Raw genomic sequence first — 57,671 nt, forward strand, 5'->3', positions numbered from 1 at the left:
GGCGCACTGCACGAGGGCGGCGAGGGATTCGACGAGGGCGTCGAGGAGTTCGTCGGCCGAGCTGTCGCGGGGGTAACCCCGGGGGCGGGCGACGCGGTGCTCAGGTTCAGTGCCAGTACTTCATGTCCGTACCTCCTCCTTCGGTGAAGGGCGCGGGCATCACATGGCTGAGGTTCAGTGCCAGTACTTCATGTCCTGACCTCCTCCCCCGTGGTGGGGCGCAGCGTCACCTCGAAGCGGTCGAGGCCGCGGAGGGTCAGGTTGCGCCGGTGGTGTGGTTCCGCGACCGCCTGTGCCCGGGGGTGGTCCGTGGCGAGGGTCCCGAGGACCGATCCGGCGAGCCGGATCGCCATGGACGCGCCCAGGCAGGCATGGGCCCCGCGGCCGAACCCGAGGTGCGGGTTCGGGGCGCGGTCGAGTCGCAGCTCGGTGGGGTGGGCGAAGCGCAGCGGGTCGTGGTTCGCCGCGCCGAGGAGCAGGGTCACCGGGTCGCCCGCCTTGATCGTGACGCCGCCGAGTTCGGTGTCGGCGACGCACACGCGGGCGTCGGCCTGGACGGGGGCGTCGAAGCGGACGAGTTCGTCGACGGCGGTGGCCCGTCCGGCCGTGCGGAGGGCGTCGAGGGCGCCGGGCGTGGTGAGCAGGGCCTTCGCGGCGTTGCCGAGGAGCCGGGAGGCCGATTCGTATCCTGCGTGCAGGACGGCGCGCAGGCTGTTCCGCAGGACGGCCGGGTCGACGCCGCTGTCGTCGGCGTGGGCGGCGACGTACGCGATGAGGCCGGTCTCGGGCGGGTCGGCCAGCCAGCCGCCGGCGTACGCGGCGAGTTCGGCGCGTGCGGCGACGGCGGGTTCGTGCTTCTCCGGCCAGAGTCCGGCGTCCATGCCGTCGACGACGGTGCGGGACATGGGGACGAACCAGTCGAGGTCGGGGGCGGGCACGCCGAGGAAGGCGGTGACGAAGCGCAGCGCGAGCGGTTCGGCGAGTTCTCCGACGAGGTCGAAGGAGGGGCGTGCGGCCAGCTCGCCGAGGAGTTCCTTGACCTCGTGGTCGAGGCGCTCGTGGAGGGCGTGCCGGTCCTGGGCGCGGAAGCCGTCGAGCAGCAGGTGCCGGATGGCGGTGTGCTCGGGCGGGTCGAGGGTCTGCACGCTGAGCAGCGGGGCCGGGACGTCCTCACCCGCCCGGCGCCAGTCGGAGGCGAAGCGGGCGCTGTCGGTGAGCACGGCGAGGCAGTCGGCGTGTCGGGTGAGCACCCAGGAGCCGAGCGGTTCGTGCCAGAGGACGGGGGTGGTTTCGCGCAACTCGGCATATGCCGGGTAGGGGTCGGGGAGGACGTCGGGACGGGCCAAGCCCTTGATCGGATCGGCCGGCGCCGTCTGGTCGAGCTGTGCCACGAATCGTCTCCCCCTGCGCAGTAAGGCCTGGTTGAGGCCGTAAATGCTGTCGGTTGAGCAGTGCGGAGCAAACGTTTCGCCGGTGGGCCACGTCGCTCCGCGGGCAATTCTGCGTGCTGATGGCCGGTGACGCTACCACGCAACTTCCGTGGCTGGTATGACTACCTGCCACAGATCTTTCGAACGCTCACGGGGAGTAGCGGATGTCGGATCAAGGTCAGACGATCGTCCATGACGTGCCGCTGAACGTCGCTCAACAGCCCGACCCGTACCCGCTGTTCGAGCGGATCCGGGAACACGGCGTGGTGCAGCGAGTTCGGCTGAATCCCACCCTTGAAGTCTGGATGGTCACCGGTTATGACGAGGCGGTGGCGGCGCTGACCGACACGCGGCTCAGCAGCAGCCCCGCCGGAGTCAACGGCCTCGCCGAGGAGATGGCGCACCAGGAGCGCACCAACGTCCTCATGGCGAGCATGCTGGTGGCGGACGGCTCGGACCACACGCGGCTGCGCAACCTGGTCTCCAAGGCCTTCACCGCCCGCCGGATCGAGGCGCTCGCCCCGCGGATCCAGGCCCATGCGGACGCGTTCGTCGACGCGTTCGCCGGGCGCGGATCGGCGGATCTGGTGTCCGAGTTCGCGCTGCCGCTGCCGATGGCGGTGCTGAGCGACCTCATCGGCATCCCGGCCGAGGGCCAGCCGGACTTCGCCAGGCTCGCGGTCGGGCTCATCATGCCGCCGAACACCCCCGAGCGGCTCGCGAAGGGCGCCCGGGCGCGGGCAGAACTCACGGAGTTCTACGAGCCGTTGATCGCCCTGCGCAAGAAGGAGCCGCGCGACGACCTGCTGAGCGCACTGTGCGCGGCGCAGGCGGAGGAGAAGATCAGCGATCGCGAACTGACCGCCATGGCGATCCTGTTGACCCTCGCCGGGCACGAGACCACGGCGAGTCTCATCGCCAACGGGATGCACGCCCTGCTGCGCCACCCGGACCAGTTCGCGGCGCTGCGCGACGAGCCGGAACTGCTGCCGGGGGCGATCGAGGAACTCCTGCGTTACGAGGGGCCGGTGAGCCGTGGGGTCGCGCGGTTCACCGTGGACGCGTACGAGATCGGCGGGGTCACCGTGCCGGCCGGCGAGATGATCATCATCGGCCTCGCCGCGGCCAACCGCGACCCGGGGCGCTTCGACCGGCCCGACATCCTGGACGTGGCCCGTCGCGAGATGCCTCAGCAGTTGGCTTTCGGCCACGGCATGCACTTCTGCCTGGGCGCGCCGCTCGCCCGCGCGGAGGCCCGGATCGCGCTCGGCACCCTGCTGCGCCGCTTCCCCGACCTGCGGCTCACGAACCCGGACGAGGACCTGAGCCGGCGCGAGGGCATCCTGCGCGGGATGGCGACGCTGCCGGTCAGCTTCACGCCGGTGCCGGCGAGCGGGACCGCGTGAGCGGGGCGCGGGCCTCCGGCCGTACCGCCGCGTTCGACGCGATCGCCCCCACCTATGACGCGTCCCGGGGCGGGACCGCCCGGGCGGCCGTCTTCGCCGAGCAGCTCTCCCCGCTGCTCGACCCGGCCGAGCCGGTGCTCGACATCGGCGTCGGCACCGGGATCGTGGCGGCCGAACTGACCGCGCGGGGCCACCGGGTGTGCGGGGTCGACCTGTCTCCGGGGATGCTCGCGCACGCCCGGGAGCGGCTCGGCGCCCGGGTCGCGGTCGGCGACGCGGGCCGGCTGCCGATCCGGACGGCGTCGGTGGCGCAGGCCGTGTCCACCTGGCTGCTGCATGCCGGACCCGACCCCCGGGCGGTCTTCGCCGAGGTGGCGCGGGTGCTGCGGCCCGGGGGCCGCTATCTGGTGATCCCGGCCCGGGGCATGCGTCCCACCGATGACATCGGCCGGATCGTCAACGACCTGGAGGACCGCCTCGACCCCGAGCACAGGCGTCAGGACGGGCCGGACCTCCTCGCCCCGTCGGCCGCCGCGCGCGGCCTGGCCTACGAGGGCCCGGCGGAGCGACGTCCCACGGTCTTCCGGGTGTCTCCGGCCGGGATGGCCGACACCATCGCCGCCGGCCGTCTCTTCACGGGCGCCTGGCAGGTCCGCGACGAGGACCTGCCCCTGGTCGCGGAGGCCTGCGCGCGCCTGCGGGCCCTGCCGGAACCGGAGGTGCCCCGGGTGCGGGAGATGGCCGACTTCGTGATGGTCTTCCGGCGGGAGGGCTGAGCGGGCCGGCGGCCGCGGGCGTACGCGCCCCCCGGCCGCCTGCCGTACGCCCGCTACTGGCCGTACCGCAGCGCCGCCGCGTACGCCTCGTCCGGGTCGAGGCGGCGGAGTTCCTCGGCGATGAGTTCGGCGGTGGTGCGGACCTTGAGGGCCATGACGCGGCTCGGCTGGCCCGGAATGGCGAGGCGGGCCACCGGACCCTCCGGGCGGTCGATGCGGATCTCGCCGTCGGGGGTGCCCATGCGGACCGCCGTGACGACGGGGCCGTCGGTGACGACGCGTTCGACGGGGACGTCGAGGCGGTCGCCGAACCAGCGGGCGAGGAGCTCCGCGCTGGGGTTCTCCGCCTCGCTCTCGACGGCGGCCGACGTCACCGTCATCGGGGCCTGGTCGAGGGCGGCGGCGAGCAGGGAGCGCCAGGGGGTGAGCCGGGTCCAGGCGAGGTCGGTGTCGCCTGGCGCGTAGGAGGCGGCGCGGACGGCGAGCGCGCCGATCGGGTCCTCGACGGCGTACGCGTCGGTGATGCGGCGCTGGGCGAGAGAGCCGAGCGGGTCCTTGGAGGGCACGTCGGGCGCGTCGACCGGCCACCAGACGACGACGGGCGCGTCCGGGAGCAGCAGCGGCAGGACGACGGAGTCGGCGCGGCGGGCGACTTCGCCGTGCAGGCGCAGGAGCACGGTCTCCCCGGCGCCCGCGTCGGTGCCGACGCGGACCTCGGCGTCGAGCCGCGTCTCACTGCGGGCGCGCGGGGAGCGGGCGTGGCGCTTGATGACGACGAGGGTGCGGGAGGGGTGCTCGCGGGAGGCCTCGTTGGCGGCCTTCACGGCGTCGTAGGCGTTCTCCTCGTCGGTGACGACGACGAGGGTGAGGACCATGCCGACGGCGGGGGTGCCGACGGCCCGGCGGGCCTCCAGGATCGTTTTGTTGATCTTGCTGGAGTTGGTGTCCGTGAGATCGATCTTCATGACCGGCACCGTTTCCTTCCGTCACGTGCGCGCATGTCGCGGCTCTCCCCCTGCTCTCCCCGTAGCACCGGACCGGCTCCGGATCTTCCCGCCCAGTATCGCGTCATCCGGGACCTGCCGTACCGGCTCAGGACGGCTCGCCGACGGCCAGGACGAGCTTGCCGCGGGTGTGGCCCTCGCTGTTGAGGCGCCAGGCCTCGGCGGCCTCCCGCAGCGGCAGGACCCGCTCGACGGGGACGGTGAGCCGGCCCTCGTCGGCGAGCGCCGCCAGCGTCGACAGGCCGGCGCCGTCGGGGCGCACCCAGACGTAGTGCCCGCCGAGGGCGGCGGCCCGGTGGTCGGCGATGGAGGCGAGGCGCTCCGGGGAGCGCAGCAGGTCGACGGAGACGTCGACGGATTCGCCGCCGACGAAGTCGAGCGCGACGTCGACGCCGTCGGGGGCCAGTTCCCGGACGCGCTCGGCGAGGCCGGGGCCGTACGCGACGGCTTCGGCGCCCAGACCGCGCAGGAACTCGTGGTTGGCGGGGCTCGCGGTGCCGATCACGCGGGCGCCGCGGGCGACCAGGAGCTGGGTGGCGAGGGAGCCGACGCCGCCGGCGGCGGCGTGCACGAGCACCGTGTCGCCGGCGCCCGCGCCGACCCGGTCGGACGCCTGCAGGGCGGTCAGGCCGGCGAGCGGCAGACCCGCGGCCTGCGCCCAGCTCAGCGCGCGGGGCTTGCGGGCGAGCATGCGCACCGGGACGGCGACCTGCTCCGCGTAACCACCGTGCTCGGCGCTGTCCTTGCGGATGTAGCCGAACACCTCGTCACCGGGGGCGAATTCGGTGGAGTCGAGGCCGTTGCGGGCGACGACCCCGGCGACGTCCCAGCCGGGGATCATCGGGAAGTGGGCGACCATGATGGGGTCGAGCCCGCCGGCCGCCAGTTTCCAGTCGACCGGATTGACCCCGGCGGCCTCGACCCGCACCAGGACCTCGCCGGGCGCGACCTTGGGATCCGGGAGGTCCATGAGCGTGAGGTCCTCGGGGCCGCCGTACTCGGACAGGGCGATCGCCTTCACGGGATCACCCCTCCGAGCCGCTGGCGCTGCCGTGCTCGGGCTCGGGTTCCTCGGCCGCGGCCGGCTGGGCGATGGCCTCGGCCCGGCGGCCGACGACCGCCGCGGCGGCGAGCGCGGTGCCGATGAAGGCCGTGGCGACCACCCAGGGCCGGTCGAGGACGTGCCCGGTGGCGTGGTCGAGGGAGTAGCGGCCGGCTCCGGCGATGCCGATGGCGGCGGCGGTGAAGCCCAGGAAGGCGGGGTACTCGAACCCTCCGCTCATGGCGAAGAAGCCGGACGGGGCGTGCACGGCGACCGCGCCGGCCATGGCGCCCGCGGCGGCGGCGCCGGCCGCCGGGGTGGCGAGGCCGAGGGCGAGCATGACGCCGCCGCCCGCCTCGCCGAGCCCGGCGGCGACGGCGCTCTCCCGGCCGGGCGAGAAGCCCATGGCCTCCATCGCCTTGGTGGTGCCCTCGATGCCGCCCCCGCCGAACCAGCCGAGGAGCTTCTGGGTCCCATGCGCGGCGAGCACGGCACCGGTGCCGACCCGCAGGGCGAGCAGACCGAGGTCGCGGCGGTTGAGAGCGGTCATGGGATCTCCCGGTGGGGACGCGGGCGCGGCGGGTGCGCGCGCCCTCGGCAGGCCTTCTCCGCTCCACTCTGCTCCGCCCGGGCGGGCGAGCGGATGCGTTACTCGTCCATACAGGTCATCTTTTGCGGCGTTCGTCCGCTGTTGCTTTAGTGAGAGCGCTGGTGACGGTCCGACGAGAGTGGTGACGCATGACCGGCGATTCCGCGGAGACCGCGGCCCTGCGCGCGAGGATCCGGGCGCTGATGCCCCGGGCCAAGGAGGACCTGACGGAGCTGGTGGCGATGCGGTCGGTCGCCGACCCGCGCCAGTTCCCGCCGGAGGAGTGCGCCGAGGCGGCGGACTTCCTCGTGCGCGCCTTCACGGAGGCCGGGCTCCGGGACATGCGGCGGGTGACCACTCCGGACGGCACGGACGCGGTGGTCGGGCACGCGCCCGGCCCCGAGGGTGCGCCGACCGTGCTCCTCTACTGCCACTACGACGTGCAGCCGCCGCTCGACGACGCGGCCTGGCGGACCCCGCCCTTCGCGCTGACCGAGCGCGACGGGCGCTGGTACGGGCGCGGCACGGCCGACTGCAAGGGCAACATCGCCATGCATCTGACGGCTCTGCGCGCGCTCGGCGGACCCGAGCGCAGGGGATTCCCGGTGAACGTCAAGTTCGTCGCCGAGGGATCGGAGGAGCAGGGCACCGGCGGACTGGAGCAGTTGGTGCCGCAGCAGCCCGAACTCTTCGCCGCGGACACCCTGCTGATCTGCGACACGGGGAACTTCGCGCTCGGCCTGCCCACCGCGACGACCTCGCTGCGCGGCCTGGCCAACGTCGTGGTGACCGTCTCCACGCTCCGCGGCGAGATGCACTCCGGCATGTTCGGCGGACCGGCCCCGGACGCCCTCGCCGCGCTCGTCAGGATCCTGGACAGCCTGCGCGACGATGCCGGCAACACCGTCGTCAAGGGCCTTCCCGCCGATGGGATCTGGGACGGCGTCGCCTATCCCGTCGAGCAGTTCCGGACCGACGTCGGCGCGCTCGACGGCGTGTCCCTGCTCGGCACGGCCTCGGTCGCCGACGAGCTGTGGGCCCGGCCCGCCGTGACCGTGCTCGGCATCGACTGCCCGCCGGTGGTGGGCTCCTCGGCGGCCGTGCAGGCGACGGTACGGGCCCGGGTCAGCCTCCGGGTGCCGCCGGGCGTCGACGCCGAGGAGGCGCGGGCCGCCCTGACCGCCCATCTGGTCGCCGCCGCTCCGTGGGGCGCGCGGGTCGAGGTGGAGCCGGAGAGTGCCGGGCAGCCGTTCCGGGCGCGCACCGACGGGCCCGCGTACCGGGCGCTCGGCGCCGCGCTCCGGCAGGCGTACGGGAAGGAGATGGTGCAGGCCGGGCAGGGCGGTTCGATCCCGCTGTGCAACGTGCTCGCCGCGCAGTTCCCTGACGCCGAGATCGCGCTGATCGGGGTCGAGGAGCCGGGCTGTCTCATCCACGCGCCCAACGAGAGCGTCGACCCGACCGAGATCGAGAACATGGCGCTGGCCGAGGCGCTGTTCCTGAGCAGCTACGCGACCGCGCGCTGAGCGGGCGCGGAGAGAAGGGGATGCCCCCATGGCACAAACACACCGACACCCGCCGTACGAACCCCCGTCGCCGGAGGACGTGCCGCCCGGTCCGCTCGGCATGCTGGCCGGCCTGGCCTGGCAGGCCCTCCTGCTGTCCGGTCTCGTCGCCCTCGTCATGGGTGTGCTCGTCCTGGTCTGGCCGGGGCAGTCGCTGGTCGTCGCCGGTGTGCTGTTCGGCCTGTACCTGCTGGTCAGCGGTGTCATGCACCTGGTCGCGGCCTTCGGCACGCACCTGCGGACCTCGCTGCGGGTCATGGCCTTCATCAGCGGCGCCCTGTCGATCCTGCTCGGCCTCTTCTGCTTCCGGGGCGCGATGCAGTCGGTCCTGCTGCTGGCGCTGTGGATCGGGATCGGCTGGCTCTTCCAGGGCATCACGCAGACGGTGGCGGCCGCCTCCGACCCGACGATGCCGGCCCGGGGCTGGCACGTCTTCCTGGGTGTCATCAGCGCGCTCGCCGGTGTGGTGCTCATCGTCTCGCCGCTGGAGTCGGCGGAGGTGCTCATCCTGCTGGGCGGGATCTGGCTGGTCGTCGTGGGCCTGATCGAGATCGTGACCGCCTTCCAGGTGCGCTCGCGGGCCAAGCACATCCCGCCGGGCACCTGAGGGCCCCAACTCCCCGCACGAGGCCCGCCCGGTTCGCCCGGGCGGGCCTTGCGCTACATTTTGCCGGTCCTTGACCCCGATCGTTCACGATCACTTCCCCCCGGAGCCGGCATTCCATGAGCGACATCGTCAACGGCCTCGGCCGGACCGCCTCGTACGGCGCCCTCGGCGTCGTCCTGCTGATCCTCGGCATCGTCCTGGTCGACCTCCTGACGCCCGGCAAGCTCGGCCGGCAGATCTGGGAGGACCGCAACCGCAACGCCGCGGTCCTGCTGAGCTCCGCGCTCCTCGGCATAGGCGGCATCGTCTTCACCTCGATCTGGACGACGTACGACGACTTCGGCAAGGGCCTGGTGTCCACGGCCGCGTTCGGGCTCCTCGGACTCGTGATGATGGCGGTGGCGTTCTGGGTGGTGGACCTCGTCACCCCCGGCAAGCTGGGCAAGACCCTGGTCGACCCGGAGCCGCACCCGGCGGTGTGGGTGACGGCCTCCTGCAACATCGCGGTGGCGGCGGTCATGTCCGCCTCGATCGCCTGACCCGGTCGCCCGGTCCCGGCGCGCCCGCGGCACCGACCGCCGCGCCGGCGATCACCGCAATATCGAAGAAGCGCCGCGCCCGTCCGGCTTCCTAGCGTGGGACCCATGAACGCACGCCCCACGAAGGAAGAGAGCACCATGGACGCGCACGAGGCCCACCAGGTGGACGGCACGGCCCTGCGGGTCGCCCTGTGGCGGGCCCTGCACCGCCAGGTCGACCCGGCGCCGCACGTCCTCGACGACGAGCTCGGCCTGCGCCTGGCGGCGCCGGACGAGGGGTGGCGCGAGCGCCCGGACATGCACCCGGAGGGCACCCGCCGCATGCGGGCCTCCATCGTGGCCCGTGCCCGGTTCCTCGAGGACCTGGTGGCGGAGCGGGCCCGGGACGGCGTCACCCAGTACGTCCTCCTGGGCGCCGGTCTCGACACCTTCGCCCAGCGCCGCCCCGACCTGGCCGCCGGCCTGCGGGTGTTCGAGGTCGACCAGCCGGGTACGCAGGCCTGGAAGCGCCGCCGACTGGCCGAGCTCGGCCTCGACCGGCCCGACGGGCCGCGCTTCGTGCCCGTCGACTTCGAGGCGGGCGACTCCTGGTGGGACGGCCTCGTGGCGGCCGGCTTCGACCCCGGCCGGCCGGCCGTGGTGGCCTCCCTGGGCGTCAGCATGTACCTCACGCGGGAGGCCACCGAGGCCACCCTGCGCCGGAACGCCGCGCTCGCCCCGGGGTCCACGTTCGCGATGACCTTCATGCTGCCGCTCGACCTCGTCGGCGCCGACGAGCGTCCGGGGCTCGAGGCGACGCAGCAGGCCGCCCGGGCGGCCGGCACCCCCTTCGTGAGCCTCTACGCCCCGTCCGACCTGCTCGCCCTTGCCCGCGAGACCGGCTTCCGCAACGCCGACCACATCTCGTCCGCCGCCCTCGCCGACCGCTATTTCGCCGCCCGCCCCGACGGGCTGCGCCCGTCCAGCGCGGAGGAGCTTGTCGTGGCCACGGTGTAGCGCCGGGCCGGTCATGCGGTGGGGGCCACCGCCGCGCCCGCGGACGGTCCCGAAGGTCAGTCGGCGGGCCCCGCCGGCTCCACCTCCAGATAGCGGTGGCGGCGGGCACCCCGGTAGAGGAGGGCGTCCCAGCCGAGTGGTGCGAGGGCCGACGCGCAGGCGGTGAGGGCGGCCTCAGCCTCGTGGGCCGCGCCCGAGCCCGGCGGGCCGAGCCATTCGACGACGACCGTGCCGAGGCGTTCGCCCGGCGCGACGCGGTAGCCGGTCGCGACCCGGGCGCCGGACGCGTCGAGGGCCGAGGGGGGCCGCTTCGCCGCCTCCAGGGCCAGCGCCACCGCACGCAGCGGCTGCCGCAGCTCCCATTCGGCCGGGCGGGCGGCCGGGTCGCCCCCGCCCCGGCGGTTGGTCAGGCGGCGGATCTGCAGGAGGCCTTCGAACGCGGCGCGCACCTCGCGGGACCGCTGTTCCGCGTCGCCCTCGGGCGGCAGTCCGTCCCCCGTGGCCGCCGCGAAGCCCGCGCTCACAGGAGGCGCCGGATGTCGCCGCGGACCCGGTAGAAGCCGCCGGAGGCGGCGTGCAGGGCGTCGACCACGTAGCGGGCTCCGGGCTCGCGGATGGCACGCGGGAACTGCACGTTCCACCCGGTCTCGTAGCCCTCGGTCAGGACGTGGACGCGGGTCCGGGAGCCCTCCTGGACGCACTCCACCACGATCGAACCGGCCGGGACCGAGCTGACCGCGTCGACCGCGGCGACGGTGGTGGCCGGCGCGTAGGTGGGCAGGGCGGCGGCGAGCTTGACGTCGTGGGCGACCGGGACGGTGCCCTGCTGTGCGGCCGCGATGGCCGCCTCGCTCGCGTCCACGCACAGCAGCGAGCCGTCCGTGGTCACGAGATAGAGCCGCTCGTCGTGGTACTGCATGGAGAGCGCCGAACCACCGCCGGTGCCCAGCTTCCACAACCGCGTGCCGTCCTCGGCGAAGCAGTAGACGGAGGAGGCACCGTCGCCGGCGAAGACGAACCGCCCGCCGGGGGAGGTGGCGCACGAGTACACCACGCTGTCGCAGGCGTAGACGGCCTCGGTCCGGCCGTCCTTCTTGGCCAGGCGGTGCACCTTGCGGCGCCCGGTGCCCGCGTACACGGCGGTGTCCTCCTGCCAGCCGAAGAGCACCCCGCCCTCGGTGCCGGTGTGCCACAGCTCTCCGCCGCCGTCGGGCGCGTAGGCCGTGACGCCCCGGCTGTCCCCGTGGTAGACGGCTGCACCGTCCGCGCGGACCATCCAGGCGTGCTCGCCGCGGCCGCTGCGCGCCCACTGGTGCTCGTCCTCGTGGTCGATGACGGTGAGCCGGCCGGAGCGGTCGGCGACGTTCAGCACGCCCTCGTGGATGTCGAGCCAGAAGATGTCGACGTCGGCGGCGATGTCGTACGCGGCGAAGGGCAGCTTGGACGAGAGGTCGTAGACCCGGCCGTCGTCGCAGCCCGCGTAGATCCAGAAGTCGTCGGCGACCAGGCACTTGACGCCGTCGGGCAGGCCGAAGCGGGCCAGGACCTCGCCGGTGTGGCTCAGGGTGAAGACCTCCCCCGCCTGGTTGCCGACCCAGCAGCGATCGTCGTCGACGTGGATGCCGAAGGCCGCGGACCCGGTGCGGAAGCGCCACAGGACGGGGGCGACCGCGCGGGCCGTCGACGGCGCGGACACGACCGCGCGCCGGGTGACCGAGCGCGGCGCGCGCTGTCCCTGGACCGCCGGCGCGTACCCCTTGCGGACCTTCTCCCCTATCTTCTTCGCCGCCGCCGCCCGCGCCTTCTCGGGCGTCGCGAAGGTCGAGGTCTGCGTCTGCCCCGCCGCGCCGATCCGTCCGTAACGGACCGACACCACCGTGCCGTCGACCGTCACTTCGTAGAACTTGTGCGCGCCGCCGCCGTCCTGCGACAGCTCCAGATAGGTCTTCGTCGTCATGTCCTGAACGGTAGGGGGAGCCACTGACAACGCCGGTCCGACGCCGCCGAGGACGGAAGGAGGGGGGCCGGACCGCGGCGGCCGGGCTCCGTGACCGGACCGGCCGCGCCCACGGGCGCTCCCGCTCCGGCCACCGCCCGAGGAGCCCGTACCGTCGGGCGCGAGGGCGCCGCCCCGCGCCCGGTCGGGTCAGACCGCCTCCGCCGCCCGGCGGCTGCCCTCCTGCTCGTCCTTCTCCGCGTTCCCGTCGGTGTTCGCGCCCTCCGCGCTCTCCGCGCTCTCCGCGCTCGCCGCGCTCTCGGTGTTCGGGGCGTTCGAGGTGGTCGAGGTGTTCTCCGCCCTCTCCTTGAGGGTGATGCGGCCCTTGCGGAGGGTCGCGAGACGCGGGGCGCGGCGGGCGATGGCGCTGTCGTGGGTGACCATGACGAAGGTCAGGCCGTGCTCCTTCCAGAGGCCTTCGAGGAGCTCCACGATCTCGTCGCGCATCGACTCGTCGAGGTTGCCGGTGGGTTCGTCGGCGAGCAGCACCTTGGGCCGCTTCACCAGGGCCCGGGCGATGGCGACGCGCTGCTGCTGGCCGCCGGAGAGCTCGGAGGGCAGGTGGCGGGCGCGCTCGCCGAGGCCGACGGACTCCAGGGCCTCGGCCGCGCGCCGGCGCCGCTCGGCGGGCTTGACGCCGAGGGGGACGAGCGCGGTCTCCACGTTCTCCTGGGCGGTGAGGGTGGGGATCAGGTTGAAGCTCTGGAAGACGAAGCCGATGTTCTCGCTGCGGACGGACGTCAGGCGGCGCTCCGAGATCGTCGCCAGGTCGGTGCCGTCGAGGAGGATGCTGCCCGAGCTCGGGCGGTCGAGGCCGCCGAGCATCTGCAGCAGCGTCGACTTGCCGCCGCCCGTGGGGCCCTGGATGACCAGCCGGTCGCCCTCGTGGATGGTGAGGTCGATGCCGGCCAGGGCGTCGACTCTCTCCTGACCGCGCCGGTACTGCTTGGTGACACCGGTGAGTTCGTACATGGGGATTCCAACTCTTGCGGAACGGATGGGAGTTTCGGGCTACTCGACGCGGCGCAGGGCGTCCGCAGGGCGCAGCCGGGACGCGCGCCAGGCGCCGAAGGCGCCCGCGACGAGGCCGCCGCCGAGGGCGAGGAGCACGGCGAGGCCGACGGTGGTGAGGCTGACGGGGGCGGTCAGGGCGATGTCGACGGTCCTGCCGAGCGCTCCGCCGGGGCCGCCTCCGCCGAACACGCGGCCGCCGCCGGGTCCGCCCGCACCGCCTGTGGTGCCGCCGAGTTCGGCGGTGAGGGTGGGGCTGACGGCGGTGACCAGGTAGGCACCGCCGAGGCCGATCGCGATGCCGAGGACGCCGCCGACGAGGCCGTTGACCAGGGCTTCGCCGACGACCTGGCGGGTGACCCGGCCGCTCTTCCAGCCGAGTGCCTTCAGGGTGCCGAACTCGCGGACGCGCCGGCTGACGGCCGAGGAGGTGAGCAGCCCGGCGACCAGGACGGCGGCGAGAAGCACCGCGTACGAGAGCCAGCGGCCGACGGTGGTGGCGAGACCGGAGGCGGTGTCGAGCGAGCCGGAGACCGTGCGGGCGAGGTCGGCGGACGTGGTGACGGTGGTGCCGGTGACGTTCTTCTGGATGGCGGCCCTGACGGCCTCGATCTCCGTGGAGTCGGTGGCCTTCACGTAGACCGTGGTGATCTTGCCCGCGGAGTCGGAGAGGGTCTGGGCCTGCTTCAGCGGCAGGTAGACCTGTGCGGCGGCCTGGCCGCTGTCGGCCGTCGCGATGCCGATGACCGTGAAGGTCACGCCCTTCACCGTGAGGGTCTTGCCCACGCCCAGACCCTCCTGCTGGGCGTAGGCGCTGTCGAGGACGGCGACCTCGGCGTCGGCCTCGGTGGGCGTGAAGCCGCGGCCTCGTGTGACGGTGGAGGTGGTGAGGGGGCCGAGGCCGGGGGCGGTGACGTCAGTGCCGTAGATCGTGAAGGAGTTGACGTCGAAGGCCGCACCGCCGCCGGTGACGGTGTCGCCGGGGCCGGAGCCGCCGCCCGCGCCGCCGGGACCGCCGGGCCGCGTGGTCTGCCCGCGCTGGATCTCGCCGCGCTGGAACTCACCGTTGATCCTGAGGTTGACGAGGCTGAGGCCGCCGACGGCCTGCGCGACGCCGTCCTGCTTCGCGACGGTGCCGACGGTGGAGTCCGGGAGGGTCTGGAAGCCCTGCACCATCAGCCGGTCGCTGCTCTGTTCCTCACCTTCGTCCCGCCCCTGGAACTCGAAGCGCGGCCGCTGGGCCTGCTGCCCGTCCTTCGGCTGCTCCCGCGCCTTGGTGACCGTGAGGTCCGTCCCGAGCCCGTAGAGGGATTCGAGGACCTTGCCCTGGGCCTGCTTCATGCCGGACGACACGGACGTGACGACGATGACCAGCGCGATGCCGAGCGCGAGCCCGGAGGCGACGACCAGTGCCGCCTTTCTGCGACGGCGCAGCTCGCGCCTGAGGTAGGTGAAGAACATGACGGCGAAGCTAGGAGCGCCCGGTGATGGCGGGATAAGCCGCGCGTGAGAGTGTCATGAGAGTGCGCGGTGGGCGGCGCACGCGGGCGGGAGCGCGCCCTTGTCCCGACGGGGGCTGGGTATGCGCGGGGCGGACGCGCGGGTAGTCGGGCATGCCCGGGACACGAGCCGGATCGGCCGGCCCTGCTCGACCCGCCGGCGGGCGCCGTTGGCGTTGGGGGCGGCGACGATCGGCCGGCGGCCGTCCGGGATGACTTGCGGGCCAGCCGGCGAGCGTGCCGGCGGTGCGGGCGGCGTCGAGGAGCTGTTGCCGGGTGGCGAGCTCCTTGTCCAGGCCGCGGAGCCTGCACAGCACTGACCGGTGCCGGTCCGCGGTGCGCAGGTCCATCCGGGCGCGGCAGGCGACGGGTTCCCCGTCGGCCTCCCGGGCGAGGGCGCGCAGCAGTCGGCGCTTGGCTTCCAGGCTGCCCTGGAGAGCCCTGCTCAGTGACATCAAGCAGCTCTGCTGAGGGCCCGCCTCACAAGGGCAGCCAACTGGGCCACCCCAAGGGCGTTCCGCCTGGTTCGCACATGCTTTCCGGGCGGCCTGGCGAGACGTACCACACTGCCAGCGTCGGCCAGAGCAGCACCGCCGTGGCAAGAACTGTCAATACCAAGGGCAGCAACAGCCCCCGTCGGCCGGTCACCTTGCGCATCACAGCCCACAGCACGGTCGACACCGTCGCCATGCTGGTCGCTGCGACTACCAACAAGAAGAGCTGGCCTGGACCCGTGCTGCCGAAACCGCAGTTCGCCCATGAACTGAGCAGCAGCACGGAGGTCACGAACCCGGACCCCAGAAAGACTACGCACCCGATCAACCAGGCACCGGCGCTGTACTGCGCCCTCTTCTTCACGAGGGAAGGCCGTATTTCCTCTGTCTCCATGGATCCGCCTTCCGCCGGGAATGGGGCACCAGAAGAGGGCGGCCGCCCCGCGGTCGACCCACCTCTGCGGCGCGTGATGTTACATGGGGCCCTGGTCACAGGTGGAGATGATCTTGGCGTGGATGGTGTGATCACGGCGTCGGAGCCCTCCTGGATAGCCCCGTTCACCGGGCTGAGTCTGCGTCAGTTCGACAAACTGGTTGCCGGGCAGCGGCCGGCCGACCACGACGATCCGACGTGGGAACTGTCCGGCGCCAAGGCCGCCGTCGGCAAGACCACAGTGATCGCGGACGGCGGTCACCGGGGCACCGGCCCAGTCATCCCGCACCGACGCGAACGCGGCCAGACCGAACTGCCGGACTGAACTTTGGCGCCTCGACGCGCTGCGTCGGATACGGCGCGGCCCCACCGCGAAGGCTCACCCCCGAGCCCCACTCTCACGTCGAGGCGGGGACGACTACCTGACGGCCCGAATCCTCCAGGCCTGATTGCCGCCACCGTGGCAGGGCCAAATTTGCAGATATCCCCCTAGCTGCGGGGTGCCCGACGGGCTATAGATGTCGAGGCATTTGTTGCTTTGAACGGAGCGGATCTCCCATTGATTGTCGCCACGGCGCCAGAGATACCACTTCTGATTAATATTGCCGGAGCACCGGTATTGCTGGACCCTCGTGCCACTCTGCGTCCTGCCCCACTCCACGTCCAGGCATTTCTGGCTATGCTTCGCCACAATCTGGAAACTATTCCGGTAGACAGTTCCATCGATGGTTCGAGGCGCTTTGAAATAGAACTTCTGATTATCCCCACCGTGCCTGCCCCACACACCCAGCTTTATCTCGTCGGCCGTACTTGCAGCAAATACGTCCACCACGAGTGGATGCTTGGGGTCCGTGCCCCCACTGGCGATCGAGTACGCCTCGCCGCCGACATCGAAGGGATGGTAGACGATACGAGTTTCAGGGTCTCGGCTGGCAGTGCCTGCCCACCCGTAGGCCACCTCTGCATTCTGCCGCCGCGCACGGCTGTACGCTCCCTGACCGACACACAGGGTGTCGCCGGGAACGGCATAGCGGTGCCTGTATCCGTTCAGGCACTCACCTGCACTATTCGTGTTGCCTCCGGCATTTATCGCGTCGATGGTGAGGAGAGGGATCTCATACCATGGGACGCAGACGTAGTCAGCTGCAGTGATCTGACGCCACTTGTAACCTTCGCGGCATTGGCTGGGTCCCTGCGGCACTGCCTTCGGCGCCACGGCTGTGGCCGGCCCGCCGACGATTACCAGACCTGCCACGACGGCAGCAGTGACCACGCCAGCCTCAACCGGGGTACGGCGTTCCGCACGCTCACGTCCAGTTTTCCGCGCGTTCTTGACGCGCGCCCACGGGTGGCTCATGTGCATCTCACCTGCTCGCAGGGGCATGGGATTCCGCGTCGGTGATTGGCTGTCAGGCGCGTTCCGCGCGACATCGAACCGCTGGCCAACTCCCATTTTCGCATCGCCCTCGGTCGGGTGCCCTGTTGAAATGGGGACGATGAGTTCCGCGAGCCCGGCAGCGGGGGGCGGACTGGCCCGAGGCTTGGTGATGAATCAGAAGCTCGGGAACAACACGGAAACAGCGCTGCGAAGTCACTGCCGCCACCATGTGCGGCCATGCGACCTCGACGCTCACCGTTCCCACCATCGCTCACGCCGGCACCTGACGCTGCGCTGCCCGGACCGCGTCTCCCGCACACGGCCGCCGCGGCAGTCCTCCAGCGCCGCCACTGGTCATCCCGCGGCCTCGCCGCTTGGGGCGTCGCCCGCCGGCCCAAGTCCAGCGCCACGCGGCCGGCGTGGGCGAATCGAATGACCAGCCGGGACAGCTGACCCCGCGGGTTCCGCCCCGCCGCGTCGGGGGCTGCGACGTACTCCGGGACCTTCGACAGTTCGACGTCGAGAAGGAAGGCGTCGGTGCACGCGGGCAAAGGGTGAGGCGGTCACCGGACCGGCCGTCCTCAGTCGGCACGGGAACGATGCCGTCCGTGCGGTCGCCCTGGGCGTTGCCGGCGATGTGCTTGCCGGCTCAGCCGCCGTACGCCAGCGGGTCGGCGAGGACGTCGCGCAGCACGAGCGCCGCCGCGCCCCGGGCGGCGTCGGCGGTGCTGGAGGCGGCCCGCAGCCGGCGCCTGGCGGGGGTCCAGAGGCCGGAGACGACACGGCGGCCCAGTTCTGCCTCGGCGGCCGGGGCGAGCCAGGGCATCAGGCGCGGGTAGATGCCGCCGAGGACGACGGCCTGGGGGTCGAGCAGGTTCACGGCGCCGGAGACGGCGACGCCGAGCATCCGGCCCGCCTCGTCGAGTGCGGCGAGCGTCCGCGGCTCCCCGTCCTCCGCCCGCTGGACGAGGGTGTCGACGCCACGCGCTCCGGCGGCGCGCAGCAGCGCCGCCTGGCCGGCGTACCGTTCGAGGCAGCCGTGGGAGCCGCACCGGCAGCGCGGGCCGTCCGGGATGACCGTCAGGTGCCCGATCTCCCCGGCGAAGCCGTGGGCGCCGCGCAGGAGTTCGCCGTCGAGGACGATCGCGCCGCCGACCCCGATCTCGCCGGTGACGTGCACGAAGCTGCGGATCCCGGCGAGGTCGCCGAACCACAGCTCGGCGAGGGCCGCGACGTTGGCCTCGTTGTCGGAGGCGACGGGCAGGGCGGGGGCTCCGGCCGGGCGGGCGGCGTGGAGGGCGCGGGCGAACAGGGTGTCCGCGTCGACCCGGTTCCAGCCGAGGTTGGGCGCCTGCTGGACGGTGCCGCCGGCGACCAGGCCGGGTAGCGCGAGCCGTACGCCGGTGGGCCGCAGGTCCAGGTCCGCCGCCTCGGCCAGGACCTCGGCGGCGATGCCGGCCGCGCGGCGCAGCACCTCGACGGGGGCGAGGGCCCGGTTCTCGACGGGCACGGTGCGGCGTACCCGGTCGGCCCCGGTGAGGTCGGCGACGCACGCGCTCACGTAGTCGACGTTGAGCTCGACGCCGAGTCCGGCGACGCCGGTGGTCGCGGGCTTGAGGACGGTGCCGGGCCGGCCCGCGGAACCGCTGAAGGTCTTGCCGGACTCGACGAGCAGACCGCGCTCCAGCAGCTGTTCGACGAGCGAGGACACGGCGGCGCGGGTGAGGCCGACACGGGACGCGACGGCCGCGCGGGTCGTCTCGCCCGCCTCGTGCACGGTGCGCAGCACGAGGCTCAGGTTGTGCCGGCGTACGCCCGCCTTGTCGGCCTTGGGCTCCGGGGTGTCCTGGCGGGTGTTCATCGCGCAGAGCCTAACCGCAGTGCGGCCGAACGGCCCCGGTGAGCACCGTGGGCCGGTGACCCGTGGGGGTTCGGGGGGCCCGGAACCTCCCCGCCGCCTCCATGGCAGTTCGGTCACCGAACTCTTTGGGTTAGGGTCTGTTCATGACACTTCCGCGCGACTACAGCGGGCAGAGCTGCGCCCTCTCCCGCTCGATGGAGATCGTCGGCGAACGCTGGACGCTGCTGATCGTGCGGGACGCGTTCCACGGGGTGCGCCGCTTCGGCGAGTTCGCCGCGCACCTCTCGGTCCCGCGCGCCGTGCTCACCGACCGGCTCGCCACGCTCACCGGTGCCGGGGTGCTCGAACGCCGCTCCGACACCGGGCGGCGCGAGGGATACGCCCTCACCGCCAAGGGCGTCGCGCTGTGGCCGGCCGTCCGCGCGCTCAGCGCGTGGGGCGACCGGTTCTACCCGGCCGGGAGCGGGCCGCGCCGTGTCTACGTGCACGTCGCCGACGGCGCCGCGGTCGACGAGGGGGGCCGCTGCACGGGCTGCGGCGGCCTCGTCCCGGTGGCCGACCTGCTCGTCACCCCCGGCCCGGGGGCCGCGCCCGCCGGACCGGACGCCGACCCCGTGACGGCCGCGCTGGCCCGGCCGCACCGACTGCTCACCCCGCTGCTGCCCCAACCCGCCCACAGAGAGGTCGTAGAACGATGAGGATCCTGGTCGTCGGCGCCGGCGCCACCGGTGGCTACTTCGGCGCCATGCTCGCCCGCGCCGGACAGGACGTCACCTTCCTCGTCCGCCCCGCCCGCGCCGCGGCGCTGCGCCGCCGCGGGCTGCGGGTCGTGGGCCGGGACGAGGAGTGGCGGGTCGACCCCGTGCTGCTCACCGCGGAGGAGCTGGCGGCCGCGCCGGCCCCGTACGACCTGGTGCTGCTCTCGGTGAAGGCGACCGCCCTCCCGGCGGCGATGGAGGACCTCGCCCCGGCCGTCGGGCCGGAGACGGCGATCGTGCCGCAGCTCAACGGCTTCGCCCATCTCGACGCGCTCACCGCCCGGTTCGGGGAGGACCGGGTGCTCGGCGGGGTGTCGAAGGTGGTCACGACCCTCGACGACGAGGGCGACGTCCTGCGGCTCGCGCCGCTCGCCCACCTGACCCTCGGCGAGCGGGACGGCACCGTCTCGCCGCGCGTGGAGGCGATCCGGAAGGTGCTGGGCGGGGCGGGCATCGACGCGCGCGTGCCCGAGAACGTGCTCACCGCGATGTGGCACAAGTGGGTCTTCATCACCACCTTCGGCGCGCTCACCAGCCTGATGCGCGGCACGGTCGGCGAGGTCAACGCGCAGCCGGGCGGTACGGAGCTGGCGACCGGCCTGCTCGACGAGGCCTCCGCCGTGGCGGCGGCGGCCGGCCACCCGGTGCCGGAGGCGGAGCGCCGGATCAGCCTGGACGTGGTGACGGCCGCCGGCTCCCCCATGGTGCCGTCGCTCTACCGCGACCTGGTGGCCGGCCGCTCCACCGAGGTCGAGCACCTCTTCGGCGACCTGACGGACCGGGCCCGCGCGCTCGGCGTGCCGACGCCGCTGCTCGACCTGGCCCTCCTGCAGCTGCGGATCCACCAGGCGCGGGTCACAGCCTAGGTCGCGTCCGTGCAGTCCCGCCCGGCTCGCCACGCCTGGGACGCCCGCCGCGTCGTCGGGATCACCCGAGTGCGCCGGGTACGAGGGCGCCCCTCCGCCTGGCGATCGCACGCACGGGACGCCGCGAGCCCCGCCCTGGGGGCGAACGGCGCCCCTTTCCGGACGCGGCCTACGGGGCGACGAAGAGCCGGGGGAAGCGGGGGCCCAGCCAGGGTTTGCGGCCCCAGGCGAGCGCCCGGCCGGTCGCCATCACGGGACCCGGGTCGATGCGTCCCATCGCCATGAGCAGGAAGGCGACGGGCTCGGTCAGGATCGTGCAGTCGGCGCGGTCGACGGGGCCCTCGGCCGTCGTGACCTTTCCGTCGGCGACGGTCACGCCGAACTGGGCGCCGCCCCACAGCCGTACGCGGAAACGTGCGTCGAGACCGGCGACCGCGGCGGGGTCCGCCACCCGGGGCATCACCGCGACCATGAACGGCAGCGTGAGCTCGACCCTGCCGCGGTCCAGCATGTGCGGGCGGCCGAGCGCCCGGGCCAGGTCGTAGCCGTGGCCCAGCATGTGGGTGAGGAGGTAGGCGCCGAGCGCGGCCGGGCCGAACGCGCCCATCGGGCTCTCCACGACCTCCTCGGGGGCGCGCTCCTCGACGGCGTCGAGGAAGGCCAGGGCCTGGTCGTGGATCAGGTCGGCGAGCGGACCGGCGGCCCGCTCGGGGTAGGCCGCCAGGACCTCCTCGTTGGCGGCCGCGATGCCCTGCGGGCTGCCGTCGCCGTACGGTTGGGGCCGGCCGGCGGCGAGCTCGGCCATCAGGCGGTTGGCCTGGCCGAGATGGGCCGCGGTCTCGCCGAAGGTCCAGGTCAGACGCGGCACCGGACGCCCGGTGTCGGGCGCGGCCCGGACGACCTCGGCGATGTCCCGCGCGGTCCCGCGTATCGCCTCGCCGAGCCCTTCCGGCAGCACACCCATGTCTCCCCCTGCTCGCCCGCCCCGATGGATCAGGGCGCAAGAGTAGGGGGTGACCCCGGCCGCTGCCCAGGGCCGGGGTCAGCCGTCGTGCCTCACGCCCGGGCGAGCCGGAGCGTGAGCAGCTGGAAGGGGCGCAGCTCGACCAGGACGTCGTCGCCGTCCACCCGTACCTCCGCCGCGTCCCGCGGCCGTTCCAGCAGGTCGCAGAGCCGGGCGCCGGCGAGCGCGAAGCCGGCGGTGAGCCGGGTGCGGGCGCGCCCGCCCCGGGACTCGTAGAGGCGGACGACGACGTCGCCGCTGCCGTCGTCGGCGAGCTTCACCGCGCTCAGGACGACGGACTCGTCGGCGACTCCCACGAGCGGCGGCACGTCGGCGCCGCCGGGCACGCGCCGCTCGGGCAGGTTGATCCGGTAGCCCTCGCGGACCGCGTCGCCCACGCTCGCGCCGGGCACGAGGGCGTGCCGGAAGCGGTGCACGCCCTGGTCGGTGTGCGGGTCGGGGAAGCGGGGGGCGCGCAGCAGGGAGGCGCGGACGGTGGTCGTGGTGCCGCCGTCCTGGGGCCGTACGGTGCGGGTGACGTCGTGGCCGTACGTCGAGGCGGTGACGAGGGAGACGCCCCAGCCGGGTTCCTCGAAGTGGACGAACTTGTGGTTGCAGGCCTCGAACTTGGCCGCTTCCCAGCTGGTGTTGGTGTGGGTGGGCCGGTGCAGGTGCCCGAACTGGGTCTCGGCGGCGTAGCGGTCGGTGTGCAGGTCGAGGGGGAACGCGGCCTTGAGGAACTTCTCGGTCTCGTGCCAGTCCACCTCGGTGTCGAGGTCGAGGCGCTTGGCGCCGGCCGTGAGGGTGAGGGTCTGGATCGCCGTCGACGCGCCGAAGGAACGGGTGGCGCGGACCGAGACGGCGTCCGGGGCGTCGGCGGCGACGGTCAGTTCGTCGACGTCCGTGAGGTCGGTGACGGTGTTGCGGTAGAAGCGGTCGACGTCCCAGGCGTCCCACATGTTGGGGAAGTCGGGGTGCAGTTGGAGCAGGTTGGCGGCGGCGCCGGGGGCCACGGTCTCGCGGCCGGTGTCGAGGTCGACGACGGAGGCGACGAGCCCGCGGCCGTCCACGACGACCCGCAGCAGTCCGTTGTCGAGGAGGAAGCCGCCGCCGTCCCGGGGTTCGATCGTGCAGCGGCCGGGGGCGACGGGCAGGGAGTCGGCGCGGCGGGCGCCGCCGGCGGGGACGCCGGAGCGGGTGTGCGGGGCGCTGTTGAAGACGATCTCGGCGTCCCCGTGTCCGGCGAGGGCGCGCTGGGAGCGGTCGACGATCGCGGTGAGTTCCCCGGCGACGGCGGCGTAGGTGCGTTCGGCCTCGCGGTGCACCCAGGCGATGGACGAGCCGGGCAGGATGTCGTGGAACTGGTGCAGCAGCACCGTCTTCCAGATGCGGTCCACCTCGGCGTAGGGATAGGGAAGTCCGGCCCGTACGGCGGCGGTCGAGGCCCACAGTTCGGCCTCGCGCAGCAGGTTCTCGCTCGCCCGGTTGCCCTGCTTGGTGCGGGCCTGGCTGGTGAGGGTCGCCCGGTGCAGCTCCAGGTACAACTCCCCTACCCACACGGGTGGTTCGGGGTACTCGGCCTGGGCCTTGGCGAAGAACTCGGCAGGCCGCTCCCAGCGCACCCGGGCGGAGCCCTCCAGATCACGCAGCCGCGCCGCCTTGGCGATCATCTCGCGGGTGGTGCCGCCGCCTCCGTCGCCCCAGCCGGTGGGCGCGAGGGAGTGCGAGGCGCGTCCCTTGTCCTTGAAGTTGCGTGCGGCGTGCGCGATCTCCTTGCCCCGCATCGAGCAGTTGTAGGTGTCGATCGGCGGGAAGTGGGTGTAGATCCGGGTGCCGTCGACGCCCTCCCACCAGAAGGTGTGGTGCGGGAAGGAGTTGACCTGACTCCAGGAGATCTTCTGCGTGAGCAGCCATTTCGAGCCGGCCTCCTTGATGATCTGCGGGAGTCCGCCGGCGAAGCCGAAGGTGTCGGGCAGCCAGGCCTCCTGGTTCTCGACGCCGAACTCGTCGAGGAAGAAGCGCTTTCCGTGCACGAACTGACGGGCCATCGCCTCCGAGGACGGCATGTTGGTGTCGGACTCGACCCACATGCCGCCGGCCGGGACGAAGCGCCCCTCGGCGACCGCCTTCTTCACCCGGGCGTACACCTCGGGCCGGTGCTCCTTGATCCACGCGTACTGCTGCGCCTGGGACATCGTGTAGACGAAGTCCGGCTGGTCCTCCAGGAGGGCGGTCATGTTCGCGGTGGTCCGCGCCACCTTCCGTACGGTCTCGCGCAGCGGCCACAGCCAGGCCGAGTCGATGTGGGCGTGGCCCACGGCGCTGATGCGGTGTGCGGAGGGTTCGGCGGGCGAGGCGAGGACGCCGGCCAGTTCGGCGCGGGCCGCGGCGGCGGTGCCGTTGACGTCCTGCAGGTCGACGGCGTCCAGGGCCCGTTCGACGGCGCGCAGGAGGTCCCAGCGGCGGGCGCCCTCGACGGGCAGCTCGGCCATGAGCTCGCCGAGCACCTCCAGGTCGGTGACGAGCTCCCACACGGTCTCGTCGAAGACGGCGAGGTCCATGCGGGCGAGCCGGTACTGGGGCCGGTCGCCGGCGGTCTCCTTCTCGCCGAGCTCGGTGGGCAGGAAGGGGTGGTAGTCGAGGATCACCGGGTTGGACGCGGCCTCGACGTGCAGCAGCACCTCCTCGCCGCCGACCGCGGGTGCGGCGATGCGCACCCACTGGTTGCGCGGGTGGACGCCCTTCACGGGGCTGCCGTCGGGGCGGTAGACCAGGCCCTCGCACTGGAAGCCGGGCATGTTGGCGTCGAAGCCCAGGTCGATCAGCGCCTCGACGGTCCGGCCGGCCCACTCCTCGGGCACGGTGCCGGAGACGGTGAGCCAGCTCGTCCCCCAGGGAGCGCCCCAGGCGTCACCGACGGCGATGGGCGTACGGGGCGCGGCGATGCCCTCGGCGACCGGCACGGGTTCGCCGGGTGCCGCCCAGATGCCCACGTCGAGCGGGACGGACTGCGGGTGGACGGCGGGTCGGATGCGTTCGTCGAGGACCCGCTTGAGCCGTGACTCGACGAGGCTGCGGTCGTCATGCATGCGGAACTCTCCCAGGGGCGGGGGGCACGGGGGGTCGGGGTCAGCCGCGCGGGGCGGCGCCGGGTCCGTCGGGGGTGACGAGCTCGGTGATGCCGCGGACGGCGAGGTGTGCGGGATCGTCGGCTCGGGCCGCGAGGACGACGGCGGGGCGGGCCCCGTCCGCGGCGAGCCGCATGAACGCCTCGAAGTACGGACCGCCCGGGCCGCACGCGGAGCGTCCGGCCGCGTCGTCCGCGAGGTCGACGACGAGCGCCGTGCTCCGGGGCGCCGGGCTCGGGTGCGCCTTCCGGGCCTCGGCGACGGCCTCGGCGAGGGCCCTTCCGGCCGGCTTGACCCGACGGTCGTTGGTCAACAGGCCCAGGCTGTATTCCAGTTCGGGGAAGTCGGCGAGCGACCGGTCGACGTCGTGGGAGCACCACCACGTGATACCCCACAGACCGGGGCAGTCGAGCGCGGCGGCGACGGTCGTCCGGGTGAATTCGGCCGCGTGCTCGGGGGCGATGTGCGGGGCGGGGGCACCGACCTCCTGGAGCCAGACCGGGCGCCCGGGGTCCGCCGCCCAGGCCTTGGAGAGCTCGACGAGATACGCGGCGTGCTGTCCGACGGCCACGGACGCGGGGCCGTAGCGCTGTGCGGTGCCGTTGAAGACCCAGGAGTGGACGGCGGTGACGGCGCCGAGGCGGGCCGCGTGGGCGGGCGTGAAGGGGTGGGCGTCGAGGTACCAGGCGGCATCATAGGCGGCGTGCAGGTGGAGGCGCCCGGGGGCGCCCTCCTCGCAGGCGGCGAGCATGCGGCGCAGCCAGGACTCGGCCTGGGCGGGGGTGACGCGGTCGGGGTCGGGGTGGGGGTCGCCGGAGAACTGGTTGATCTCGTTGCCGAGGGTCATGCCGAGGAAGTTCGGCCGGTCCGCGAGGGCGCCGGCGAGGGTGCGCAGGTAGGTGCTCTGGCCGTCGAGGACCTCGGGGTCGGTGAAGAGGTTGCGCCGGTGCCAGGTCTGGGTCCAGGAGGGCAGGAAGTCGAAGCTGGAGAGGTGGCCCTGGAGGCCGTCGACGGCCACGTCGAGGCCGCGTTCGGCGGCGGCGTCGACGAGCTCGCCGAGCTGGTGCAGGGCGCGCGGGCGGATCAGGGTGCGGTTGGGCTGGAAGAGCGGCCAGAGCGGGAAGACGCGGACGTGGTCCAGGCCGAGGGCGGCGACGGAGTCCAGGTCGGCGCGGACGGCGTCGAGGTCGAAGTCGAGCCAGTGGTGGAACCATCCTTGGCTGGGCGTGTAGTTGACGCCGAAACGCGGGGCGCGGTCCTGCTGACGGTTCATCATGGAGAGGTGGCGTTCCTTCGTGAGACGGCGAACGGTGACGTCGGTCATCCCTTGATCGCGCCTTCCTCGACTCCCTTGAAGAAGAAGCGCTGGAGCACCGCGAACACGGCGACGATCGGCAGGAAGGCGATCATGGTGCCGGCGGCGATGAGCCGGGGATTGGCGGAGAACGTGCCGTCGAGGTACTGGAGTCCGACCGTGAGGGTGTACTGGTCGGGGTCGTTGAGCACGATCAGCGGCCACAGGAAGTCGTCCCAGGCGGCGATGAAGGTGAAGATCACGACGACGCTCAGCATGCCCCGGACGTTGGGCAGGCCCACGTGCACGAGCCGCTGCCAGGCGTTGGCGCCGTCGACGAGCGCGGCGGCGTCGAGCTCGGGCGGTACGGCCCGGAAGGCGGTGTACATGAGGAGCACGTTGAGCATCGCGACGGCCCCGGGCAGGGCCACGCCGAGGAGGGTGTCGGTGAGGCCGAGGCTGCGGACGGTCACGTACTGGGAGACGATCGTGACCTCGCCGGGCAGGACCAGGGTGGCGACGAAGAGCCCGAGGGCGAGGCGCGCTCCCCGGAAGCGCAGCCGGGCGAGGGCGAAGCCGGCGAGGGTGGCGCCCACGACGTTCCCGAGGACGGCGACCGCGGCCACGATCAGCGAGTTGGCGGCGTAGGTCCACACCGGCACGGTGTCGGCGACCCGGGCGTAGTTGGCGAGGGTGGGGTCCTCGGGCAGGAAGCCCGGGGTGCGGGACCAGACGTCCTCGCCGGGACCCTTGAGCGAGGTGGACAGCTGCCACAGGAAGGGGCCGATGGTGAGGAGCAGGACGAGGAGGAGGAGCGTGTAGCGCACCGCCTTCTCGGTGGCGGTCGGGGTGCGGCCGGGAGCGCTCATGCCGTCATGCCGCCTTTCGTTCGAGCCGGGCCAGGACGATCATCGGGCCGACGGTGAGGACGAAGAGCAGGACGCTGAGGGCGGAGGCGTAGCCGATGTGCCCGGTGAAGCCGCGGCTGTACATCTGGATGAGCATGACGACCGACATGTCGCGCCCGCCGGGTCCGCCGGTGCCGTTGGAGAGGACGTACAGCTCGGAGAAGATCCGCAGGGCGGACACCGAGATGAGCACGGAGATCAGGAGCATCGCGGGACGGACGCCGGGCAGGGTGACGTGCCAGAAGCGGCGGAGCCGGGAGGCGCCGTCGACGGCGGCGGCCTCGTGGAGTTCGCGGCCGACGTTCCCGAGCGCGGACAGGTAGATGACCATGTAGTAGCCGAGCCCCTTCCACACCGTGAGGGCGATGGCGCTGAGCAGCAGCAGCCAGCGGTCGGTGAGGAAGGAGACGGGCCGGTCGGCGAGGCCGAGCTGGTGGAGCAGGCCGTTGAGCAGGCCCCGTTCGTCGAGCACCCAGCCCCAGACGATGCCGACGACGACGGCGGAGGCGACGACCGGGGTGTAGAACGCGGTGCGGAAGAAGGCGATGCCGGGGAGCTTCTTCTCCACGAGGAGCGCGAGCAGCAGCGGCAGCACGGTGAGCAGGGGCAGGCAGACGAGGAGGTAGAGGACGCTGTTGACGAGGGCGTCCGTCAGCTGGTCGTCGTCCAGGGCCCGCCGGTAGTTGGCGAGGCCGGTGAAGTGTCCTCCGCCGAGCGGCTTGGCGTTGGTGAAGGACAGGATCACCGTGTTGATCGCGGGCCAGAGGTTGAAGACGGCGAGCCAGACCAGTGCGGGACCGGCGAGCAGCCAGGGCGTGAACCAGCGCCGGTGGGTCATGGGAGGCCTTCCGTGGGTGCGGTCCGGTCGGGGTCAGTCCTGGAGGAGCTGGTTGGCGCGGGCGACCGCCGTGTCGAGGGCCTCCTTGGATCCGCTCCGGCCGCTGATGGCGAGGGCGATCTGCTGGTTGACCAGCGTCTTGATCGCGTCGTTGGCCTGGACGGGTTCGAGGACGCGGGCGGAGGCGAGCGAGCGGAAGGCGATGACCTTGGCGTCGCCGGCGTTGCTGCCGTCGCTCCGGCTGAAGAACGGGTCAGCGGCCGAGGCCGTGGTGGAGGGGAAGATGCTGGTCTGGTGGGCGAACGCGGCCTGGTTCTCGGCGTTGGTCACCCAGCGGGCGAGCGCGAGGGCCGCGGCCGGGTTCTTGGAGCCCTTCGGGACGGACAGGCCCTGGACGTACAGCGGCGGGGTGCCCATGGCGGCGGAGGGGACCACCTCGGGGGCGAGGGTCGGGTTGTCGACGGCCAGGCTGGTGATGTAGTTGGCGCCCGCGGTGGTCCAGGCGGCGGTGCCGGAGCTGAAGAGCTTGGTGTTGCCCGCGTAGGTCTCGGTGAGGACGTCCTTGGGCAGCAGGCCCTCTTCGAAGGCCGCGCGGTAGGTGTCGAGGACGGCGGCCGCCGCGGGGGTGTTGAAGGTGAAGGTCTTCCCGTCCGGGGACATGATCGGCACGCCGGCGTTGGCCAGGTCCATCAGGTTGGGCTTGCGGCTCATCAGATACGTCCTGCCGCCGGACCTGGCCTTGACGGTGCGGGCGGCGGCGACGAGCTGGTCGAGCGAGGCCGGGGGCTTCGCGGGGTCGAGGCCGTAGGTGCGGAACAGCTCGCCGTTCCAGTAGTTGACGTCGGTGTTGAGGTACCAGGGGTAGCCGTAGGTGCCGTCGTGACCGGGGAAGCGGTACGCGTCGAGGCCGCCCTTGACGTAGTCGGCGGACGCGGCGGGGTCGGAGGCGGCGATGTCGAGCAGCAGGTTCTGCTTGACGAGCGGCAGGGCGAAGTCCGGCGGCAGGTTGACGACGTCGGGGAGGGTGCCGCCGGCGGACTGGCTGAGGACCTTCTCGTCGTAGCCCTCGCCCGGCTGGTCGAGCCAGTCGACCTCGACGCCCGGGTACTTCTTCTCGAAGCCGGAGATCACGTCCTCCATGTAGGCGGTGAACTTCGGTTTGAGGGCCCAGGTCTGGAGCGAGACCTTGCCCTTGACCTCACCGCCGGTGGCGGCCGGGCCGGGCGCTCCGGAGTCCTCGGCGCCGCCGAGGCCGCAGCCGGCGAGGGTCAGCGCCGCCACGGCGGCGGCGGTCCACCGGGCCCACCGGCTCCTTCGAATGTGTCGCACGAGGGTGTCTCCTTGCTCGGACGTCGCGGGGAAGTACGCGGACCTTGCTTGACTAAACCGCTCTAGCGATGCGGGACTTTGCTCCCGGCTAAACTCCGGTGTCAAGAGAGCGTGCGGAAACGCGCAGGACGAGGGAGCGCCCGGTGGCCAGACCGACCATCGCCGACATCGCCAGGGAGGCGGGTGTCTCCAAGGGCGCCGTCTCCTTCGCGCTCAACGGGCGTCCGGGCGTCAGCGAGGCGACCCGGGAGCGCATCCTGCGGGTGGCCGAGCGGATGAACTGGCGCCCGCACAGCGCCGCCCGCGCCCTGGGCGGGGCACGGGCCGGTGCCGTCGGCCTGGTCCTCGCCCGGCCCGCGCGCACCATCGGGCTCGAACCCTTCTTCAGCCAGCTGCTGTCGGGGCTGCAGGCCGCGCTCTCCACCCGCGGCACGGCCCTGCAGCTGCTGGTCGTCGAGGACACGGCGGCCGAGATCCAGGTCTACCGGCGCTGGACCTCCGAGCACCGGGTGGACGGCTTCGTCCTGGTCGACCTCCAGGTGCGCGACCCGCGCATCCCGGTCCTGGAGGAGCTCGGCGTGCCGACCGTGGTCCTCGGCGGACCGGGACGGCACGGGCGGCTGCCCGCCGTCTGGGCCGACGACCGCGAGGCGATGACCTCGATCGTGGAGTACCTGGCGGCCCTCGGGCACCGCCGGATCGCCCATCTCGCGGGACTGCCCTCCTTCCAGCACACGCAGCGCCGGATCCGGGCGGTGCGCGACGCGGCGCGCCGGCTCGGCCTCGACGAGGCCGTGTCCGTGCCGACGGACTTCAGCGACGCCGAGGGCGCCGCCGCGACCCGCGCACTGCTGGCCCGGCCGGGACGGCGGCGGCCGACGGCGCTCGTGTACGACAGCGACGTGATGGCCGTGGCGGGCCTCGGGGTCGCCACGGAGATGGGCGTCGCGGTGCCCGGCGAGGTGTCGATCGTGTCGTTCGACGACTCGGCGCTCGCCCGGATCGTCCACCCCTCGCTCACCGCGCTCTCCCGTGACACCTTCGCCCTGGGCGAGCAGGTGGCCACGGCCCTGCTCGGCGTGATCGACGACCCGTCGTCGGCGCAGGACGTCAAGAACCCGACCCCCCGCCTGACGGTCCGCGAGAGCACGGCGGCCCCTGCCACCGGCAGGACCGCGGCGCCGATGCCCTCTTGACCCGTCCGCTAAAGCCCTTTAGCCTCCGCACCGGACGACACCCGCACCATCGCGCCACCGGCACCACCAGCCCCTTCCCCCCTCTGCTGGACCGGAGCTCCGATGAGACGACCCCTGCACCTCCTGCTGGCCGCGGCACTGTCCGCGGCGGCGCTCGGCCTCGCCGCCACGCCGAGCGCATCGGCCTTCGACAGCGCGACCGACAACGCGTCCGACAACGTTGTCGCCGACACCGCGGGCACCCAGCCGCACGCCTCGTACTGGTACCCGAACACGATTCTGGACTGGGACCCCGCCACCGACCCCGACGCCCGGTTCAACCGCTCCCGCGTGCCGCTGCGGGCCCGCGTCTCCGATCCCGCGCTGAAGGCGAACGCCAACGCCCGCGCGGGCGAGGGCAAGGTCGTGTCCCTGGTGTCCTTCGGGCCGACCTCGAACAACCCCTCCCAGGGCTCGCTCGATCCGCGCTACTACGCCTTCGGGCACTGGCAGTACGTCGACAAGCTGGTCTTCTGGGGCGGTTCGGCCGGCGAGGGCCTGATCCTCGCGCCGAATCCCACCGTGATCGACGCGGCCCACCGCAACGGCGTGAAGGTGTACGGCACGGTGTTCTTCCCGCCGACCGCGTACGGCGGCCAGATCCAGTGGGTGCGCGACTTCGTCCAGAAGTCCGGCACCCGCTACCCCGTCGCCGACAAACTGGCCCAGGTCGCGCGGCACTACGGATTCGACGGCTGGTTCGTCAACCAGGAGACCGCCGGCGGCGACACCGCCCTCGCGACCGAGATGCGCAACACCCTGCGCTACGCCCGCTCGCTCGGCCCCGTCGAGTTCATGTGGTACGACGCGATGACCGAGTCGGGCTCCGTCAGCTGGCAGGACGCGCTCACCAACGCCAACGACGCCTTCCTCCAGGAGGGTTCGCAGCGCACCAGCGACGCGATGTTCCTCGACTTCGGCTGGGGCGCCTCCGCCCTGGACTCCTCCCGCACCCTCGCCCGGTCCCTCGGGCGGAGCGAGTACGAGCTGTTCGCCGGCGTGGACACCGAGGCCAACGGCTACGACACGAGCGTCCCGTGGAGCGCCGTCTTCCCGGCCGGCCGGCCGCACACCACCTCGCTCGGCCTGTACCGCCCCGAGTGGACCCACAACTCCTCGACGGACCGGGCCGATTCGTACGCGCGCGAGGCGCGCTACTGGGACGGCGCCAACGGCGACCCCTCGAACACGACGACCACGTCGTCCTGGAAGGGCCTCGCCGGCTACGTCGCGGAGTCGTCCCCGGTCACCGCCAAGCCCTTCGTGACCTCCTTCGACGCCGGCCAGGGCGACTTCTACCACTCCGGCGGTGCGAGGGTCTCCACCAGCGGCTGGAACAACCTCTCGCTGCAGGACGTGCCGCCGACCTACCGCTGGCTGGTCGAGTCCTCCGGCACGAAGCTGAAGCCCTCGCTCGACTTCACCGACGCCTACGAGGGCGGCTCCGCCCTCCGGCTCACCGGCGCCCTGGACGCGGTGAACACCGTCCGGCTGTACCAGTCGCGGCTGCCGGTGGCGACCGACACCAAGCTGTCCGTGGTCGTGAAGACCCCGGCCGCCGGACCGACCCGGCTCAGGGCCGCGGTGTCGTTCACCGACTCCCCGACCACGTTCACCACCCTCGACCTCGGCTCCACCACGACGTCGGGCTGGGAGCGCAGGACGCTCGACCTGTCCGCGTACGCCGGGCGCACCGTCGCGCAGATCGGCCTCCAGACCACCGGCACGGCCGCCTCGTACGACATCAAGGTCGGCCAACTCGCCCTGTACGACGGCACGGTGGACGTACCCTCGGCCCCGACGGCGCCCACCGTGCTCGGCACGACGGACACCGGCGCCACGAGCAGGTCGCTGCGGATGGCCTGGACGGCCTCGACCACCGGGGACGTGCACCACTACGAGGTGTACCGCCGCAATCCCGACGGCAGCCGCACCTTCCTCGGCGCCACGCCCAACGACAGCTACTTCGTGCCGAAGCTCGACCGGGTCGGCACCGAGACGAGCACGACGCTCGACGTGGAGGCCGTCTCCACGGAGTACGGCCGCTCGTCCGCCGCGAGCACCACGGTGACCTGGTCGGCGGCCACCGAGGCCAACCTGGCCCTGAACCGGCCGGCGACCGCCTCCGGGCAGTGCAACACGAGCGAGACGGCGGCCAAGGCCGTCAACGGGAGCGTCTCCGGCGGCAACGGCGACAAGTGGTGCACGCTGACGGGCACCAAATGGCTGGAGGTGGACCTCGGCGCGCCCCGCGCCCTCAACCGCATCGTGGTGAAGCACGCGGCGGCGGGCGGCGAGAGCGCGAGCTGGAACACCCGGGACTTCACCGTCGAGGTCCGCGACAGCGCGACCGCCCCGTGGACCACTGCCGTGACCGTCACCGGCAACACGGCGGCGACCACGACCCACCCGGTCTCCGTCACCGCCCGCTACGTGCGTCTGTCGATCACCAGGCCCACGCAGACGACGGATCCCGCGGCCCGTGTCTACGAGTTCGAGGCCTGGGGCTCGTAGCCGGGCGGACGCGGGCCCAGGTGCGTCCGCTCGTAGCCGGGCGGACGCGGGCCCGGGTGCGTCCCGCCCGTCGGCTTCCGGCGGCGGACCGGCCGGGCGGGCGGACGCGACACGGTGCGCGTCCGCCCGTCGGCGTCCGGTCGCGCCGGGGCCTGGTCCCCTGGCCGTCTGCCGTGGTCGGATGGGGCGCATGACTGCCCTGAGCCGTCCTTACACGGACGAATGCCGGAACGGGAACACGGGCTTACGGGACGCGGTCGCGCGCGCCGCGTTCCCGCCGGCCTTCGACGAGGCGTGGCGGCGCCATCTGCTGCCCCGGCCCTGGTTCGTGCCGGAGGCCGAGACGCGGGAGTTCGCCCGGGACCTGCAGGGTCTGTTCGAGCTGCTCGTCTCGCTCCCGGACCGGCTCTTCGACGGCGACGCCGAGCGGTACGCGAAGGAGCTCGGCCTCGACCCGCGGCACGCCGCCCTGCTGCGGCGGTGCGCCGACGGACGTCCGGCGCTGCTGGGCCGGGCCGACGCGTACCACGACGGCACCCGCTACCGGCTCCTGGAGTTCAACCTCGGCAGTGAGGTCGGGGGCATGGACATGGGCGTGGCCAACGCGGGCCTGCTGCGGGTCGGGGAGTTCGCCGCCTTCGCCGCCCGGCACGGACTCGGTCACGTGGACACCGCGGCGCTGCTCGCCGAGGACCTGCGCGAGCGGGCCCGGCCCGCGCTGTCGGGCGGCGGGGCGGAACCGGTGATCGGGCTCGTCGAGGGCAACGGAGGCATCGGGCCGTACGGGACGCTGATGCGGGCCTTCCAGGAGGCGATGGCCGCGCAGGGGCTCGACCTGCGGATCGGCGAGGTCGGCGACGTACGCCCCCGGTCCGACGGGAAGCTGACGCTGGACGGTGCCCCGCTCGATCTGGTGCTGCGCAACTTCGGGGCGCGTCAGCTGCTCGACGACCCGGCGGGTCCGGAGGTCGCCGAGCACCTGTTCCGCGCGCACGACGCCGGCCGGACCGTGCTGTACACGTCGTTGGAGAGCGGTCTGTACGCGCACAAGAACGCGCTCGCCCTGCTGTCCGACCCGCACTGGGCCGCGGCCTTCGACTCCGCCGAGCGGGCCCTGGTGGACCGGGTCCTGCCGTGGAGCCGGACGCTGGGCCGCACGGCGGCGCCGGCGCTGCTCGACACGTGCCGGGAACGCCGGGAACACCTGATCCTCAAGCCCGGCGCCGGGCACGGCGGCTTCGACACCTTCGTCGGCTGGGAGTGCGACGACGCGGAGTGGCGCCGGGCGCTGGCGGTCGCCACGGACCACGGCTACCTGGCCCAGGAGAGGGTGGTGCCGCGGCCCGAGCCGGTGCTCGACCCGGCGACGGGCCAGGTCGAGGACTGGATCGCGGCCGTGGGCCTCTTCCTCACCTCGCGGGGGTACGCGGGCGCGCACGCGCGGGCCAACCGGGTGGACGGGGGTGCGATCGTCGGGATGAGCGGCAACCCCGGCACCCGCATGGCCTGCGTGTTCTCCCACCTCTGAGCCGCCTTTCCGCGACCGGCGCCGGACGTCAGCCGTCCGGTTCGGCGACCCGCCGCAGCAGACCGTGCAGGACGGTCCGCTCGTCCTCCGACAGGGGGGCGAGCAGGCCGTCGGTGACGCGGCGGCTGGTGCGGTCGGTGTCCTTGAGGAAGCCGCGGCCGGCATCGGTGAGGACGACGATCCGGCTGCGCCGGTCGCCGGGCGCGGGACGCCGTTCCACGAGTCCGAGGCGTGCGAGATCGTCGACGAGGCCGACGATGGCGCTGGGGTCGTACCCGAGCCGGGAGCTCAACTCACGCTGCAGCGCGCCCTCGACGGTGGCCAGGTAGCGCAGCAGCGCGTAGTGGCGCAGCCGCAGCCCGGACTCCTGGAGTGCCGCGTTGAAGAGCTGCCCCGAGCGCAGCCCGAGGCGGTAGAGCAGATAGCCGGTGTCGGAGTGCAGTCCGAGCATCCATGGTTCGTCCCTGTCGTCCATGGCACCAGCATGCCGCAGGAACGGTGAGGAGAACAACTATTGACGTCAACAATGATTGGCCCTAGCTTCCCTTCAGCGGATCGTCGCCGATCGAGCTCACGCTCTCCCGTCCGCTCCTCCCCGTCTCCCGAAGGGACCCTCATGTCGCACCCGTCCACCGTCGACCTCACCGGCAAGGTCGCCGTCGTCACCGGCTCCGGCCGGGGACTCGGCCTCGCCTACGCCTCCGCACTCGCCGCCGCGGGCGCCCGCGTCGTCGTCAACGACCTCGACGAGGAGGTCGCCCGGCGGGCCGTCGACACGATCGTCGAGGCCGGCGGCCAGGCCGTCGCCGAGGCAGTGGCGGTCGGCACCGCCGAGGCCGCCGACCGGCTCATCGCCCGCGCCGTGGACGCCTTCGGCCGGCTCGACGTCCTCGTCACCAACGCCGGCATCCTGCGCGACCGCGTCCTGTGGAAGATGACCGACGACGACTTCGACGCCGTCGTCACCACCCACCTCAAGGGCACGTTCACCTGCGCCCGCGCCGCCGCCGTCCGCATGCGCGAGCAGGGCGAGGGCGGCCGGCTGATCCTCATCGGCTCCCCGGCGGGCCAGCGCGGCAACTTCGGCCAGACCAACTACGCGGCCGCCAAGGCCGGCATCGCCGCCATGGCCCGCACCTGGTCCATGGAGCTGGCCAAGGCCGACATCACCGTCAACGCCGTCGTCCCGGTGGCCGCCACCGCGATGACCGAGACGATCCCGGCCTTCGCCCCGTACGTCGAAGCGATGAAGCGGGGCGAGCCGCTGCCCGCGTTCCTTCGCCAGGGCGAGGGCTTCGGCACCCCCGAGGACTGCGCGGCCCTCGTGCCCTTCCTCGCCTCGGACGCCGCCCGCGGGATCACCGGCCAGTGCATCGGGATCGGCGGGGACCGGCTCGCCCTGTGGTCCCACCCGCGGGAGGTGGCCACCGCCTACGCCGACGGCGGCTGGACCCCGGACGCCATCGCCGCCGCCTGGCACACCTCGGTGGGCCGCGAGCCGCAGACCGTCGGCATCCCCGCGCCCCAGGTCCCGGAGGCCCGATGACCACCATCGACGTGGACCGGCTCGACGCGATCGACGTCCACACCCACTGCGAGGTCTCCGCCCGCGGCCACGCCTCGCTCTCCGAGGACCTGCACGCCGCCTCCGGCGCGTACTTCAAGGTCGAGGGCGAGCGGAAGCCCACCCTGGAGGAGATGGCCGCCTACTACCGGGAGCGGCGGATGGCGGCGGTGGTCTTCACCGTGGACGCCGCACACGCCACCGGCACCGAGCCGATCCCCAACGAGGAGATCGCCGAGGCCGCTGCGGCCCACCCCGACGTGCTCATCCCCTTCGCCTCGATCGACCCCTTCCGGGGGAAGGCCGGGGTGCGGCAGGCCCGTCGGCTCGTCGAGGACCACGGGGTCCGGGGCTTCAAGTTCCACCCCAGCATCCAGGGCTTCTTCCCGAACGACCGGCTCGCGTACGGGCTGTACGAGGTCATGGAGGAGACCGGCGCCATCGCCCTCTTCCACACCGGTCAGACCGGCATCGGCGCGGGCGTCCCCGGCGGGGGCGGCATCCGCCTCAAGTACTCCAACCCGCTGCACGTCGACGACGTCGCCGCCGACTTCCCGCACCTGAAGATCATCCTGGCGCACCCGTCGTTCCCCTGGCAGGACGAGGCCCTGGCCGTGGCCACCCACAAACCGGGCGTGCACATCGACCTGTCCGGCTGGTCGCCGAAGTACTTCCCGCCGCAGCTCGTGCAGTACGCCAACACGCTCCTCAGGGACAAGGTGCTGTTCGGCTCCGACTACCCGGTCCTCAGCCCCGACCGCTGGCTGGCCGACTTCGCCAAGCTGCCGATCAAGGACGAGGTCCGACCCAAGATCCTCAAGGAGAACGCCGCCCGGCTGCTCGGCCTGACCGACACCCCCGCCTGAAAGGGCCCGTGATGCGCAACGAGGGACTGGGGTCGTGGCCCGCACGCCGGGCCCGCAAGACCCCGCACCGTACCGCCCTGATCCACGGCTCCGACACCGTCACCTACGGCGAACTGCACGAACGCACCACCCGGCTGGCCCACGCCCTGCGCGCGGCCGGCGTCCGGCGCGGCGACCGGGTCGCCTACCTCGGCCCCAACCATCCGGCCTTCCTGGAGGGCCTGTTCGCCGCCGGAATCCTGGGCGCGGTGTTCGTGCCGCTCAACACCCGGCTCGCCGCGCCCGAGATCGCGTACCAGCTGACCGACTCGGGGAGCGGCGTGCTGCTCCACTCCCCCGAACTCCGCGCGTCGGCAGTGGAGTCGGGCGTGGCGCGGACCGTCGTCGAAGTGGGCGGCGCGGCGTACGAGGAGCTGCTGGCCGGCGCCTCCACTGCGCCGATCGACGAGGCCGTCTCGCCCGACGACGTCTGCGTCATCATGTACACCTCGGGGACGACGGGCCGTCCCAAGGGCGCGATGCTCACCCACGGCAACATCGTCTGGAACGCGGTGAACGTCCTGGTCGACCATGATCTGGTCGCCGACGAGACCGCCCTGGTGTCCGCCCCGCTGTTCCACACCGGCGGCCTGAACATGCTGGCCCTGCCCGTGCTGCTCAAGGGCGGCACGTGCGTGCTCGTCCCGTCCTTCGAGCCGGGCGGCACCCTCGATCTGATCGAACGGCACGGCGTGACCTTCATGTTCGGGGTGCCGACCATGTTCGACCTGGTGGCCCGCCATCCGCGCTGGGGCTCGGCCGACCTGTCGAGCCTGCGCCTGCTCAACTGCGGCGGCGCTCCCGTGCCGAGCACGCTCATCGCGGCGTACCAGGAGCGGGGACTCACCTTCTGCCAGGGCTACGGCATGACGGAGGCCTCCCCCGGCGCGCTGTTCCTCGACGCGGAACACGCCCTCGCGAAGGCCGGGTCCGCGGGAGTGCCGCACTTCTTCACCGACGTACGGGTCGTGCGCCCGGACCTGACTCCGGCGGCGGTGGGCGAGCCCGGCGAGGTGCTGGTCAGCGGCCCGAACGTGATGGCCGGCTACTGGGGGCTGCCCGAGGAGACGGCGGCGGCGTTCGTGGACGGATGGTTCCGCAGCGGGGACGCGGCCCGGGTCGACGCCGACGGCCACGTGACCATCGTCGACCGCTTCAAGGACATGATCATCTCGGGTGGCGAGAACGTCTACCCGGCCGAGGTGGAGGACGCCCTGCTCGCCCACCCCGACGTCGCCGAGTGCGCGGTGATCGGCGTGCCCGACGAGAAGTGGGGCGAGGTCGCCCGGGCGGTCGTCGTCGTCCGCGACGGAAGCGCACCGGACCCCGCCGGGATCCTCGCGTCGCTGGGCGGGCGCCTCGCGAAGTACAAGATCCCGAAGTCCGTCGTACTCGTCGACGCACTGCCCCGGACCGCGTCCGGGAAGCTCCTCAAGCACCAACTCCGTGCCCGGTACGGCACCTCCGACTGACCCCCGTACGCACTTCGAGAAGGGACACCCCATGAGCATCACCGTCGACGGCATCGACGCGCTGAAGAAGCTGGCCGGCAGCGAGCTGGGCACCAGCGAGTGGATCGAGGTCACGCAGGAGCGCATCGACGGCTTCGCCGACGCGACGGGCGACCACCAGTGGATCCACGTGGACGTGGCGCGGGCGGAGGAGGGTCCCTTCGGCGCCCCCATCGCGCACGGCTATCTGACCCTGTCCCTCTTCATCCCGCTCTTCACCGAACTGCTGGACGTCCAGGGGGTCACCACCAAGGTCAACTACGGCCTGGACAAGGTGCGTTTCCCCACCCCGGTGAAGGTGGGGTCGCGCCTGCGCCTCGGCGCCCGGCTGGCCTCGGTCGAGGACGTCCCCGGCGGCGTCCAGATCGCGGTCGACGGCACCATCGAGATCGAGGGCGCCCCGAAGCCGGCCTGCGTGCTGCGCAGCCTGTCGCGGTTCTACGCCTGAGCCGTGTCCGGTCCGGGGACCCCGGCTCCCGCCGGACGGCGCGGGGCGGGGCCCCTGTCGGGACCCCGCCCTGCTCTCGGCGTGCTCAGCGCAGCTCGGCCGCGCCCGTCGGGGCATCGTCGAGGAAGCCGCCGGACTGGTGCTGCCACAACCTGGCGTACGGGCCGTCCGAGGCGAGCAGTTCCTGGTGGCTGCCCTGCTCGACGACGTTCCCGCGGTCCAGGACGACGAGGCGGTCCATGCCGGCCACCGTGCTCAGGCGGTGCGCCACCACGAGGGCCGTCCGCCCTTCCATGAGCCGCCAGAGCGCGTCCTGGACGAGGACCTCGCTCTCGGAGTCGAGGGCGCTGGTCGCCTCGTCGAGCAGCAGGATCGGCGCGTCACGGAGGATCGCCCGGGCGAGGGCCACCCGCTGGCGCTGTCCGCCGGACAGCTTCACGCCGCGCTCGCCGACCATGGTGTCGAAGCCGTCCGGCAGCGCGTCGGCGAACTCCGTGACGTGCGCCGCCTCGGCCGCGCGGCGGATCTCCGCGTCGGTGGCCCCGGGCCGGGCGAAGGCGATGTTGTCCCGCAGGGTGCGGTGGAACATCGCCGGTTCCTGCGGCACGTACGCGATCAGGCTGCGCAGGTCGGCCTGGGACATCCGGCTGATGTCCTGGCCACCGATCAGGATCCGGCCTGCGTCGACGTCCGTCATGCGCAGCAGCAGGCGGGTGAGCGTGGTCTTGCCGCCGCCGGACCGGCCGACGAGGCCGATCTTGGTGCCGCCGGGCACGTCCAGGTCGAGCCCCTCGAAGAGCGGCCTGGCTCCCCCGTGGGAGAAGGTCACCCGCTCGAACCGCACGTCGGCGGCGCGGGACCGCAGGGGCTCCGGGCACTCCGGGTCCACCACGGTCGGCGGGACCAGGAGGAGTTCGGTGAACTGGGCGGCCTCCGTCATCGAGCTCTCCAGACGGCGGTAGATCTGGTTGAACTCGAACATGATGCGGGTCGCGTTGGAGTAGTACGTGAAGGCGACGATGACCGCCTCCACCCCGTGGTCGCCGGCGCCGAGCGCGAGCGCCACGATCAGACCGAGCACGTTCGTGAGGACGGACATCGGCGCGACCACGGTGTCGATGCGCAGGTTGCCGTAGTCCCACGAGCGCAGCGTCAGCCGCCGCGACTCTGCGACGCGGGAGCGGTGTTCGGCCGCCTCGCGGTCCTCGGCGGCGAACGCGCGGACGGTGTCCATGTTCATGAGGCTGTCGGCGACGTGGCCCGACACGCGGGCGATCGCCTCCTCGCGTTCGCCGACGAGCACCTGACGGCGCCGGATCAGCGGCGTCACGCACACCCCCGTGACGAGGATCATCACGAGGAGACCCACGACGAGCAGCGGCTCGTACAGCCAGAGGACGACGGAGGCGAAGGTGAGCGGCACGAAGCTGCCCATGACGTTGAAGGTGAGGGTGTCGACAAACTCCTCGAAGCGGGAGGCGAAGCTCAGGACCCGCTTGGTCAGGGACCCGGCGAAGTTGTCGTGGAAGAACGCGGCGTCCTTCGCGAAGAGTTCGTCCATGCCGATGACGTAGAGGTGCTCGATGCCGAGGGCGTCGAGGCGGTTCAGGCAGTGCAGTCCGACACGCCAGAGCGCCTCGGAGAGCAGCAGGACGACGGCGAAGCCGATGACGTACGGCAGCATGGCGCCGAGCCCGGTCCCGGAGCCGTTCCCGTCGTCGCCGGAGATCCGGCCGACGAGCTTCGCGACGATCAGCGGCGCGATGTAGGCGATGCCGATGTTGCCCAGCGCCGGGAGCAGCATCGCGGGCACAGTCACCCGGCGGAGCCGGGCCAACTCCCGTCCGTAGTGTCGAAGTGCGAGCAGTACCGGGCCGCGGCCCGGCGAACCTTTGTGTGATTCAGGCGAATCCATTCCAACCCTGCTTTGTCGGACCCCCAGGGACAGAACACGCAGTGTCCCGTGGCCGTCCCACACCCGTCCACGTGTTTTTCGGGGCGCCCTTCAGGCGCGCAGGGTCACCGGGGTGGCTCCGTCGGGGCGCGCGGTGAGTCCGAACACGGCCCCTCGGGGGACGGAGCGGAAGCCCGGGGCGAAGGCTGGCAGCAGGTGCTCGAGGAGCGTCGTCGCCTCGCGGAGGGCGAACTGCAGCCCCAGGCAGGCGCGCGGGCCGATGCCGAACGGGAGGTAGCTCCCCGGGTGGGCGGGGCGCCGGCCGGCGGTGGTGAACCGCTCGGGGTCGAAGCGCTCGGGGTCCGGCCAGAGGACGGGATCCCGGTGCGTCAGGTAGGGGCACACGAAGACGTCGGTACCGGCCTCGACCGTGTACCCGGCGATCACGTCGTCCTCCGTGGCGCAGCGCGGCAGGAGCCACGCGGACGGGTGGAGGCGCAGCGTCTCGTGCACGATCGCCTGGACCGCCTGCCGCCGTTCGGGTGAACCCTCGGCGCCCGCGGCGAGGGCGCGTTCCCGCGCTTCGGGGTGGCGGTCGAGGAGCAGGTACAGCCAGGTGAGGGTGCCGGCGGTGGTCTCGTGGCCGGCGACGAGCAGGGTCACGAGCTCGTCGCGGACGAGCCGGTCGGTGTACTCGGGGCGGTTTGCGGCCGCGTCGAGCAGGACGTGCAGCAGAGCCGGCCCGTCGGGTCCGGCCGCGCCGTCGCGGGCTGCGGCGATCGCCCGGCTCGCCACGGCGTCGATCCTGGCGAGGTCCGCGGCGACGGCCCCGTCGGCGGCGGTGACGCCGGCGGGCAGGCTGGGCAGGGCGGTCACCACGGCCGCCACGGAGTCCAGGTCGCGCTCGGTGCGTCCGTCGAGGGGGTGCCCGGTGAGGGAGCGCCAGATGGTGTCGAGGGCGAAGCGGCGCATCTCGTCGGCGAGGTCGAAGACCTCGCCGGTCCGCGCGTACGCGGCCCAGCGCGCCGCGGCCGTCCTGGCCGCCGCGTCGATCCGCTGCTCGTAGTGACGCATCCCGCGGCCGGTGAACTGGGCCTGCAGCATCTTCCGTTGGCGTTGCCAGGCCTCGCCGGTCGCGGCGAGCACGCCGTCACCGATCAGCATCCGGGCCCGGTGCGAGCGCTTCACGTAGCGGTCGTGCCGGAGCGCGAGCACGTGCTGGACGGCCTCGGGCGCGGTGACGAGGACGGTCGGCCGCGGCCCGAGCGGCACCCCGGCCACGCCGCCGAGCCTTTCCCGCGCCTCGGCGAAGAGCTCGACGAGCTCGCCTCCCCGATGCCGCCACTCCGCGACCACGGCGCCGTCCAACTGGGGCACCGGGCGCCCCGCCGGGGACGTACGCGCAAAGGACCCGGCACGGGGAGGGACGGCCACGGAGCTGCTCCTTGACAGGGTCGGGCGGGCATCACGCACTGTAGGGCAGCGGACGCGGCGGGCGACAGGGCGCCTCACCCGGCCCGGCCTCGGGCGGGCTCCCGCACGGACGCGGGCCTGCGGTGCTTCTCCGGCAGCGGGGCGCGGAGTTGCTCCGGGGGCGCTTCGGCCGGGGGCGCACCGGCCGGTCCTGGGCGCACCAGCCGGCCGGGGGCCACCGGCCGGCCCGGGGCGCACCGGCCCGGGGGCGGCAGGCCGGTGACCCCGCGGGGGTGTCGGCCGGCTCAGCCCTTCCCGCCGCCGTCCGGCGATCCCGGGCCGATGCGGAGCTCGAAGTCGCCGTCGTAGCGCTCGTGGCCGGCGATCACGGCGAGTTCGACGACCTCCTCCCCCACTCGCCCGCGCACGATGAGCGGGTCCCGGCGCAGGTCGCGCATCAGCGCCACGCACATGCCGATCATCACGAGCACGAAGGGCGCCGCGACCAGGATCGTGAGGTTCTGCAGGCCGGCGAGCGCATCGCCCTGGCCGTCGCCGATCAGCAGCATGACGGCGGCGACGGCCCCGGTGACCACGCCCCAGAACACCACCACCAGGCGGGTGGGTTCGAAGGCCCCGCGCTGGGAGAGGGTGCCCATGACGATCGACGCGGCGTCCGCCCCGGACACGAAGAAGATGCCGACGAGGATCATCACCAGCAGGCTCGTGGCCCCCGTGACGGGGAACTCCTGCAGCACGCCGAAGAGTTGGCCCTCCGGCGTGGTCTCGCCGGCGAGCGCGCCCTCCTCGCGGAGCTTCATCGCGGAGCCGCCGAAGACGGCGAACCAGATCAGGCTGACCGTGCTCGGCACCAGGATGACGCCGCCCACGAACTGGCGGATCGTCCGGCCGCGGCTGATCCGCGCGATGAACATGCCGACGAAGGGCGTCCAGGAGATCCACCAGGCCCAGTAGAAGACCGTCCAACTGCCCAGCCAGTCATGGATGTTCCGGCCGCTCGTCGCCTCGGTGCGGCCGGCCAGCTGCGGCAGGTCGCCGAAGTAGGCGGCGAGCGAGGTGGGCAGCAGGTCGAGCACGATGATGGTGGGTCCGGCGACGAAGACGAAGACGGCCAGGAGCGCGGCGAGCACCATGTTGATGTTGGACAGCCACTGGATGCCCTTCTCCACGCCGGACACCGCGGAGAGCACGAAGGCGACGGTCAGCACCGCGATGATCCCCACGAGCAGGCCCGTGCCGGTCCTCTCCATCCAGCCCAGCTCCTCCACGCCGCTGCCGATCTGCAGCGCGCCGAGGCCGAGCGAGGCCGCGGACCCGAAGAGCGTGGCGAAGATGGCCAGGATGTCGATGACCCGGCCGGGGCCTCCGTACGCGCGCCGCTCGCCCATCAGCGGGACGAACACGGCGCTGACCGTCTGCCGGCGGCGGCGCCGGTAGGTCGAGTACGCGATGGCGAGACCGACGACGGCGTAGATCGCCCACGGGTGCAGGGTCCAGTGGAAGAGCGTGGTCGCCATCGCGGTCTGCATCCGCTCGGCCGAGTCGGCGGGGTGTGTACCGGGCGGCGGCGTGCCGTAGTGGGCGAGCGGCTCGCTCACCCCGTAGAACATCAGGCCGATGCCCATGCCGGCGCTGAACATCATGGCGATCCACGACACGGTCCGGAACTCCGGGCCCTCGCCCTCCTGGCCGAGGGTGATCCGCCCGTAGCGGCTGACGGCGAGCCACAGCGCGAAGACGACGAAGCCGCTCGCGGCCAGCATGAAGGCCCAGCCGCCGTTGCGGATCAGTCCGTCGAGGGCCTCGCTCGACACGCTCTCCAGGGTCTCCGTGGCCGTGGCCCCCCACACGACGAAGGCCACGGTGAGGACCGCGGTGACCCCGAAGACGATCCGGTCGGTACGGGCGCGCCGGTGCCCGTCGGGAGGCCCGGGGACGTCGGCCGTCACCGTCGGTCTCTGCTCTTCCTGCGACACGAAGCCAGCCCCCTCCGGAGCAATTCTGAATGAATCGGTGCCTACACGGCAATTACCCCCTAAGGGACTACCACAAGGACGGGGGTGCACGACGGAACGACGGCGCCGCTCTTGTCGAGGCGGGACGCCCTGTGCTGCAATCCGTGTCGAACACCTACGGACCGGGATGCTCGTCAGTCCCGGGGCGGCCCCTGGGCGCGAGGGCCGGACGGCGGGGGGTGTCGCGGGGCACGCGGCACCGGACGCCGGGCGTACGGGATCAAGGAATCCACGTACCCGCAGGAGCCGCATCATGAGCAAGTCCACCGGCAAGCACGTCCTGGCCCAGAACCAGTACGGCAAGGCCGAGAACCGCATCGTTGCCGTCAGCCGCAAGGGCAACGAGGGCGCCTGGCACGAGATCCGCGACCTGAACGTCTCCGTCGCGCTGCGCGGCGAGTTCCGCGAGGTGCACCTGACCGGGGACAACGGCAACTGCCTCCCGACCGACACCACCAAGAACACGGTGTACGCCTTCGCCAAGGAGCACGGCATCTCGTCCCCCGAGGCGTTCGCCGTCCTGCTGGCCAAGCACTTCGTGCAGTCCCAGCCGGTGATCCACGAGGCGCAGATCCGGGTCGAGGAGTTCGCCTGGGACCGCATCCCCGTACCCACCCGCCCCGAGCAGCACTCCTTCGTCCGCAAGGGCCAGGAGGTGCGCACCGCGCAGGTCACCTACAGCGGGGCGACCGGCCGGCTCCAGGTCATCTCCGGCCTGCGCGACCTGACCGTGATGAACTCGACCAACTCCGAGTTCCACGGCTACATCAAGGACAAGTACACGACCCTCAAGGAAGCGTACGACCGCATCCTGGCCACCAAGGTCACCGCCCGCTGGGCCCACTCGGTGCTCGCCGCCGGGGATGAGGACTTCGACTGGGACCAGTCGTACAAGAAGGTCAAGCGCCACATGCTGGAGGCCTTCGCCGAGACCTACAGCTACTCGCTGCAGCAGACCCTCAACGCCATGGCCGAGCGCGTCCTCGACCACTGCGCGTCCGTGAACGAGGTCCGGCTCAACCTCCCGAACAAGCACCACTTCCTCGTCGACCTGGAGCCCTTCGGCCTCAAGAACGACAACGAGGTGTACTACGCCGCCGACCGGATGTACGGCCTGATCGAGGGCACCATCCACCGCGACGGCGTCCAGCCGGTGATCGCCACGAGCGACTGGATCACCGCCTGACCCGCTCGACCAGCGGTTCCGCCCGCCTGCGGCGGCCCGGGGCGCACGCGTCCCGGGCCGCCGCCCGCCGCGGCCGGCGGCGACGCCCCCGGCGGCGGCGAGAAGGTGATCAGGGACTCCGTCGGCAACGTGATCGCCGACGGCGACACGGTCACCGTCGTCAAGACCCTGAAGGTCAAGGGCAGCCCCACCGGCATCAAGGCCGGCACCAAGGTGCGCAACATCAAGCTGGTGGACGGCGTCGACGGCCACGACATCGACTGCCGCGTCGAGGGCTTCGGCCCCATGCAGCTGAAGTCCTCGATCGTGAAGAAGGCCTGACCGGATCGAGCGCCTGAGCGGCGGGCGGCCGGCCTGGTCGGACGCCCGCCGAACGACGCCTGCACAAGGCACGTAAAGCCTGGTGCAAGGCCTGGATCCAGGCCTTGCGCACGCCGGTCGTCTCCCTCTATAAGGATCGGTGCAGGCATCGGTCGGGATGGCCGGAACGGCATCCATGCCATCGACCAGGGGGACCCTCCACTTCCCGCCGGAAGCACCGTGCGCGCCCGCGTACCGACGGAGAACGTGAGGCCATGACCGACGACAACGCCTTCCGCGATGCCATGACCCGCCTGGCGGTCGACCCCGAGTTCGCCGCCCAGTTGCTCGACGGCGAGGCCGACGAGGTGGCACGAAGACTCGGGCTCACGCCCGCGCAGGTCACCGAACTGCGCCGGATCCGCGTGGACTCCACCACCGCCGACGGACCGACCACCCTCGACGCGCGCCTGTCCAAGTCGTCCCTCTTCTTCGGCACCGGAGCGAACGCCCTCGCCCACCACGACCTACCGCTCGACACGCCGCCGCACGACGTGGCGGCCCACGACGTGGCGGCGCACGACGTGGCGGCGCACGACGTGGCGTCCACGGCCGACCCGGGCGCCGATTCCCGCGAGCTGTCCGGCGACCTCGACGCGGCGACGTCCGAGCTCAGCGGTCTGCTCGGCGACTCGCTCGCGGAGACGTCCCTCGACGACGGCAGCTCGCTGCTGGGCGGCCTCGGCGGTCCGGGTGGTCTGGGCGGCGCGGACGGGCTCGGCGGCTCCGGTGACTTCGGTGACTTCGGCTCCTTCGGCGACGGTGACGCGGACTTCGGCGACCACGGTCCCGGTGGGTTCGGAGACGGCCTGGGCGGCGGCGACTTCGGGGGCGGCTTCGGCGGGGGACTCGGCGACGGGCCGGGCGACGGCTTCGGCGGCGGAGGACTCGGCGGGCACGGAGGCGAAGGGGACGGCTTCGGCAACGGCCTCGGCGGAGGCCTCGGCGGAGGGCTCGGGGAGGGGCCGGGCGACGGCTTCGACGGCGGACTCGGAGGCGGAGAGGGCGGCTTCGGTGACGGCCTCGGGGGCGGAGAGGGCGGCTTCGGCAGCGGAGAGGGCGGCCTCGGGGGCGAGTTCGGCGGTCACGGCGGTGGCTTCGACGGCGGGCTCGGTGGCCACAGTGGCGGCTTCGACGGTGGAGGCGGCGAGGGCGGCTTCGGCGGTGCGGGCGGCGGTGCCGGCGACTTCGGGCACGGCGGCATCTACGAGCGCGGCGAAGGCGAAGGAGGAGGCGGCGACTCCGGCGGCAACGGCGGTGGCGGCTCCGGCGGCGGTGACAGCGGCGGCAGCCAGGAGAACGAACGTCGGCCCAGCGGGGGCGGCGGCGGCAGCGGCGGAGACTCCGGCGGCGGTGGAGACTCCGGCAGTGGCGGCAATGGCGGCGAAGGGGGCGGCCACGGCGGCGGAGACAGCGGTGGCGGTGGCGAGGGCGGCGGCCACGGCGGCGGCGAAGGCGGCGGAGACTCCGGCGGTGGAGACTCCGGCGGTGGAGACTCCGGCGGCGGCAGCCAGGAGAACGAGCGGCGGCCCTCCGGGGGCGGCGGCAGCGGCGAGCCCGGAGGCGGTGACGGAAGCGGTGGGTCCGACGGCGGTGACGGAAGCGGCGGGTCCGGCGGCAGCCAGGAGAACGAACGCCGGCCCAGCGGGGGCGGCGGCAGCGGCGGCGGGGACGGCGACGGGCAGGGCGGTCGCGGCGGCGGCCGCGCGGACACTCCCGCGCCCGAATCCGACGGCGCGGGCGGCCGCGTGATGCGACCGGGCGGTCTCGACCGGCTGGGCGGCGGCCACCTGCACGGCAGCGGACCCGGCACCGGACCCGGCCACGCCTCGCCCGGCGGCCTGTCGGGCGGCTCGTTCACCACCGGTTCCTGAGGCGGCGGAGCCGCACCATGCTCTGCCATGCCTGTCGCGTGCACGTGCGGCGCGACTTCCCGTACTGCCTGCGCTGCGGCACCCTCCGCCGCGGCGCGGCCCCCACGGCGTTCGCCGCTCCCCAGTTGCGCGGCCTCGACGCCCCCGACCTCCTCGTCCCGCTGAGCGGTACGGTCACGACGCTGGGCCGGGACGGCGAGAACGACGTCGTCCTGTCGGACGGCAGCGTGTCGCGCCGCCATGCACGCGTCGTCCGGGACGGTGCGGGCTTCCGAGTCGAGGACCTGGACTCGTTCAACGGCACGACCGTCGCCGGCGAGACCCTGCACGGCGGGTCGGCCCGCCTCCAGGACGGTGCCGAACTGTGCGTGGGCGACGTCCGGTTGGTGTTCGAGCAGCCTCGGGACGCGCGGATCGGCTCGCGAACGATGGTGGTCGGCACCCAGCTCACCGAGCTGCCGCCGGCCGGCGGACCCGAGGCGGAGGTGCCCGAGGCGCACGGCCCGCTCACCGCGCGCCCGCGCCGCCGCGGCGGGTGGGCGCTCAAGCGGCTGCCCGCGGACGGCCGAGGGGCGTCGGAGCCGCAGTGGGTGCTGAGCAACACGCGGACCGGTGTGTACCTGCGGCTCGACGAGCGCGAGGTGTTCCTGTGGAACGCCCTGGACGGCGAGAACACCGTGCGGGACCTGCTGTTCGCGTACGCCGACCGGTTCGGCGAGCTGGCGCTGCCGCGGATCGAGGCCGCGCTCGGGGCGTTCGAGGGCGCCGGTCTGCTGCGCGGCATGCCGGGCCGGAAGGACGAGCGGGACGCGAGCCGGATGCGACGCCTGGGCAGAGCGGTGTACCGGGCCCTGCTCAAGCTGGAGGTGTCCGTACCGGGCCTGGACGGCGCGGTGACCCGCCTCTACGAGGGCGGAGGCTGGCGGTTCTTCACGCCTACCGGAGTGGCACTGGTCTGGCTGTCGCTGGTCGGCGGTCTGGTGGTGTTCTTCGCGGAGGCGCAGGGACGGCAGCACCTGCTCGACTTCGGCGGCGCGGGGACCTGGGGACCGGTGGCGCTGGCCACCGGGTACGTCACGGCGCTGGTCGTGCACGAACTCGCGCACGCCCTGGCCGTGAAGTCGTACGGCCGCAAGGTCCGGCGCGGCGGTTTCCTGCTCATGATGGGGATGCCGTTCGCGTTCGTGGACACCAGCGACATGTGGTTCGGCACGCGCTGGTCACGGGTGGTGGTGGCGCTGTCCGGTCCGTTGTCGACCGCGGCCCTGGCGGGCTGGTGCGCGGCGGGCGCGGCGTACCTGCCGGTCGGCCCGGCCTCGGCGGTCCTGTTCCATCTGGCCTTCGGGCTCTATCTGAACACGCTCTACAACGTCAACCCGCTGATGCCGCTGGACGGTTACCAGGCGCTCACCGACGCGCTGCGCGTGCCGCGGCTGCGTGAGGAGGCCGGCGCGTACTTCCGCGCCGGCCTGTGGCGTGACCTCCGGGCGGGCCGTCGGCCGGGGCCGCGCCAGGCGGGCATGGCCGCGTACGGCCTGGCGGTGGTCGTGGGGACCTACGGCTTCCTGGTGCTGGCGCTGCTGGCCTGGCGCTCGCGGCTCGGGGAGTGGCTGGACGGGCGGGTGTCCGAGCCGTGGGACACGGTGATCGTGGCGGTGGTCGTCGCGCTGGTGGCCTTCCCGGTGTGGGCGGCGCCCGCGCGGTGGCTGGTACGGGTGGTGAAGCGGCGCCGTGAGGCGGCCGGGCGTCCCACGCGCCCGGCGGTGGACGGCGCGGCCCTGGAGGGGACGGCATGACAGACGTACGGGGCGGGGCGCCGGCGGACGGCGGCTGGGAGGTGCCCGGCTGCGGGACCGTGCGGACGCTCGGCCAGGGGGCCGGGGGCCGGGTCGTCCTCGCGCGGCACGAGGCGACGGGCGGGCCCGTGGCCGTCAAGTACCTGAGCCGACGGCTGCACGGCGACCAGGAGTTCCTGGCCCGCTTCCGTGCCGAGGCGCGGCTGCTCGGCGACCTGCGGCACCCCTGCGTGGTGCGGCTCTACGAGTACGTGGAGGCCCGGCGCGGCGCGGCGATCATCATGGAGGCGGTCGACGGCGTGACGCTGCGCGCGCTGCTGCGGGAGCACGGGGCGACCGGTCCGGAGGCGGCGCTGGTGCTGTTGAAGGGTTCCCTGCTGGGCCTGGGAGCGGCGCACGCGGCCGGGGTGGTGCACCGCGACTACAAGCCGGAGAACGTGCTGGTCCGTGCCGACGGTTCGAGCACGCTCGTCGATTTCGGCATCGCCATCCGCGCGGGCCGTGAGACGGAGACCGGGGGCACGCCCGCGTACATGGCACCCGAGCAGTGGGACGGTGCGCCGGCGGGCCCGGCGAGCGACGTGTACGCGGCGGCGGCGGTCTTCTACGAATGCCTCACCGGCCGGCGCCCGTTCCGCGCCGACGACCTGATCGCGCTGCGGCTGCAGCACCTGCGCGCTCCGGTCGACGTGGACGACGTCCCCGAGCCCGTACGGGATCTGCTGCGCAGGGGCATGGCCAAGGACCCGGCGGACCGGCCGGGCGTCGAGGCGTTCCTCGCCGGACTCGAACGCGCCGCCGGCGACGGGTACGGCGCCGGCTGGGAGGCACGCGGCCGCCGCCGTCTCGCGGAACTCGCCGCCCTGCTCGCCCTGTTGTTCCCGTTCGCCATGACGGGCGCGGTGTACGAGGTGACGCCGGCGCTGACCGTCCTGGGCCGCCTGCGGCGCGGTCTGGGGAAGGCGGTCGTCGGGGCGGCGCTCCTCGCCGTGATCGGGACGGGCGCGGTGAGCGTCGCGAGGGCCGGGACGGACGACACCACGACGACGACGGCGAGCTCGGTCCCCTCGGGGGCCGTGACGTCCGGCTCCCCGGTGACGCCGACCGCCTCCCTCTCGCCGACGGCCTCCGCCACCGGCACGCCGTCCGCCGGCGCGTCGACGGACCCGACGCCGGGCGGGACGACGACGCCCCCGGCCACGGACGGCACACCGACCACCACCCCGCCCCCGGACGGCGGCTCCGGCGCCACCCCGTCGACCGCCACCGCGCCGCCGAGGACCACCGCGACCGCGGCGCCGACGCCGGGCACGATCACGCTCGTCATCGACGCCTGGCGGCGGGGGCCCCGCCCGAGCACGCTGGTCGCCGACGTGACCGTCCGCACCACGGGCACGGGTCCGTTGACCCTCCTGGCGGAGTTCTACGTCAACACACCGGACCAGTCGTACGGTTCGCAGTCGCGCCGCCTCTCCGGCGGCACGGAGTACTCCGTGAGCTTCGAGGCCGACTTCTCCAACCACCCCTGCCGGGGCACCTGGAACGTCGCGATCAGCAGCAGCCCGCAGTCCGCGAGCGGCCGCCGGACGTCGTCCTTCGACGCGCCGCCGTGCTGAGCGCCCACCGCACCGAGGAGAACGGAACACGATGACGACACCCCCGCCACCGGCCACGGTCGCCGGTCGTGCCCTGTCGGACTGGGCACGTGACGGGCGGTTCGGCACCTGGCACGCCCTGACCTCCGGCGACGCCGGGGAACCGCCGCTCGGCGTGCTGCGCGTCGACCGCGCCCTGCTCGCACGCGAGGGTGCGCGGGCACGCCTCGCCGCCGCGGTGGTCGCCGTGACGAAGCTGCGTCTGCCGGGCCTGCCGGCCACCGTCGACCTGGTGCGGGAGGCCGGGGACGTCTGGCTGATCGTCGCACGCCCGCCGGTCCGCACGGTCGCGGACCTCCTCGCCACGGGCGCGCCCGGACTGGACGAGGGCAGCGCGGCGAGCGTCCTCAACGAGACCGCGCAGACCCTCCTCGCCCTGCACGCGGCGGGGCTCGCCCACGGCTCGCTCACCCCCGACCGCGTGGTCCTGGCCGCGGACGGCACCGCCCTGCTCGCCGAGGCGGCACTGGCCGCGCCCCTGACCGAGGGGAACCCGACCGCCGCTGCCCAGGCCGACGACATCGCGGCCTGGGCGGCGCTCGCCCGTGCCCTCGGCACCGCCTGGGCGGCCCCCGGGACCCCTGCGGCGGAGCTCTTCACCCGTTGCTCCGCCGCGGCCGAGTCCGCCGGCCTGGCCGCCGCCCGCACGACGCTCACCTCGGGTCGCACGGCACTCCCCCGGGACTTCCTGCGCCGGACCGCCTTGCGCACGGCGGCGGCTGCGGCGCTGGCGGAGCTCCTCACGGAGCGGACGACGCCGGATGCCTCGGGGGCGGGGAGTACGGCGGCGGAGGCCACGGTGCCAGTGGCCGCGGAAACGGCCGCCGCGGGTGACCAGGCCACGGTCCTGGGCAGGCGGAACCGGACCGGCTCCGCGCCGGCGCCGACCGCCGACACGTCCGCGGCCGCCGGTCCCGACGCCCCCGATGCCCCCGGTGATCCCGACGAGATAGTCCTGCGCTTCGGTCCCGGCGTCCCCCGCGACGAGGAGGAGCGGCTGCGCTCCCTGTGGGCGGCCCCTGCCCCGACGCCCTCCTCCGAACGCGGGCGCCGTCGGCGGCGGCGAGCAAGCCTGATCGGCGCGACCGCCGTTCTGGCGGCGGCGGCCGTGGCCCTGTGGCTGCTCCTGCGCCCGACGCCCGGCCCGGCGGTGCGGGCGGCCGCGGTCCGTGCTCCGGCAGCACAACTGACGTGTGGTCAGACCGCGGACGTGACCGGCGTCGTGACCACCGACGGCAACGCCGGCCCCTTCACGTACCGCTGGCTGCGCAGTGACGGCCAGGCCTCGGGCGACCTGACCCGTACGGCCCGGCGCGGTGAGCACGAGGTCGAGGTGCACCTCCGGTGGACGGTCCGCGGCCCCGGCTCCTTCCGCGGCACCGCCCGCCTCCAGGTCCTGCGCCCCACCGCGTCGCCCCTGGAGGCGGAGGCCACCTTCACGTACTCCTGCCCCTGACCGCCCCGGTGTGATCCGGAGGACCGGTCCTTCGCATCCCCTAAGGCCGGGCGACGCGGGTCAGTTCGCAGCTCCCGTTCGCGCAGGAGCGGCGCAGCCGCCCGGCCGACACGGTCTCCATGAGGCCGATCGCCCAGCACATCGGGCAGCCGCGCAGCGCGACCAGGCCCACCGGGGCGAGCAGCAGGCTCACCGGGCCGACGACGGGCAGCAGGGCCAGGGACGCGACGATCGCGCCGAACCCGAGGGCGCCGCGGGCCAGATGTCGCGGGACGGTGGCGCTGGCGAAGCGCCCGGGCGTCGGCGCGTCGTGGCGGACACCGGCGGCGCCGGGTGCACGGCCGGTCATGGGGTCGGGTGTTCTCACGGCGGTCCGGTCAGGCGTCATCGTCGGCTCCCCTCGATACGGTCGGTTCGTCGCGCAAGGCCTCGCGCACCGTCGCACGGGCCCGGTGCAGGCGGGACTTCATCGCGGCGGTGCTGAGCCCGAGCCGGTCGGCGACGGTACGACCGGGCAGGCCCTGGATGTCCCGCATGACCAGCACCTGCCGCTGGTCGGCGGGCAGGGTGGCGATGGCGGCGGCGACACGCTCGGCCTCCAGGCGCAGCAGGACGTCCTCCTCGGCGGACCGCGCGGTGCCGCCGACCGCCTCGGACCGGGCGGACGTGCCGAGCCCTTCGGCCGTGCCGAGCCGGTCGAACTCGTCGGCCGGTCCGCGCTGGAGCAGCGAACGAGCCCGGCGCAGGCACTCGTTGCGGACGATCCGGAACATCCACGACGCCAGCGCCCCGGAGGCGCGCAGCATGCCGATCTTGCGATAGAGGATGATCAGCGCTTCCTGAGCGGCGTCCTCGGCGTCCTGGGGTGTCGCGCACAGCGTGTGCGCGAACCGGTGTACGTGCGGGTAGGAGCCGTACACCAGCGCGGTGAGCGCCTCGACGTCACCGCGCTGCGCCGCGGCGACGAGGGTCGCGCCGGGCCAGGTGTACTCAGCCACGCTGACGCCTCCGGCGGCGCAGCACGGTGACGGTGCACGCGCACAGCAGCACGGCGGCCGCGACGGCGATGACGACGGTGGTCATGGGGTCCTCCTGGTGGATTCGGGCGGGCGGACCCGGTCGTCCGCACGCCTATGAGAGGCGCACCAGGCACGAAAGGATTCAGGTTCGTTCCGACGGGCGCGAAGGCGGCGTGGTCGAGGCGGACGGGGCGAGGCTGCCGGGGCGAAGCGGCCGGCGCCGATCAGCGAGGATACGCGGCGCGGGCCGGGTCCCCGTCCGGGGCTGGGGCCGGGCCCGGGTCCGCGTCCGGGGCTGGGGCCGGGCCCGGGTCCGCGTCCGGGGCTGGGGCCAGGCCCGGGTCCGCATCCGGGGCTGGGGCCAGGCTCGGGTCCGCATCCGGGGCTGGGGCGGGGCCCGGGTCCGCATCCGGGGCCGGGCCCGGATCCGCGTCCGGGGCCGCGTCCCGGAACGCCGCCGCAACCGTCCGTGACCGGGCGGGGGCGGAGCCGGTCCGGATCCGCCTCCGCCGAGACCGCTTCCGGAAGGTGTTCTAGCGTGGAGAGGGACACGCACCGCGCGGCGGCGAGGGCCGGGACGTGCTCCGTCCGGCCCGCCGCACACGCGCGCGGCGTCCGATCGGCAGGTGAGAGAGATGAGCGGCACGGCCGGCTCGGCCGGCGACGGAGTCCACCAGCACGACGTGATCGTGGTCGGGGCGCGCTGTGCGGGCGCACCGACCGCGATGCTGCTGGCTCGTCTGGGGCACCGGGTCCTCCTGGTCGACCGGACGACCTTCCCGAGCGACACGATCTCCACGCATCTGATCCATCCGCCCGGACTGGCCGCGCTGGACCGGTGGGGGCTGCTGGAGCGGGTCGTGGCGACGGGGTGTCCGCCGATCGACACCTACGCGTTCGACCTCGGGCCGTTCGCCATCGTCGGGTCGCCGGCCGGAGAGGGCTTCGAGGCCGCGTACGCCCCGCGCCGTACGGTCCTGGACAAGATCCTCGTCGACGCGGCCGCGGAGGCCGGAGCCGAGGTACGCGAGGGATTCACCGTCGAGGAGCTGCTGTTCGACGGTCCTGCGGTGACCGGGATCAGGGGCCACGGCAAGGACGGTGGTACGGCGGTCGACCACGCCCGCGTCACCGTGGGTGCGGACGGACTCCACTCGTCCGTCGCCAGGGCCACCGGCGCCACCGACTACGCGGAGAAGCCGAAGATCAACGCCTACTACTACACGTACTGGGCCGGGCTCGACCTGCACGGAAGGTACGAGGCGTACGACCGCGGCGACTGCGCCTTCGCCGCCTGGCCCACCAACGAGGACCTGGCGCTGGTCGTCAGCGGCTGGCCCATGCGCGACTTCGAGGCCAACCGGGGCGACGTCGAGGGCAACTACCACGCCACGCTGGCCCGTGCGCCGGCCTTCGCGGAGCGGGTCGCGCGGGCCACCCGGGCCGAGCGGTTCGTCGGGACGGCGGTCCCCAATTACTTCCGCAGACCGTACGGTCCCGGCTGGGTCCTGGTCGGCGACGCGGGCTACCTCAAGGATCCCATCACCGCCCAGGGCATCCAGGACGCCTTCCGGGACGCGGAGCGGTGCGCCCGCGCGCTCGACGACGTGCTCGCCGGCCGCCGGTCCTTCGACGAGGCGATGCGGGAGGCGCAGGTGGCGAGGGACGCCGAGGTGACGAGCATGTACGAGTTCACGGCCCAGTTCGCGACGATGGAACCCCCGCCCCCCGAGATGCGGGAACTGCTCCACGCCGTGTCCCGAAGCCCGTCGGCGTCCGACGAGTTCGTCAGGGTCACGGCGGGGATGAGCCCGCCCGAGGAGTTCTTCGGGCGCATGCAGGAGCGGATGAGCGGGCAGACACCCGACGCCGCCTGATGCCCGACGGGCCGGGTGCGCAGGACCTGGTCACCACGGGGAGACGAACGGCGGCCCCGGTTCCCGCGGCCGGGCTCCACCGAGCCGCCGCCCGCCTCCCAGTCGGACATCGGCGACTCCGTCATGTCCGGGTAGGCACTGAACCGGCTCTCGCGGATGAGCGCGGCCGGCGAGCGCAGGAAGTCCGCCGGCGGGTCGTCGCGCGGCTCGCGCGCGCCAGCCGGTCGCGGTACTCGGCGGGCCCGGTCCCGAACGCCTCGGTGCCGACCTCGTCGGCCAGGAGGTCGAGCAGTGGGACCAGCGCCGCCGAGGGCATCGTTCGTGCGGTGGCCCGGGAGTCCTGCAGGAAGCGGGACAGCCGCCGGAGTTCGTCCTCCAGCGGTGCGGCGCCCGGGTTGCGGGACACGACGGCGATGTTCAGGAGGAGCGCCACCGCACCTTGGGTGAGGAACTCGGCGTGTTTCCTGGTCACGTGGCGCATGTCGGGGCGGGGGCGTTCAGGGCGGCCTGGACGTGCTTCTGGGCGGCCGGCAGGTCCGGGAACGCGGAGGCGTCGACGCCGCCCTGGTCCCGTCCGCGAGGTCGTTGCCGAACCGGTTGTCGGGGTCCCGGGACTGCTCGTCGAGCGGGGCGAACTCGGCGGGCGGGGAGCCCGCGCCACGAGGCTTTCCGGCCAACTCGGCGCTGTCGGCGCCGCCGGGTACGGTGGCTCTGCGCGCGCCACGAGACGGGGCCGCGCGGTCGCGGAGTCGTGCGACGGGCGGACGGGGTGAGGGGGACCGGTGGCACCGAGGCCGGGTGGTGAGACGGACAAGTTCGGCAATCGCTACGAGGGCGCCTGGACGATCAGGCACGCCCTGTACGTCCTGCTGGGACACGGTGACTCGCTCACCCTCGAGCCGAACGGAATCCTGGGCGAAGGTACCGAGTTCGCCTACCGGCGCGACGGGCGCACCGAGGTGCACCAGGTCAAGCGTCAGAACCGGAACGCCAACAGCTGGAACGTCGCGGCCCTGGACGCGAAGGGGATCTGGCGTCACCTCCGCACGCACGCCGAAGCGGGGCACGACTTCCACTTCGTCTCCCTGGTGCCGGCCCGGCCGCTCCAGGAGCTCGGCGACCGCGCCCGGCGGTCCGACGACTTCCCCTCCTTCGTCCGGGACTGGCTCACGGACGGACTCCGTGCCCCCTTCGACGAACTCGCGGTCCCCCGGATCTACGGCACTCCCGAGACGGCGTGGCGCATGCTCCGCGCCCTATGGGTGGAGTGGCCCGACGAGCGTGACGTGGTGGACGTCAACACGGCCCTCGCCGAGCGGGTCCTGGCCGGGGCTCCCGGCCGCCTGGCGGCACTCGCCCTGGGGGACCTCCTCCTCAACTCCCTGGGGACGCGCCTCGACGCGGCGCTGCTCGCGGACCGACTGCCGCAGTACGGGCTGCGCCGCGTGGTCCCGCCGGAGGGCGGCGACGCCGTGGCCCCGTCGGCGGGCGGGGCCGTGCGGGCGGCCCCTCCCGCAGCTCCTCGGACCGCCTCCGCCCTCTCCGGGCTGCCGGCCCCGTCCGGCACGTTCACCGGGCGGGAGGGCGCCGTGGACGAGCTGCTCGCCGTGCTGGACCCGGGGACGGTCGGCGAGGGGCCGTCGGTCCACGTCGTCGCCGGACTCCCCGGGGTCGGGAAGACCGAGTTGGTGCGGCAGGTGGTCCATCGCGCACATGGACGGGACGGATGGTTCGACGGCGTCCTCGCGGTCGAACTCTACGGATACGACCCCGCTCGCCGTCAGGGCCCCGACGAGGCGCTCGCGTCCATGCTCCGGGGGCTGGGCGTCGACCACCAGCACATCCCCGTGTCCCTCGAGGACCGCGCGCGCCTGTACCGGTCGACGCTGCGCGACCTGGCCGACCGGGGGCACCGCACCCTGGTCGTCCTCGACGACGCCATGGACGGCGAGCACGTCCGGCCCCTCCTCCCCGGTGACGCGCGCACCCCCGTGCTGATCACCTCCCGGCACACGCTGTCCGACCTGGACGCCCGTCTGCACGACCTGACGGTCCTCGATCCCGTGGACTCCGTCGGCCTGCTCCGCCTCGTCCTGCGCGCGAGCCGGGGCGAGGCGGACACGCGGGTCGACGACGCACCGGACACCGCCGAGGCCATCGCCCGGCAGTGCGGACACCTGCCGCTGGCGCTGCGGATCGTCGCCGCCCTCCTGGCGGACCAGCCGGCCCGGCCGCTGTCCTCGATGGCCCGGGCCCTGGACGACGAGCAGCGCCGCCTTCGTCGGCTGAGCCGGGGAAACCTCGCGGTACGAGCCGCCTTCGAACTGTCCTACCGGCACCTGCCGCAGGACCAGGCACGGCTCTTCCGGCTCTTCGCGCTCAACCCCGGACCCGACGTCTCCACCGAGGCCGCCGGCCGGCTCTGCGATGTCGACCCGGACACGGCGGAGGAGCTCCTGGAGGCCCTGGGGCGCGGCCATCTGGTGCAGAGCACGGCCGTCTACGGCCGGTGGCGCATGCACGACCTGATCCGGCTCTACGCGGACGAGACCGGGCGGGCGGAGCACGCCGGCGACGACCGGGCCGCCGCCTCGGAGCGGCTGCTGGGGCACTACGCGGACCGCCTGGAGGAGGCGCACCACCATCTCGT

General features: G+C 73.3%; 44 protein-coding genes and 3 pseudogenes (1 of these 47 running past the window's edge). 24 read left to right on the forward strand and 23 right to left on the reverse strand.

Translation table 11 applies throughout. The features are described 5' to 3' along the window. Positions 1–188: 188 nt before the first annotated feature. Entirely contained in the window at positions 189–1,391 is a 1,203-nt protein-coding gene (locus AB0M16_RS25760; RefSeq protein WP_365346811.1) for a cytochrome P450, read from the reverse strand. 203 nt (positions 1,392–1,594) lie between these two features. Here AB0M16_RS25760 and AB0M16_RS25765 point away from each other — a divergent pair, with 203 nt between their 5' ends. Both AB0M16_RS25765 and AB0M16_RS25770 read left to right on the forward strand, forming a co-directional pair. After that, positions 1,595–2,836, forward strand: a complete 1,242-nt coding sequence (locus AB0M16_RS25765) for a cytochrome P450 (RefSeq protein ID WP_365346813.1) — start codon at positions 1,595–1,597, stop codon at positions 2,834–2,836. Further along, positions 2,833–3,612 (forward strand): class I SAM-dependent methyltransferase, encoded by a 780-nt coding sequence (locus AB0M16_RS25770; protein ID WP_365346815.1) that lies wholly within the window; start codon positions 2,833–2,835, stop codon positions 3,610–3,612. Before AB0M16_RS25765 ends, AB0M16_RS25770 begins: the two co-directional genes overlap by 4 nt. Positions 3,613–3,665: 53 nt before the next feature. Here the strand turns inward: AB0M16_RS25770 and opcA are convergent, their stop codons facing one another. The 3 genes from opcA to AB0M16_RS25785 all read right to left on the reverse strand — a co-directional run bounded on the left by opcA (position 3,666) and on the right by AB0M16_RS25785 (position 6,208). Further along, positions 3,666–4,577 carry a glucose-6-phosphate dehydrogenase assembly protein OpcA gene (opcA, locus tag AB0M16_RS25775; RefSeq protein ID WP_365346817.1) on the reverse strand — a complete coding sequence of 304 codons (912 nt, stop codon included), beginning with the start codon at positions 4,575–4,577 and terminating at the stop codon, positions 3,666–3,668. Positions 4,578–4,704: 127 nt separating this feature from the next. Next, entirely contained in the window at positions 4,705–5,637 is a 933-nt protein-coding gene (locus tag AB0M16_RS25780) for an NADP-dependent oxidoreductase (RefSeq protein WP_365346819.1), read from the reverse strand. Positions 5,638–5,641: 4 nt separating this feature from the next. Further along, positions 5,642–6,208 (reverse strand): DoxX family membrane protein, encoded by a 567-nt coding sequence (locus AB0M16_RS25785; RefSeq protein ID WP_365346821.1) that lies wholly within the window; start codon positions 6,206–6,208, stop codon positions 5,642–5,644. Between the two features lie 188 nt (positions 6,209–6,396). Between AB0M16_RS25785 and AB0M16_RS25790 the strand changes: the two genes are divergently transcribed. The 4 genes from AB0M16_RS25790 (at position 6,397) to AB0M16_RS25805 (ending at position 9,954) form a co-directional block, all read left to right on the forward strand. Then, on the forward strand, positions 6,397–7,773 hold the full coding sequence (locus AB0M16_RS25790; protein WP_365346823.1) for a dipeptidase: 1,377 nt from the start codon (positions 6,397–6,399) through the stop codon (positions 7,771–7,773). A gap of 28 nt (positions 7,774–7,801) precedes the next feature. Further along, complete coding sequence (locus AB0M16_RS25795) at positions 7,802–8,419, forward strand: HdeD family acid-resistance protein (RefSeq protein WP_365346825.1); 618 nt, start codon at positions 7,802–7,804, stop codon at positions 8,417–8,419. Between the two features lie 116 nt (positions 8,420–8,535). Continuing rightward, complete coding sequence (locus AB0M16_RS25800) at positions 8,536–8,958, forward strand: DUF350 domain-containing protein (protein WP_365346827.1); 423 nt, start codon at positions 8,536–8,538, stop codon at positions 8,956–8,958. A gap of 105 nt (positions 8,959–9,063) precedes the next feature. Continuing rightward, positions 9,064–9,954 (forward strand): class I SAM-dependent methyltransferase, encoded by an 891-nt coding sequence (locus tag AB0M16_RS25805; RefSeq protein ID WP_365346829.1) that lies wholly within the window; start codon positions 9,064–9,066, stop codon positions 9,952–9,954. 56 nt (positions 9,955–10,010) lie between these two features. Here the strand turns inward: AB0M16_RS25805 and AB0M16_RS25810 are convergent, their stop codons facing one another. From AB0M16_RS25810 to AB0M16_RS25825, 4 genes and pseudogenes are all read right to left on the reverse strand, one after another. After that, entirely contained in the window at positions 10,011–10,478 is a 468-nt protein-coding gene (locus AB0M16_RS25810; RefSeq protein WP_365346831.1) for a hypothetical protein, read from the reverse strand. After that, a complete protein-coding gene (locus AB0M16_RS25815; protein WP_365346833.1) occupies positions 10,475–11,911 on the reverse strand; it encodes a WGR domain-containing protein in 1,437 nt (478 codons plus the stop codon). Before AB0M16_RS25815 ends, AB0M16_RS25810 begins: the two co-directional genes overlap by 4 nt. Positions 11,912–12,253: 342 nt before the next feature. Then, positions 12,254–12,922 (reverse strand): annotated as a pseudogene (locus tag AB0M16_RS25820) (ABC transporter ATP-binding protein); the annotation flags it as partial. Positions 12,923–12,961: 39 nt separating this feature from the next. Further along, entirely contained in the window at positions 12,962–14,422 is a 1,461-nt protein-coding gene (locus tag AB0M16_RS25825) for an ABC transporter permease (protein WP_365346835.1), read from the reverse strand. Between the two features lie 1,164 nt (positions 14,423–15,586). Here AB0M16_RS25825 and AB0M16_RS25830 point away from each other — a divergent pair. Continuing rightward, positions 15,587–15,709: pseudogene (locus AB0M16_RS25830) on the forward strand (IS5/IS1182 family transposase); the annotation flags it as partial. Positions 15,710–15,805: 96 nt separating this feature from the next. On the opposite strand, the gene AB0M16_RS25835 reads toward AB0M16_RS25830, so the two are convergent. Both AB0M16_RS25835 and AB0M16_RS25840 read right to left on the reverse strand, forming a co-directional pair. Next, positions 15,806–16,744, reverse strand: a complete 939-nt coding sequence (locus AB0M16_RS25835; protein WP_365346837.1) for an RICIN domain-containing protein — start codon at positions 16,742–16,744, stop codon at positions 15,806–15,808. Positions 16,745–17,414: 670 nt separating this feature from the next. Next, positions 17,415–18,626: an ROK family transcriptional regulator gene (locus AB0M16_RS25840; protein WP_365346839.1), complete on the reverse strand. Its 1,212-nt coding sequence runs from the start codon at positions 18,624–18,626 to the stop codon at positions 17,415–17,417. A 143-nt stretch (positions 18,627–18,769) separates the two neighbouring features. Between AB0M16_RS25840 and AB0M16_RS25845 the strand changes: the two genes are divergently transcribed. Together AB0M16_RS25845 and AB0M16_RS25850 are read left to right on the forward strand one after the other, a co-directional pair. Further along, on the forward strand, positions 18,770–19,324 hold the full coding sequence (locus tag AB0M16_RS25845) for a helix-turn-helix domain-containing protein (protein WP_365346841.1): 555 nt from the start codon (positions 18,770–18,772) through the stop codon (positions 19,322–19,324). Further along, positions 19,321–20,250 carry a ketopantoate reductase family protein gene (locus tag AB0M16_RS25850; protein WP_365346843.1) on the forward strand — a complete coding sequence of 310 codons (930 nt, stop codon included), beginning with the start codon at positions 19,321–19,323 and terminating at the stop codon, positions 20,248–20,250. The genes AB0M16_RS25845 and AB0M16_RS25850 overlap by 4 nt, the downstream gene beginning before the upstream one ends. A gap of 169 nt (positions 20,251–20,419) precedes the next feature. On the opposite strand, the gene AB0M16_RS25855 is transcribed toward AB0M16_RS25850, so the two are convergent. From AB0M16_RS25855 to AB0M16_RS25880, 6 genes are all read right to left on the reverse strand, one after another. Continuing rightward, on the reverse strand, positions 20,420–21,214 hold the full coding sequence (locus tag AB0M16_RS25855) for a maleylpyruvate isomerase family mycothiol-dependent enzyme (protein ID WP_365346845.1): 795 nt from the start codon (positions 21,212–21,214) through the stop codon (positions 20,420–20,422). A gap of 92 nt (positions 21,215–21,306) precedes the next feature. Next, positions 21,307–24,342 carry a glycoside hydrolase family 38 C-terminal domain-containing protein gene (locus AB0M16_RS25860; protein WP_365346847.1) on the reverse strand — a complete coding sequence of 1,012 codons (3,036 nt, stop codon included), beginning with the start codon at positions 24,340–24,342 and terminating at the stop codon, positions 21,307–21,309. Positions 24,343–24,382: 40 nt separating this feature from the next. Then, positions 24,383–25,654, reverse strand: a complete 1,272-nt coding sequence (locus tag AB0M16_RS25865) for a glycosyl hydrolase (protein WP_365347081.1) — start codon at positions 25,652–25,654, stop codon at positions 24,383–24,385. A 47-nt stretch (positions 25,655–25,701) separates the two neighbouring features. Beyond that, positions 25,702–26,544, reverse strand: coding sequence for a carbohydrate ABC transporter permease (locus AB0M16_RS25870; protein WP_365346849.1), 843 nt, complete (start codon positions 26,542–26,544; stop codon positions 25,702–25,704). Between the two features lie 4 nt (positions 26,545–26,548). After that, a complete protein-coding gene (locus AB0M16_RS25875; RefSeq protein ID WP_365346851.1) occupies positions 26,549–27,421 on the reverse strand; it encodes a sugar ABC transporter permease in 873 nt (290 codons plus the stop codon). A gap of 33 nt (positions 27,422–27,454) precedes the next feature. Next, the gene (locus AB0M16_RS25880) at positions 27,455–28,750 is read right to left on the reverse strand and encodes an extracellular solute-binding protein (RefSeq protein WP_365346853.1); all 1,296 of its coding nucleotides are present in this window, start codon (positions 28,748–28,750) and stop codon (positions 27,455–27,457) included. 143 nt (positions 28,751–28,893) lie between these two features. Here AB0M16_RS25880 and AB0M16_RS25885 point away from each other — a divergent pair, with 143 nt between their 5' ends. From AB0M16_RS25885 to AB0M16_RS25895, 3 genes are all read left to right on the forward strand, one after another. Then, complete coding sequence (locus AB0M16_RS25885; RefSeq protein ID WP_365346855.1) at positions 28,894–29,946, forward strand: LacI family DNA-binding transcriptional regulator; 1,053 nt, start codon at positions 28,894–28,896, stop codon at positions 29,944–29,946. 102 nt (positions 29,947–30,048) lie between these two features. Beyond that, a complete protein-coding gene (locus tag AB0M16_RS25890) occupies positions 30,049–32,499 on the forward strand; it encodes a discoidin domain-containing protein (protein ID WP_365346858.1) in 2,451 nt (816 codons plus the stop codon). Between the two features lie 190 nt (positions 32,500–32,689). Beyond that, positions 32,690–34,027: a hypothetical protein gene (locus tag AB0M16_RS25895; RefSeq protein ID WP_365346860.1), complete on the forward strand. Its 1,338-nt coding sequence runs from the start codon at positions 32,690–32,692 to the stop codon at positions 34,025–34,027. A 28-nt stretch (positions 34,028–34,055) separates the two neighbouring features. Here AB0M16_RS25895 and AB0M16_RS25900 read toward each other — a convergent pair whose 3' ends face one another. Then, positions 34,056–34,502 carry a MarR family transcriptional regulator gene (locus tag AB0M16_RS25900; RefSeq protein ID WP_365346862.1) on the reverse strand — a complete coding sequence of 149 codons (447 nt, stop codon included), beginning with the start codon at positions 34,500–34,502 and terminating at the stop codon, positions 34,056–34,058. A gap of 141 nt (positions 34,503–34,643) precedes the next feature. Here AB0M16_RS25900 and AB0M16_RS25905 point away from each other — a divergent pair, with 141 nt between their 5' ends. From AB0M16_RS25905 to AB0M16_RS25920, 4 genes are read left to right on the forward strand one after another with little or no spacing between them, the layout of a single operon-like run. Continuing rightward, complete coding sequence (locus AB0M16_RS25905) at positions 34,644–35,573, forward strand: SDR family oxidoreductase (RefSeq protein WP_365346864.1); 930 nt, start codon at positions 34,644–34,646, stop codon at positions 35,571–35,573. Positions 35,574–35,578: 5 nt separating this feature from the next. Further along, positions 35,579–36,457 carry an amidohydrolase family protein gene (locus AB0M16_RS25910; RefSeq protein WP_365347083.1) on the forward strand — a complete coding sequence of 293 codons (879 nt, stop codon included), beginning with the start codon at positions 35,579–35,581 and terminating at the stop codon, positions 36,455–36,457. Between the two features lie 11 nt (positions 36,458–36,468). Continuing rightward, positions 36,469–37,968, forward strand: coding sequence for a long-chain fatty acid--CoA ligase (locus AB0M16_RS25915; protein ID WP_365346866.1), 1,500 nt, complete (start codon positions 36,469–36,471; stop codon positions 37,966–37,968). A 31-nt stretch (positions 37,969–37,999) separates the two neighbouring features. Continuing rightward, complete coding sequence (locus tag AB0M16_RS25920) at positions 38,000–38,455, forward strand: MaoC family dehydratase (RefSeq protein WP_365346868.1); 456 nt, start codon at positions 38,000–38,002, stop codon at positions 38,453–38,455. Positions 38,456–38,540: 85 nt separating this feature from the next. Here the strand turns inward: AB0M16_RS25920 and AB0M16_RS25925 are convergent, their stop codons facing one another. The 3 genes from AB0M16_RS25925 to AB0M16_RS25935 form a co-directional block, all read right to left on the reverse strand. After that, positions 38,541–40,370 carry an ABC transporter ATP-binding protein gene (locus tag AB0M16_RS25925; RefSeq protein WP_365346870.1) on the reverse strand — a complete coding sequence of 610 codons (1,830 nt, stop codon included), beginning with the start codon at positions 40,368–40,370 and terminating at the stop codon, positions 38,541–38,543. A 90-nt stretch (positions 40,371–40,460) separates the two neighbouring features. After that, positions 40,461–41,726 (reverse strand): cytochrome P450, encoded by a 1,266-nt coding sequence (locus AB0M16_RS25930; protein WP_365346872.1) that lies wholly within the window; start codon positions 41,724–41,726, stop codon positions 40,461–40,463. Positions 41,727–42,067: 341 nt separating this feature from the next. Continuing rightward, positions 42,068–43,732, reverse strand: a complete 1,665-nt coding sequence (locus tag AB0M16_RS25935) for a BCCT family transporter (protein ID WP_365346874.1) — start codon at positions 43,730–43,732, stop codon at positions 42,068–42,070. 319 nt (positions 43,733–44,051) lie between these two features. Here AB0M16_RS25935 and pucL point away from each other — a divergent pair, with 319 nt between their 5' ends. From pucL to AB0M16_RS25965, 6 genes and pseudogenes are all read left to right on the forward strand, one after another. Beyond that, positions 44,052–44,984 (forward strand): factor-independent urate hydroxylase, encoded by a 933-nt coding sequence (pucL, locus tag AB0M16_RS25940; RefSeq protein ID WP_365346876.1) that lies wholly within the window; start codon positions 44,052–44,054, stop codon positions 44,982–44,984. A 102-nt stretch (positions 44,985–45,086) separates the two neighbouring features. Next, positions 45,087–45,305 (forward strand): annotated as a pseudogene (locus AB0M16_RS25945) (alkylphosphonate utilization protein); the annotation flags it as partial. A 254-nt stretch (positions 45,306–45,559) separates the two neighbouring features. Further along, on the forward strand, positions 45,560–47,218 hold the full coding sequence (locus AB0M16_RS25950) for a hypothetical protein (RefSeq protein WP_365346878.1): 1,659 nt from the start codon (positions 45,560–45,562) through the stop codon (positions 47,216–47,218). Between the two features lie 38 nt (positions 47,219–47,256). Beyond that, a complete protein-coding gene (locus tag AB0M16_RS25955) occupies positions 47,257–49,014 on the forward strand; it encodes an FHA domain-containing protein (RefSeq protein WP_365346880.1) in 1,758 nt (585 codons plus the stop codon). Then, complete coding sequence (locus AB0M16_RS25960) at positions 49,011–50,630, forward strand: protein kinase (protein WP_365346882.1); 1,620 nt, start codon at positions 49,011–49,013, stop codon at positions 50,628–50,630. The genes AB0M16_RS25955 and AB0M16_RS25960 overlap by 4 nt, the downstream gene beginning before the upstream one ends. Before the next feature lie 31 nt (positions 50,631–50,661). Further along, positions 50,662–52,125, forward strand: coding sequence for a hypothetical protein (locus AB0M16_RS25965; protein WP_365346884.1), 1,464 nt, complete (start codon positions 50,662–50,664; stop codon positions 52,123–52,125). Positions 52,126–52,165: 40 nt separating this feature from the next. Here the strand turns inward: AB0M16_RS25965 and AB0M16_RS25970 are convergent, their stop codons facing one another. Next, entirely contained in the window at positions 52,166–52,474 is a 309-nt protein-coding gene (locus AB0M16_RS25970) for a hypothetical protein (RefSeq protein ID WP_365346886.1), read from the reverse strand. A gap of 28 nt (positions 52,475–52,502) precedes the next feature. Beyond that, positions 52,503–53,123 (reverse strand): sigma-70 family RNA polymerase sigma factor, encoded by a 621-nt coding sequence (locus AB0M16_RS25975; RefSeq protein WP_365346888.1) that lies wholly within the window; start codon positions 53,121–53,123, stop codon positions 52,503–52,505. Between the two features lie 656 nt (positions 53,124–53,779). On the opposite strand from AB0M16_RS25975, the gene AB0M16_RS25980 reads away from it, so the two are divergent. Further along, positions 53,780–55,021, forward strand: a complete 1,242-nt coding sequence (locus AB0M16_RS25980; protein WP_365346890.1) for an NAD(P)/FAD-dependent oxidoreductase — start codon at positions 53,780–53,782, stop codon at positions 55,019–55,021. 121 nt (positions 55,022–55,142) lie between these two features. On the opposite strand, the gene AB0M16_RS25985 is transcribed toward AB0M16_RS25980, so the two are convergent. Then, positions 55,143–55,493: a hypothetical protein gene (locus AB0M16_RS25985; RefSeq protein WP_365346892.1), complete on the reverse strand. Its 351-nt coding sequence runs from the start codon at positions 55,491–55,493 to the stop codon at positions 55,143–55,145. A 310-nt stretch (positions 55,494–55,803) separates the two neighbouring features. On the opposite strand from AB0M16_RS25985, the gene AB0M16_RS25990 reads away from it, so the two are divergent. Beyond that, positions 55,804–57,671 carry the 5' portion of a tetratricopeptide repeat protein gene (locus tag AB0M16_RS25990; protein ID WP_365346894.1) on the forward strand. It continues 1,327 nt past the right edge of the window, so only the first 1,868 of its 3,195 coding nucleotides appear in the window; it begins with the start codon at positions 55,804–55,806; its stop codon lies off the right edge, out of view.

It is taken from the genome of Streptomyces sp. NPDC051921 (assembly GCF_040680975.1).
Taxonomy (GTDB): domain Bacteria; phylum Actinomycetota; class Actinomycetes; order Streptomycetales; family Streptomycetaceae; genus Streptomyces.

Bases quoted from the DNA above. Each gene is read 5' to 3' on its own strand.
- AB0M16_RS25790 (WP_365346823.1), top strand. From the start codon at position 6,397: ATGACCGGCGATTCCGCGGAGACCGCGGCCCTGCGCGCGAGGATCCGG.
- AB0M16_RS25890 (WP_365346858.1), top strand. From the start codon at position 30,049: ATGAGACGACCCCTGCACCTCCTGCTGGCCGCGGCACTGTCCGCGGCG.
- AB0M16_RS25805 (WP_365346829.1), top strand. From the start codon at position 9,064: ATGAACGCACGCCCCACGAAGGAAGAGAGCACCATGGACGCGCACGAG.
- AB0M16_RS25865 (WP_365347081.1), bottom strand. From the start codon at position 25,654: ATGAACCGTCAGCAGGACCGCGCCCCGCGTTTCGGCGTCAACTACACG.
- AB0M16_RS25835 (WP_365346837.1), bottom strand. From the start codon at position 16,744: ATGAGCCACCCGTGGGCGCGCGTCAAGAACGCGCGGAAAACTGGACGT.
- AB0M16_RS25800 (WP_365346827.1), top strand. From the start codon at position 8,536: ATGAGCGACATCGTCAACGGCCTCGGCCGGACCGCCTCGTACGGCGCC.
- AB0M16_RS25875 (WP_365346851.1), bottom strand. From the start codon at position 27,421: ATGACCCACCGGCGCTGGTTCACGCCCTGGCTGCTCGCCGGTCCCGCA.
- AB0M16_RS25920 (WP_365346868.1), top strand. From the start codon at position 38,000: ATGAGCATCACCGTCGACGGCATCGACGCGCTGAAGAAGCTGGCCGGC.
- AB0M16_RS25840 (WP_365346839.1), bottom strand. From the start codon at position 18,626: ATGAACACCCGCCAGGACACCCCGGAGCCCAAGGCCGACAAGGCGGGC.
- AB0M16_RS25970 (WP_365346886.1), bottom strand. From the start codon at position 52,474: ATGACCGGCCGTGCACCCGGCGCCGCCGGTGTCCGCCACGACGCGCCG.
- AB0M16_RS25925 (WP_365346870.1), bottom strand. From the start codon at position 40,370: ATGGATTCGCCTGAATCACACAAAGGTTCGCCGGGCCGCGGCCCGGTA.
- AB0M16_RS25895 (WP_365346860.1), top strand. From the start codon at position 32,690: ATGACTGCCCTGAGCCGTCCTTACACGGACGAATGCCGGAACGGGAAC.
- pucL (WP_365346876.1), top strand. From the start codon at position 44,052: ATGAGCAAGTCCACCGGCAAGCACGTCCTGGCCCAGAACCAGTACGGC.
- AB0M16_RS25905 (WP_365346864.1), top strand. From the start codon at position 34,644: ATGTCGCACCCGTCCACCGTCGACCTCACCGGCAAGGTCGCCGTCGTC.
- AB0M16_RS25795 (WP_365346825.1), top strand. From the start codon at position 7,802: ATGGCACAAACACACCGACACCCGCCGTACGAACCCCCGTCGCCGGAG.
- AB0M16_RS25765 (WP_365346813.1), top strand. From the start codon at position 1,595: ATGTCGGATCAAGGTCAGACGATCGTCCATGACGTGCCGCTGAACGTC.
- AB0M16_RS25850 (WP_365346843.1), top strand. From the start codon at position 19,321: ATGAGGATCCTGGTCGTCGGCGCCGGCGCCACCGGTGGCTACTTCGGC.
- AB0M16_RS25960 (WP_365346882.1), top strand. From the start codon at position 49,011: ATGACAGACGTACGGGGCGGGGCGCCGGCGGACGGCGGCTGGGAGGTG.
- AB0M16_RS25870 (WP_365346849.1), bottom strand. From the start codon at position 26,544: ATGAGCGCTCCCGGCCGCACCCCGACCGCCACCGAGAAGGCGGTGCGC.
- opcA (WP_365346817.1), bottom strand. From the start codon at position 4,577: ATGAAGATCGATCTCACGGACACCAACTCCAGCAAGATCAACAAAACG.
- AB0M16_RS25855 (WP_365346845.1), bottom strand. From the start codon at position 21,214: ATGGGTGTGCTGCCGGAAGGGCTCGGCGAGGCGATACGCGGGACCGCG.
- AB0M16_RS25965 (WP_365346884.1), top strand. From the start codon at position 50,662: ATGACGACACCCCCGCCACCGGCCACGGTCGCCGGTCGTGCCCTGTCG.
- AB0M16_RS25900 (WP_365346862.1), bottom strand. From the start codon at position 34,502: ATGGACGACAGGGACGAACCATGGATGCTCGGACTGCACTCCGACACC.
- AB0M16_RS25915 (WP_365346866.1), top strand. From the start codon at position 36,469: ATGCGCAACGAGGGACTGGGGTCGTGGCCCGCACGCCGGGCCCGCAAG.
- AB0M16_RS25860 (WP_365346847.1), bottom strand. From the start codon at position 24,342: ATGCATGACGACCGCAGCCTCGTCGAGTCACGGCTCAAGCGGGTCCTC.
- AB0M16_RS25785 (WP_365346821.1), bottom strand. From the start codon at position 6,208: ATGACCGCTCTCAACCGCCGCGACCTCGGTCTGCTCGCCCTGCGGGTC.
- AB0M16_RS25950 (WP_365346878.1), top strand. From the start codon at position 45,560: ATGACCGACGACAACGCCTTCCGCGATGCCATGACCCGCCTGGCGGTC.
- AB0M16_RS25815 (WP_365346833.1), bottom strand. From the start codon at position 11,911: ATGACGACGAAGACCTATCTGGAGCTGTCGCAGGACGGCGGCGGCGCG.
- AB0M16_RS25845 (WP_365346841.1), top strand. From the start codon at position 18,770: ATGACACTTCCGCGCGACTACAGCGGGCAGAGCTGCGCCCTCTCCCGC.
- AB0M16_RS25980 (WP_365346890.1), top strand. From the start codon at position 53,780: ATGAGCGGCACGGCCGGCTCGGCCGGCGACGGAGTCCACCAGCACGAC.
- AB0M16_RS25825 (WP_365346835.1), bottom strand. From the start codon at position 14,422: ATGTTCTTCACCTACCTCAGGCGCGAGCTGCGCCGTCGCAGAAAGGCG.